This is a genomic window from Pseudomonas sp. HP_01 (genome assembly GCF_055284355.1).
In genome coordinates this window covers 1-56,716 of the sequence record NZ_JBTOPV010000016.1, presented here as the reverse complement: position 1 = coordinate 56,716, position 56,716 = coordinate 1, and the positions used below count along the sequence as shown (strand labels likewise).

Annotated in this window: 51 protein-coding genes (1 of these 51 cut by a window edge); 34 read left to right on the top strand and 17 right to left on the bottom strand. The window is 59.9% G+C overall.

Features of this window, described 5'->3' with window-relative positions:
- The 5 genes from ACYAR8_RS11585 to ACYAR8_RS11565 all read right to left on the bottom strand — a co-directional run.
- Positions 1-898: the 5' portion of a GntT/GntP/DsdX family permease gene (locus tag ACYAR8_RS11585; protein ID WP_463579945.1), read on the bottom strand. Its footprint begins 560 nt before the window's first position; the window shows 898 of its 1,458 coding nt (coding positions 1-898); the start codon lies at positions 896-898; its stop codon lies beyond the left edge, outside the window.
- An 84-nt stretch (positions 899-982) separates the two neighbouring features.
- Complete coding sequence (gene otnC / locus ACYAR8_RS11580; protein ID WP_074886684.1) at positions 983-1,645, bottom strand: 3-oxo-tetronate 4-phosphate decarboxylase; 663 nt, start codon at positions 1,643-1,645, stop codon at positions 983-985.
- Positions 1,642-2,934 carry a 3-oxo-tetronate kinase gene (otnK, locus tag ACYAR8_RS11575; protein ID WP_463579944.1) on the bottom strand — a complete coding sequence of 431 codons (1,293 nt, stop codon included), beginning with the start codon at positions 2,932-2,934 and terminating at the stop codon, positions 1,642-1,644. Before otnK ends, otnC begins: the two co-directional genes overlap by 4 nt.
- A 10-nt stretch (positions 2,935-2,944) precedes the next feature.
- Positions 2,945-3,967 (bottom strand): L-threonate dehydrogenase, encoded by a 1,023-nt coding sequence (ltnD, locus tag ACYAR8_RS11570; RefSeq protein WP_463579943.1) that lies wholly within the window; start codon positions 3,965-3,967, stop codon positions 2,945-2,947.
- Between the two features lie 172 nt (positions 3,968-4,139).
- Positions 4,140-4,961: a DeoR/GlpR family DNA-binding transcription regulator gene (locus ACYAR8_RS11565; RefSeq protein ID WP_463579942.1), complete on the bottom strand. Its 822-nt coding sequence runs from the start codon at positions 4,959-4,961 to the stop codon at positions 4,140-4,142.
- A 365-nt stretch (positions 4,962-5,326) separates the two neighbouring features.
- Here ACYAR8_RS11565 and ACYAR8_RS11560 point away from each other — a divergent pair, with 365 nt between their 5' ends.
- Positions 5,327-5,713, top strand: a complete 387-nt coding sequence (locus tag ACYAR8_RS11560) for an MAPEG family protein (protein WP_074886691.1) — start codon at positions 5,327-5,329, stop codon at positions 5,711-5,713.
- 187 nt (positions 5,714-5,900) lie between these two features.
- On the opposite strand, the gene ACYAR8_RS11555 is transcribed toward ACYAR8_RS11560, so the two are convergent.
- Together ACYAR8_RS11555 and ligB are read right to left on the bottom strand one after the other, a co-directional pair.
- Positions 5,901-6,320 carry a DUF1090 domain-containing protein gene (locus ACYAR8_RS11555; RefSeq protein WP_074886694.1) on the bottom strand — a complete coding sequence of 140 codons (420 nt, stop codon included), beginning with the start codon at positions 6,318-6,320 and terminating at the stop codon, positions 5,901-5,903.
- A gap of 57 nt (positions 6,321-6,377) precedes the next feature.
- Complete coding sequence (ligB, locus tag ACYAR8_RS11550; RefSeq protein WP_463579941.1) at positions 6,378-8,063, bottom strand: NAD-dependent DNA ligase LigB; 1,686 nt, start codon at positions 8,061-8,063, stop codon at positions 6,378-6,380.
- A 190-nt stretch (positions 8,064-8,253) separates the two neighbouring features.
- On the opposite strand from ligB, the gene ACYAR8_RS11545 reads away from it, so the two are divergent.
- On the top strand, positions 8,254-8,874 hold the full coding sequence (locus ACYAR8_RS11545; RefSeq protein ID WP_074886698.1) for a LysE family translocator: 621 nt from the start codon (positions 8,254-8,256) through the stop codon (positions 8,872-8,874).
- 99 nt (positions 8,875-8,973) lie between these two features.
- Here the strand turns inward: ACYAR8_RS11545 and metK are convergent, their stop codons facing one another.
- Positions 8,974-10,164 (bottom strand): methionine adenosyltransferase, encoded by a 1,191-nt coding sequence (metK, locus tag ACYAR8_RS11540; RefSeq protein WP_065991235.1) that lies wholly within the window; start codon positions 10,162-10,164, stop codon positions 8,974-8,976.
- Positions 10,165-10,181: 17 nt separating this feature from the next.
- Positions 10,182-11,180: an ArsR/SmtB family transcription factor gene (locus ACYAR8_RS11535; RefSeq protein ID WP_074886701.1), complete on the bottom strand. Its 999-nt coding sequence runs from the start codon at positions 11,178-11,180 to the stop codon at positions 10,182-10,184.
- Positions 11,181-11,438: 258 nt separating this feature from the next.
- Here ACYAR8_RS11535 and tkt point away from each other — a divergent pair, with 258 nt between their 5' ends.
- The 6 genes from tkt to fba all read left to right on the top strand — a co-directional run bounded on the left by tkt (position 11,439) and on the right by fba (position 17,654).
- Positions 11,439-13,436 (top strand): transketolase, encoded by a 1,998-nt coding sequence (gene tkt / locus ACYAR8_RS11530; protein WP_463579940.1) that lies wholly within the window; start codon positions 11,439-11,441, stop codon positions 13,434-13,436.
- A 135-nt stretch (positions 13,437-13,571) separates the two neighbouring features.
- Positions 13,572-14,618, top strand: coding sequence for an erythrose-4-phosphate dehydrogenase (gene epd / locus ACYAR8_RS11525; RefSeq protein WP_463579939.1), 1,047 nt, complete (start codon positions 13,572-13,574; stop codon positions 14,616-14,618).
- Positions 14,619-14,637: 19 nt separating this feature from the next.
- Positions 14,638-15,801 (top strand): phosphoglycerate kinase, encoded by a 1,164-nt coding sequence (locus ACYAR8_RS11520; protein ID WP_463579938.1) that lies wholly within the window; start codon positions 14,638-14,640, stop codon positions 15,799-15,801.
- A 24-nt stretch (positions 15,802-15,825) separates the two neighbouring features.
- Positions 15,826-16,053, top strand: coding sequence for a putative periplasmic lipoprotein (locus ACYAR8_RS11515; RefSeq protein WP_065991240.1), 228 nt, complete (start codon positions 15,826-15,828; stop codon positions 16,051-16,053).
- Between the two features lie 92 nt (positions 16,054-16,145).
- Positions 16,146-16,469, top strand: coding sequence for an MliC family protein (locus ACYAR8_RS11510; protein WP_065991241.1), 324 nt, complete (start codon positions 16,146-16,148; stop codon positions 16,467-16,469).
- A 120-nt stretch (positions 16,470-16,589) separates the two neighbouring features.
- On the top strand, positions 16,590-17,654 hold the full coding sequence (fba, locus tag ACYAR8_RS11505; protein WP_065991242.1) for a class II fructose-bisphosphate aldolase: 1,065 nt from the start codon (positions 16,590-16,592) through the stop codon (positions 17,652-17,654).
- A 75-nt stretch (positions 17,655-17,729) separates the two neighbouring features.
- On the opposite strand, the gene ACYAR8_RS11500 is transcribed toward fba, so the two are convergent.
- The 3 genes from ACYAR8_RS11500 to cdhC all read right to left on the bottom strand — a co-directional run bounded on the left by ACYAR8_RS11500 (position 17,730) and on the right by cdhC (position 20,345).
- On the bottom strand, positions 17,730-18,218 hold the full coding sequence (locus ACYAR8_RS11500; RefSeq protein WP_463579937.1) for a thioesterase family protein: 489 nt from the start codon (positions 18,216-18,218) through the stop codon (positions 17,730-17,732).
- A gap of 135 nt (positions 18,219-18,353) precedes the next feature.
- Entirely contained in the window at positions 18,354-19,319 is a 966-nt protein-coding gene (locus ACYAR8_RS11495; RefSeq protein ID WP_463579936.1) for an L-carnitine dehydrogenase, read from the bottom strand.
- A gap of 138 nt (positions 19,320-19,457) precedes the next feature.
- Entirely contained in the window at positions 19,458-20,345 is an 888-nt protein-coding gene (gene cdhC, locus ACYAR8_RS11490; protein ID WP_463579935.1) for a 3-dehydrocarnitine:acetyl-CoA trimethylamine transferase CdhC, read from the bottom strand.
- A gap of 252 nt (positions 20,346-20,597) precedes the next feature.
- Between cdhC and ACYAR8_RS11485 the strand changes: the two genes are divergently transcribed.
- From ACYAR8_RS11485 to ACYAR8_RS11475, 3 genes are all read left to right on the top strand, one after another.
- Positions 20,598-21,554 carry a GlxA family transcriptional regulator gene (locus tag ACYAR8_RS11485; protein WP_463579934.1) on the top strand — a complete coding sequence of 319 codons (957 nt, stop codon included), beginning with the start codon at positions 20,598-20,600 and terminating at the stop codon, positions 21,552-21,554.
- A 67-nt stretch (positions 21,555-21,621) separates the two neighbouring features.
- The gene (locus ACYAR8_RS11480; RefSeq protein WP_463579933.1) at positions 21,622-22,815 is read left to right on the top strand and encodes an ATP-binding protein; all 1,194 of its coding nucleotides are present in this window, start codon (positions 21,622-21,624) and stop codon (positions 22,813-22,815) included.
- Positions 22,816-22,933: 118 nt separating this feature from the next.
- Positions 22,934-24,307: a B12-binding domain-containing radical SAM protein gene (locus ACYAR8_RS11475; protein ID WP_463579932.1), complete on the top strand. Its 1,374-nt coding sequence runs from the start codon at positions 22,934-22,936 to the stop codon at positions 24,305-24,307.
- Between the two features lie 50 nt (positions 24,308-24,357).
- Here the strand turns inward: ACYAR8_RS11475 and ACYAR8_RS11470 are convergent, their stop codons facing one another.
- Together ACYAR8_RS11470 and ACYAR8_RS11465 are read right to left on the bottom strand one after the other, a co-directional pair.
- On the bottom strand, positions 24,358-24,777 hold the full coding sequence (locus ACYAR8_RS11470) for a DUF3010 family protein (RefSeq protein WP_463579931.1): 420 nt from the start codon (positions 24,775-24,777) through the stop codon (positions 24,358-24,360).
- A gap of 47 nt (positions 24,778-24,824) precedes the next feature.
- The gene (locus ACYAR8_RS11465; RefSeq protein WP_108121071.1) at positions 24,825-25,229 is read right to left on the bottom strand and encodes a lysozyme inhibitor LprI family protein; all 405 of its coding nucleotides are present in this window, start codon (positions 25,227-25,229) and stop codon (positions 24,825-24,827) included.
- A gap of 329 nt (positions 25,230-25,558) precedes the next feature.
- Here ACYAR8_RS11465 and ACYAR8_RS11460 point away from each other — a divergent pair, with 329 nt between their 5' ends.
- From ACYAR8_RS11460 to etfB, 9 genes are all read left to right on the top strand, one after another.
- Positions 25,559-26,047, top strand: a complete 489-nt coding sequence (locus ACYAR8_RS11460; protein ID WP_074886727.1) for an Hcp family type VI secretion system effector — start codon at positions 25,559-25,561, stop codon at positions 26,045-26,047.
- Between the two features lie 9 nt (positions 26,048-26,056).
- Complete coding sequence (locus tag ACYAR8_RS11455) at positions 26,057-27,016, top strand: hypothetical protein (RefSeq protein WP_463579930.1); 960 nt, start codon at positions 26,057-26,059, stop codon at positions 27,014-27,016.
- Complete coding sequence (locus ACYAR8_RS11450) at positions 27,013-27,390, top strand: hypothetical protein (RefSeq protein WP_074886731.1); 378 nt, start codon at positions 27,013-27,015, stop codon at positions 27,388-27,390. Before ACYAR8_RS11455 ends, ACYAR8_RS11450 begins: the two co-directional genes overlap by 4 nt.
- Positions 27,391-28,198: 808 nt before the next feature.
- Positions 28,199-29,176 carry a dipeptidase gene (locus ACYAR8_RS11445; protein ID WP_074886739.1) on the top strand — a complete coding sequence of 326 codons (978 nt, stop codon included), beginning with the start codon at positions 28,199-28,201 and terminating at the stop codon, positions 29,174-29,176.
- Between the two features lie 87 nt (positions 29,177-29,263).
- Positions 29,264-29,794: a 4-vinyl reductase gene (locus tag ACYAR8_RS11440; RefSeq protein WP_296315780.1), complete on the top strand. Its 531-nt coding sequence runs from the start codon at positions 29,264-29,266 to the stop codon at positions 29,792-29,794.
- Positions 29,795-29,809: 15 nt separating this feature from the next.
- Complete coding sequence (gene dgcA / locus ACYAR8_RS11435) at positions 29,810-31,870, top strand: dimethylglycine demethylation protein DgcA (RefSeq protein ID WP_074886742.1); 2,061 nt, start codon at positions 29,810-29,812, stop codon at positions 31,868-31,870.
- Between the two features lie 158 nt (positions 31,871-32,028).
- Positions 32,029-33,990 carry a dimethylglycine demethylation protein DgcB gene (gene dgcB / locus ACYAR8_RS11430; protein ID WP_463579929.1) on the top strand — a complete coding sequence of 654 codons (1,962 nt, stop codon included), beginning with the start codon at positions 32,029-32,031 and terminating at the stop codon, positions 33,988-33,990.
- A complete protein-coding gene (gene etfA, locus ACYAR8_RS11425; protein WP_074886747.1) occupies positions 33,990-35,210 on the top strand; it encodes an electron transfer flavoprotein subunit alpha in 1,221 nt (406 codons plus the stop codon). Before dgcB ends, etfA begins: the two co-directional genes overlap by 1 nt.
- Positions 35,200-36,003 (top strand): electron transfer flavoprotein subunit beta, encoded by an 804-nt coding sequence (gene etfB, locus ACYAR8_RS11420; protein ID WP_463579928.1) that lies wholly within the window; start codon positions 35,200-35,202, stop codon positions 36,001-36,003. Before etfA ends, etfB begins: the two co-directional genes overlap by 11 nt.
- Before the next feature lie 1,050 nt (positions 36,004-37,053).
- On the opposite strand, the gene gbcA is transcribed toward etfB, so the two are convergent.
- Positions 37,054-38,352: a glycine-betaine demethylase subunit GbcA gene (gene gbcA / locus ACYAR8_RS11415; RefSeq protein WP_074886756.1), complete on the bottom strand. Its 1,299-nt coding sequence runs from the start codon at positions 38,350-38,352 to the stop codon at positions 37,054-37,056.
- Between the two features lie 329 nt (positions 38,353-38,681).
- On the opposite strand from gbcA, the gene gbcB reads away from it, so the two are divergent.
- Positions 38,682-39,782 (top strand): glycine-betaine demethylase subunit GbcB, encoded by a 1,101-nt coding sequence (gene gbcB / locus ACYAR8_RS11410; protein WP_065991259.1) that lies wholly within the window; start codon positions 38,682-38,684, stop codon positions 39,780-39,782.
- 114 nt (positions 39,783-39,896) lie between these two features.
- On the opposite strand, the gene ACYAR8_RS11405 is transcribed toward gbcB, so the two are convergent.
- The gene (locus ACYAR8_RS11405) at positions 39,897-41,522 is read right to left on the bottom strand and encodes a methyl-accepting chemotaxis protein (protein ID WP_463579927.1); all 1,626 of its coding nucleotides are present in this window, start codon (positions 41,520-41,522) and stop codon (positions 39,897-39,899) included.
- 317 nt (positions 41,523-41,839) lie between these two features.
- Between ACYAR8_RS11405 and ACYAR8_RS11400 the strand changes: the two genes are divergently transcribed.
- Positions 41,840-42,073: a hypothetical protein gene (locus tag ACYAR8_RS11400; protein ID WP_074886764.1), complete on the top strand. Its 234-nt coding sequence runs from the start codon at positions 41,840-41,842 to the stop codon at positions 42,071-42,073.
- A complete protein-coding gene (locus ACYAR8_RS11395; RefSeq protein ID WP_065991262.1) occupies positions 42,070-42,372 on the top strand; it encodes a cell division protein ZapA in 303 nt (100 codons plus the stop codon). The genes ACYAR8_RS11400 and ACYAR8_RS11395 overlap by 4 nt, the downstream gene beginning before the upstream one ends.
- A 64-nt stretch (positions 42,373-42,436) precedes the next feature.
- Here ACYAR8_RS11395 and ACYAR8_RS11390 read toward each other — a convergent pair whose 3' ends face one another.
- Positions 42,437-43,477, bottom strand: a complete 1,041-nt coding sequence (locus ACYAR8_RS11390) for a threonine aldolase family protein (RefSeq protein ID WP_074886770.1) — start codon at positions 43,475-43,477, stop codon at positions 42,437-42,439.
- A 99-nt stretch (positions 43,478-43,576) separates the two neighbouring features.
- On the opposite strand from ACYAR8_RS11390, the gene ACYAR8_RS11385 reads away from it, so the two are divergent.
- The 11 genes from ACYAR8_RS11385 (at position 43,577) to ACYAR8_RS11335 (ending at position 56,584) form a co-directional block, all read left to right on the top strand.
- The gene (locus ACYAR8_RS11385; protein WP_463579926.1) at positions 43,577-44,320 is read left to right on the top strand and encodes a TraX family protein; all 744 of its coding nucleotides are present in this window, start codon (positions 43,577-43,579) and stop codon (positions 44,318-44,320) included.
- A gap of 329 nt (positions 44,321-44,649) precedes the next feature.
- A complete protein-coding gene (gene alaC / locus ACYAR8_RS11380) occupies positions 44,650-45,867 on the top strand; it encodes an alanine transaminase (RefSeq protein ID WP_463579925.1) in 1,218 nt (405 codons plus the stop codon).
- A gap of 227 nt (positions 45,868-46,094) precedes the next feature.
- Positions 46,095-47,348: a serine hydroxymethyltransferase gene (glyA, locus tag ACYAR8_RS11375; RefSeq protein ID WP_463579924.1), complete on the top strand. Its 1,254-nt coding sequence runs from the start codon at positions 46,095-46,097 to the stop codon at positions 47,346-47,348.
- A gap of 15 nt (positions 47,349-47,363) precedes the next feature.
- Positions 47,364-48,614: a sarcosine oxidase subunit beta family protein gene (locus ACYAR8_RS11370; RefSeq protein ID WP_265388000.1), complete on the top strand. Its 1,251-nt coding sequence runs from the start codon at positions 47,364-47,366 to the stop codon at positions 48,612-48,614.
- Between the two features lie 14 nt (positions 48,615-48,628).
- Complete coding sequence (locus ACYAR8_RS11365) at positions 48,629-48,943, top strand: sarcosine oxidase subunit delta (protein ID WP_074886785.1); 315 nt, start codon at positions 48,629-48,631, stop codon at positions 48,941-48,943.
- Positions 48,940-51,960 (top strand): sarcosine oxidase subunit alpha, encoded by a 3,021-nt coding sequence (locus tag ACYAR8_RS11360; RefSeq protein ID WP_463579923.1) that lies wholly within the window; start codon positions 48,940-48,942, stop codon positions 51,958-51,960. Before ACYAR8_RS11365 ends, ACYAR8_RS11360 begins: the two co-directional genes overlap by 4 nt.
- A gap of 219 nt (positions 51,961-52,179) precedes the next feature.
- Positions 52,180-52,812, top strand: a complete 633-nt coding sequence (locus ACYAR8_RS11355; protein WP_463579922.1) for a sarcosine oxidase subunit gamma — start codon at positions 52,180-52,182, stop codon at positions 52,810-52,812.
- 159 nt (positions 52,813-52,971) lie between these two features.
- Positions 52,972-53,829 (top strand): formyltetrahydrofolate deformylase, encoded by an 858-nt coding sequence (gene purU, locus ACYAR8_RS11350; protein ID WP_065991274.1) that lies wholly within the window; start codon positions 52,972-52,974, stop codon positions 53,827-53,829.
- Positions 53,830-53,957: 128 nt separating this feature from the next.
- Positions 53,958-55,157: a formaldehyde dehydrogenase, glutathione-independent gene (gene fdhA / locus ACYAR8_RS11345; protein WP_074886796.1), complete on the top strand. Its 1,200-nt coding sequence runs from the start codon at positions 53,958-53,960 to the stop codon at positions 55,155-55,157.
- Positions 55,158-55,343: 186 nt separating this feature from the next.
- Positions 55,344-55,934: a DUF1190 domain-containing protein gene (locus ACYAR8_RS11340; protein WP_463579921.1), complete on the top strand. Its 591-nt coding sequence runs from the start codon at positions 55,344-55,346 to the stop codon at positions 55,932-55,934.
- Positions 55,935-56,032: 98 nt separating this feature from the next.
- A complete protein-coding gene (locus ACYAR8_RS11335; protein WP_463579920.1) occupies positions 56,033-56,584 on the top strand; it encodes a DUF2780 domain-containing protein in 552 nt (183 codons plus the stop codon).
- Positions 56,585-56,716: the final 132 nt, after the last annotated feature.

Below are 56,716 nucleotides of genomic sequence, written 5' to 3'. Positions count from 1 at the left end.
GCACGCTGCGCAGCATTGAGTCGGCCGGCAACATCGTGGTCGCCAGTGTGCCCAGCAGGATCAGAATGATCGGCAGCAGAATCAGCGCAATGATGATCCCTGCGCCCGGCGCCGGCGCTTTTGGCAGACGTGCCGCCAGGCTGCTGGCGTTTTCTTCAAGGCCCAGCTCTTTGGTATGGGTCGCTTCAGACACCCGCGAATAATCGTTGTTGGCCCAGGCCACCAGGTCTTCGTTGGTGACGTGGGAGCCATACACTTCGCTGCGGATATCGTCGGTCATCGGGTAGACCTTGCGGGTCATGCGCCCCGCAATCAGGTAACCGATCAGGCACAGAATGCCCACCATCGGCAGCCCGAACATCAACACGCGACCCAAGTCCGCACCCAACTGACCGGCGGCTGCAACAGCGCCCGGATGCGGCGGCAGGAAGGCGTGCACCGACAGCAATGCAGCGCACATCGGCAGCGCATAAACCAGCAATGGCTTACGAGCAGCGCGGGCGACGCCATAGGCCAGCGGCATGAGGATGATCACGCCGACTTCGAAGAACACCGGAATACCGACCATGAAACCCGCCACGGTCAGGGCCAGCGGCGTGCGCCGGTTGCCGAAGCGGTTGATCAGGGTCTTGGCCAGCGCCTCGGCGCCGCCGGACAGTTCGATGATGCGGCCGATCATCGCGCCAAGGGCAATGATGATCGCGATGTGGCCGAGGGTTTTGCCCATGCCGCCTTCGATGGTCGCTACCAGATCGCCCGGTTTAACCCCGGCCACCAGCGCCACGATAATGCTGACCAGCATCAGCGCCACGAACGGTTGAAATTTGTATTTCAGGACCAGAAGCAGCAACAGCGCAATGCCGGCTCCGGCGACGATCATGAGGAATAGAGGAGTCATGTTGTGTCCCGTTGTTATTGTTTTCCGGCGAAGCCGGTCTGCCGAAAACCGGAAGGCCGGTTTTCGATCTAAACGCCGTTGGGGTTACCAGTTCACGCCAAACGTCTGGCGCAGTTCTTCCAGAGCCGCTGCGTCCAGCGGTTCAGGTTTGGGGTTGCTCATCAGCCAGAGGCGTGCGGTCTCCTCCAGCTCTTCCAGCGCATACGAAGCCTTGGCGACCGAGCTTTCCCAGATCACCGGGCCAAGTCGTTCGAGCATCACGCCGCGCACGCTGTTCGCCAGTTTCGCTACTTGTTCAGCGACGTTCGGCGAGCCGGGGCGCTCGTAGGCAATCAAGGGAATGTGCCCGACCTTCATCACCTGATACGGCGTGATGGGCGGGAGAATGTCGTCCGGTTTCCAGACGCCGGCCAGGGTCAGCGCAACCAGATGCGTCGAGTGGGTGTGCACCACGCCGCCGACGCCGGGATTGCGGTCGTAGACCTGACGATGCAGGGCCAAAGTCTTCGACGGCTTGTCCCCGGAGACCCATTCGCCGGCCAGATTGACCTTGGCGATGGCCTCGGGATCGAGACGCCCCAGGCATGCGTCGGTTGGCGTGATCAGCCAGCCATCGTCGAGGCGGGCGCTGATGTTGCCCGCGCTGCCGACGGTATAGCCGCGTCCGAAAAGCAGACGGCCAATGGCGCAGATTTCTTCACGCTGCTTGTTTTCGGCGCTCACTGAACTGCTGGTTACGTTGCTCATTGGGCACTCCCTGCCAACTGCTTGAGGGCTTTGTCGAAAAAGTCACGGCCGCCGAAATTCCCTGACTTCAGCGCCAGGGCCAGAGGCTTCGCGCCGCTGCTGATGGTCGCTGGAACACCCGGGTCGATCTGCGCGCCGATCTTCAGCAAGCTCACGCCCAAGGCCTGAACTACGGCGCCGGAGGTTTCGCCGCCGGCGACCACGAAGCGTTTCACGCCCGCGTCAAGCAGGCCGCGAGCAATCTGCCCCAGGGCGTCCTCGACCAGCGCGCCGGCGCGTTCGACGCCGAGTTTTTGCTGCACGGCTCTGACTTCTTCCGGGCTGCTGGTCGCGTAGATCAGCACGGTTTGCCCGGCATCCCGGGCGAACGCCAGCGCATCCGCAACAACCGGTTTGCCGTCAGCCAACGCCAATGGATCGATGCGCAGCGCAGGCCGATTGGCCTCTAGCCATGCCGCGACCTGACCATTGGTGGCCACCGACGCGCTGCCCGCCAGCACCACTTCGCCGCCGTCGACGTGCTCAAGCTTCGCCGCGTCGATGTCACGCAACTTGCCCGCTTTGCGGAAATTGCCCGGCAAACCCAGCGCCAAGCCCGAGCCGCCGGTGAGCAGCGGCAGGTCGGCGCAGGCTTCGCCCAGCGTGTACAAATCAGCGTCAGACAGCGAGTCGGCAATTGCCATGACCACGCCCTCCGCACGCAGCTCTTCGATGCGCGCACGCACGCCATCGACGCCTCTGGCGATGCTGTCGTAACGCAGCAGGCCGACTTTCTGTGTGGTCTGGGATTGCAGCACGCGCACCAGATTGGCATCGATCATCGGCGTCAGCGGGTGGTTTTGCATTCCGCATTCGCTGAGCAGTTGGTCCTGCACGAACAAGTGGCCGCGGAAGATTGTGCGACCGTTCTCCGGGAACGCCGGGCAGGCCAGGGTGAAGTCGCTGTTAAGCGCCTTGAGCAGCGCTTCGCTGACCTGGCCAATGTTGCCTTTGGCGGTGGAGTCGAATGTCGAGCAGTACTTGAAGAAGATCTGCTCACAGCCCTGATCACGCAGCCACTGCAGCGCGCCCAGTGATTCTTCCACCGCTTCTGCAGCGGGCGTGGTGCGGGATTTCAGGGCGATGACGATGGCGTCGGCGTCCAGTTCGGCAAGGCTGTCGGCGCTCGGGATACCAATGCTCTGCACGGTGCGCATGCCGCCCCGCACCAGCATGTTGGCCAGGTCGGTGGCGCCAGTGAAGTCATCGGCGATGCAGCCCAACAGAGGGCGCGGAGTCGTGGTGCTCATCAGCGTCATCTCAGTTGTTTTCAGGCTTGGCGGTCGGCAGTTCGATGCCCGGGAAAATCTTGATCACGGCAGAATCATCTTCACGGCCAAAGCCAGCGGTGGAGGCCTGCATGAACATCTGGTGGGCGGTGGACGACAACGGCAGCGGGAATTTGCTGGCGCGGGCTGTATCCAGCACCAGGCCCAGGTCTTTGACGAAGATGTCCACGGCCGACAGCGGGGTGTAGTCCGCTTTGAGGATGTGCGGCACGCGGTTCTCGAACATCCACGAGTTACCGGCGCTGTTGGTGATCACTTCGTACAGTGCGTCCGCGTCTACGCCTTCACGCAGGCCCAGGGCCATGGCTTCGGCGCTTGCGGCGATGTGTACACCGGCCAGCAGTTGATTGATGATTTTGACTTTCGAACCCAGGCCGTGGACGTCGCCCAGGCGATACACCTTGCCCGCCATGCCGTTGAGGATCGCGTCGGCCTTGGCGTAGGAATCAGCCGGGCCGGAGGTCATCATTGTCATCTCGCCAGCAGCTGCCTTGGCAGCGCCGCCGGAGATTGGCGCGTCGAGGTAGAGCAGGCCTTTTTCGGTGAGGCGCTGACCCAGTTCGATGGCGAAGGTCGGTGCGACCGTGGCGCAACCGATGATCAGGCTGCCTGGGCGCAGAGCGGCGACTGCGCCGTTGTCGCCAAACAATACGGTTTCGGTCTGCTCGGCATTGACCACGACGGTGATGATCACGTCGCATGCGGCGGCCATGGTTGCAGGAGATTCACAGGCAACGCCGCCTTCGCTGGCGAATTGCTCGGTGACGGCCGCGCGCACGTCACAGGCATGAACGTTGAAGCCGCTGCGCAGCAGGGAGCGCGCAATGCCCAGGCCCATAGCACCCAGACCAATGACGCCGACATTCTTGTTATTCATGAATCTCTCCTCGGGTGAGCGCCGAAGTTCATCAGCACTCGAACGGTGTTTGTTCTGATCTGTTAAAGATAGTGAACCTGTGATCGGATAATGTGAAGTGCTTTTTTTGGTTAACAAAAATTAACATTGCTGGTGGCAGGCGAAAAAAAACCTCAGTCGGGGCCGAGGCTTCGCATCAAATGTAGGAGCGCGCTTGCCCGCGATTGCGGTTTGTCTGAAACAGATATGTCTCGGACAGTCCGTCATCGCGGGCAAGCGCGCTCCTACAGTGTTTGTGGCACTCGCTGAATTAGCGTGGCTGATCCATCGACGCCAACATCAATTCAACGCCCAGTCCGCGAATGCTGTCCGCAGCGCCATGGGCGAGGCGGTCGTCGCTGATGATCGTGTCGAACTGCTCCAGACCGGCGACCTTGTACATGCCGAACGTGCCGTATTTCGTGCTGGTGGTCAGCAATACCGTGCGCGAGGCCGACTGCATGGCCGCCTGCTTGACCTCAACTTTCAGCGCAGAGGGCGTGGTCGTGCCTCGTTGCAGATCCCATGAGCTGGTCGACATGAACGCCACGTCGGTTGCCAGCTGCCGCAACGTCGCCGCTGCCAGCCCGCCGACACAGGACCGGTTCGGATGATCCAGCAGTCCGCCGGTGTGAATCACATCCACATGGGTCGCATCGGCGAGGGCATTGACCACGCCGAAGTCGTTGGTGACCACGGTCATCCCCGCCAGCGCGACAATGTGCGGGACAATTTCCAGCGTGCTGGTGCCGGCGTCCAGGTACACGGTCATCTCGGGGTGCAGCAGGCTGGCGGCCAGTTTCGCCATCGCCTGTTTGTGCGGCAGCTCGACCACGGCCTTGGACTGGTGGCTCGGCTCGCTGTGAACCTGACTGGCGATGCGTACCCCGCCGGTCACCGAATAGGCACGGCCACTTTGCTCAAGTAGCGCAATGTCGCGGCGAACGGTCATGTGCGAGCAGTCGAACATTTCCATGAGCTGATGCACGCTGAGCACCTGATGCTTGCGCAACTGACGCAGCATCAACTCCCGACGCTGATCGGGAATCATCGGCGCTGCGCCACTGAGGGTGGCGTCTTCTTCGCTGGACATGCAGGCTCCTGGGCTACGAGATACAGCCGAGGTCGGCTGGGTGGCTGGCATCTTAGCCAATCGGGATGGCGGTGGCAGTAACGACGAGCAACCTGCGCGCAGGTTGTTCTTTGTAGGACCGGCTTCAGCCGGGAAGGGGCCGGCGTGACGCCATCAGATTTGCGGCGTGACGGGTAATGCCTTCCCGGCTAAAGCCGGTCCTACTCCGGTTGCGCAATGCGCCATTGGGTGCGCGGGTGGTTGTGGTCCCGTCCGCCGTGCGTTACCTGTAAGAACCTTTCGGCGGGCCGTGGCTCTTAGCCTGTAGATAGGTATTACTCGGTATGCTTCTGATGAAGCTCAAATTCTAAAAAAAGGATGTGGCTATGACCGTTGCTTTTTGGTGCGTGTTGATCGTGATTCTGTTGCCGATAGGGTGCGCTGGCATTGCCAAGTTCAGCAGCGGCAAATTCAGTGCACGGCACAATCATGATCCCCGGGACTTTCTCGACCGCCTCGAAGGTCTCCCGCGCCGCGCCCACAATGCGCAGCTCAATAGTTTTGAAGCGATTCCCGGGTTTGCCGCTGGCGTAATCATCGCCCACGTCGCCGGTGTCGCGCAGTTGGTCACGATCGACGTACTCGCCGTGCTGTTCGTGACCAGTCGCCTGCTCTACATCATCTTTTATCTGGCGGATCTCGCGGCGTTGCGTTCGCTGGCCTGGATCGTCGGGATGGGGCTGGTGATTGCGCTGTTTGGCGTTTCAGTTTGATCGCTCAACGGTCGCTCTGACACCCTGATATCTTGCCGAGAAAAAGACCGTGTGGGAGTGAGCTTGCTCACGAAGAGGTGAGTCCATCCGCCAAATCTTCATCGGCAGAAATGCCGTCCTTGCGAGCAAGGTGGAGCGCCACCCCGGTCACTCCTACACATTAAAGGCCTGATGCCCGCAGACGACCTTATTCGTCATCCTCGTCGGGCTGAACCTTCTCCAGCTTTTCCTGCTCGTCCTGCAGTTCTTTGCGGGACTCGGCGAGCTTGTCTTTACGCTTGTCGATTTTCTCCGGATCGCCCTTGCTCATGGCCTTGTTCAAATCCGCCTGACGACGGCTGACCTCGCGCTTGGCATCCAGCACTTTCTGTTCCTGCTGCTTGACCACGTCGACGTCGGTGCAGTTGGCGTTCAACTCGCTCAGGGCTTTTTGCAGCCCGGCCTGTTGATCGGTATTGCCCGCCGCCTTGGCGTCCTCAATCCGAGTGGCGATGTCCTGGCGCTTCGCGGCGCATCCGGACGGTTCCGGCGCCTGCTCGGCTGCAAACACGGGCGCGGCCAGAAATCCGCACGCGGTGAATGCAAAAAGGGATGACAGGAATTTCATGAATACTCCTTGAACACAAATAGCCGCACGCTCGACACAATCATGCGGCCCTAAAAACTAAAAACCGTTGATACCTTGCTCCCGCAACTGCCTGCTTAGCGCCTGCACCTGCGGGTCTTGAAAAAATGCATGTAACTGCTTCGCACGTCCCGAGCCAATGCCGGGTTCGGCCTGCCATTGCTCGACGCTTCGGGAGGCCATGTCCGTCCAGGACTCACCCAGATTAACGCCCGTCGCCGGCGGCAAACCGATGGCCTTGAGCCAGGCAACAAACGGTTTTTCACGTGCGGCCTGAAAACTTGCCAGCAGTTTAGCGCTGCTGCGCTCGCCCAGGCCGGGAATGTTAGCAAGCTGTGCACCGTCGAGGGTCATCCAGCCCAGCAAACCGTTCAATTGCCCTGCCTGAATCAACTTGTCCCACGTGCCCGGTCCTACGCCGCTGAGCGCCAATCCCTTCTTTCCGCTCAGCCACTTCAGCCGTTCGCGAAACTGGCTTTCACAGCCTTCGACCGGCTGCCAGCAACTCAGGGAATGAAAATCCTCCGCTCGCGGCACAGCCAGCGGTGCGCGCTCCACGCTGCGCGATACCACTTCATCCAGACGCGGAATCGTCAGCCCGGCCAGGCTGATTGCCACCTGATCCCCAGGCAGAATATCCATCTCCTGCCACCTCTTCAGCGAACCGACGCTGATGCGATTGATCATGCGGTCATCCAGTCGCACCGGTTCTATGTCCAGCACGGGCGTGATCTTGCCGCTGCGCCCGACGTTGAAATGAACCTTGCGCACCTCCGCCAATGCCTGTGCAAACGGGTACTTCCAGGCCGCGATCCAGTAAGGCGCTTTTGCCTGCCAGCGCTCGGCCGATGGGCGCTCGCCCTGGCGGATAACCACACCATCAGTGGCAAACGGCAGCGCCGAGCGGTACCAATGCTCTCGCCAGTTCTTCGCCTGGGTGAAGCCCTCCAATGGCTCACTGAAGCGTGCGCTGTCCTCGAAACCCATGGCCCTGAGCCCTGCCAGTCGCTCGGTCATGTCCGACGGACCTTCCGGCCAGTCCCAGACGAACACGCCAACCTGCGCACCGTCCTCTTCGCTGATGGCGTGACGCGCCAGCAACCCGGCGACTTTGCTTCGAGCGTTCAGACTGCCGGCGTCGGCCTGAACATGATCTGTCAGCTTCCAATACAGCTCGCCTTGAAGGATCACAGTCTTTTCCCACGCGAGATGCCGAGGAATCGCCTCGATCTGATGAGCATGCCCGGTCCAGTCCTGACCGAAGACCCCATCGCCCCGGCTGATGGCGCTCACCAGTTTGCCGTCGACATACACCAGCGTGACCGCCACGCCATCCACTTTTGGCTGAATCCACAGATCGCGTCGGTCTTTAAGCCACGCCTGAACGGCGGCCTCGCCCGGCAATTTCGTCAGGCCGGTGTGAGGGATGGGGTGCGCGACAGGACCGCGCGCGGTTTTCAGCGGATTGGAAGGCGACGCCGAAGTGGCGGCGAAACAGCCGCGCAGATCAGCGAGTCGCTGAACGGATTGGTCGTAGAGCTCATCGGCGACCAGAGAAACGCCTTGGCGGTGATAACTGTCGTCCCACTGGGTGATCTGATTTTGCAGCGAAAGGATTTCGCTGCGGGCTTGGGCCGGTGGCCAGTCGGGGCAGGTGGTGGCATTGGCTGCAGTAGGAATCAGGGCGATCAAGGCGCAGGTCATCGCGCGGAATAGGGTCAACATCGGAGCTTCCTTGCCGGGAGGGGGACCGCAAGGCTAGGTTTTCCGCAGGGGTGTTTCATCGCGCCTTGGTTACCGGGTTTGTCCCGCACCGATACAGCCAGTCCCTGATTCCCGGCCCAGCTGTACCTTGAGCCGCAGCGCAAGGAATGCAAAATGATGTTTCATCCCGGCAACTGGAAGAGACACTGCCATGGACCTGTCGACCCTCGCTGTTTTCATCCCTGCCTGTTTCGCCCTGAACATGGCGCCCGGCCCTAACAATCTGCTGTCGATCAGCAATGCGTCGCGCTACGGATTTATCAGTGCCTGTTCGGGCGGCATTGGTCGGTTGCTCGCGTTCGCGATCATGATTGCTCTGGCAGCGGTTGGGCTTACAGCGGTGCTGCATACATCCGAATGGCTGTTTCATACGATCAAGATTGTGGGGGCGGCGTATCTGTTCTATCTGGCGTTACAACTGTGGCGAGCGCCGTGCGAGGCGCACGATATCGAAGCCGGCGCGCAGGCCGGAGTGAAGAGGCTGGCGCGCCAGGAATTTCTGGTCGCCATCGGTAACCCCAAAGCCATTCTGCTGTTCACCGCATTTCTGCCGCAGTTCGTTGATCGATCTAGCGTAGTGAGCACCCAATTCGCACAACTGGGCGCGATGTTTCTGGTGCTGGAGTGTATCGCCATAGCGCTCTATTGCTGGATGGGCGTGCATGCGCGTCGGCTGTTTGCCAAGCCAAGTGGCAAGCGGCTGTTCAACCGGTTGTGCGCGGGATTGTTGGCAAGCGCGGCGTCGTTTTTGCTGATAGCGCGGCGGGGCTGATTGTTCCTTCAGCCCGAATGCAAAAAAGCCCCTGACGACTTCCATCGCCAGGGGCTTTTCTTTTACCGGGTGCCGCTAGGCGCAATGCACCCAGTAGGATTACAAACCGGCAGCGGCGCGCAATGCGTCGGCGCGGTCGGTTTTTTCCCAAGTGAACGTGGTGAACGTATCGTCGCCCACGGTCTTGGTTTGCGGCGTGCGGCCGAAGTGGCCGTAGGCTGCGGTTTCCTGGTACATCGGGTGCAGCAGGTCGAGCATGGTGGTGATCGCGTATGGACGCAGGTCGAAATGCTCGCGGACCAGCTGGACGATCTTGTCGTCGCTGATCTTGCCGGTGCCGAAGGTGTTCAGCGAGATCGACGTAGGCTGTGCAACGCCGATGGCGTAGGAAACCTGGATCTCGCAGCGCTCGGCCAGGCCGGCGGCGACGATGTTCTTGGCAACGTAACGGCCAGCGTACGCAGCCGAACGGTCAACCTTGGATGGATCTTTACCGGAGAACGCGCCGCCGCCGTGACGGGCCATGCCGCCGTAGCTGTCGACGATGATCTTGCGACCGGTCAGACCGCAGTCGCCCACCGGGCCGCCGATGATGAACTGGCCAGTCGGGTTGATGTGGAACTGGGTGTCTTTGTGCAGCAGTTCGGCCGGCAGCACGTGCTTGACGATCAGCTCCATCACGCCTTCGCGCAGGTCTTTGTAGGACACTTCCGGGTTGTGCTGGGTCGACAGAACAACGGCGTCGATGCCCACCACGATGCCGTTTTCATAGCGGCACGTGACTTGGGATTTCGCGTCCGGGCGCAACCACGGCAGCAGGCCGGATTTACGGGCTTCGGCCTGGCGGTGCACCAACTGGTGCGAGAACGCGATCGGCGCGGGCATCAGCTCGGCGGTTTCGTTGCTGGCGTAGCCGAACATCAGGCCCTGGTCGCCGGCGCCCTGATCTTCAGGTTTTGCGCGGTCGACACCCTGGTTGATGTCGGGGGACTGCTTGCCGATGATGTTCATCACGCTGCAGGTCGCACCGTCAAAACCGACGTTGGAGCTGGTGTAGCCGATCTCGCAGATCACGTCACGAACGATCTGCTCCAGGTCGACCCACGCGGTGGTGGTGACTTCGCCGGCCACAATGGCCACACCGGTCTTGACCAGGGTTTCCACGGCAACGCGAGCCTGCTTGTCCTGGGCAATGATGGCGTCCAGCACCGCATCGGAGATCTGGTCGGCGATTTTGTCCGGATGTCCTTCAGACACGGACTCGGAGGTGAAAAGGGAGTATTCGCTCATCTCGACGGTTTTCCTGATTAGTACCGATGGTGAGTGTTGCCAGCCGGTCGCTGAAAATGGCGGACCTGGATCTGGAAACCATTACGTAAGCCTATGTACAGGCTTTCCCCGGGGACCAGCCCCGCAGCGATGGCCCAACGGGCCAGATCTTCCTGTTCGAAGCCTAACCAGAGATCGCCACAGGCCTCCTTGGCCCAGCTCTGGTCATGGCTGCACAACTCTGTCACCAGCAGGCTACCGCCCGGTTGCAACAGGTTGGCCAATTGTTTGAGCGCTTCGGCGGGCGCGGCGAAATGGTGCAACACCATATTCAACACCACGCAGTTGCCGGAGATATTAGCGTTGGTCAGTGCATCGGCCAGTTTCAGCTCGACGTTAACCAGCGACTTTTGCGTGCAGATCTTGCGCGCCAGATCGAGCATTTCCGGGCTGTTGTCCAGCCCCGTCACATGTCGGAAACGCCGCGCCAAGTCCGGCAGAAAACCGCCATCACCGGGCCCGACTTCTATCGCCGTGGCATCGGCGGGAAAGCTCAGTTTGTCCAGCAACGACAGCAGGCTGTCGCGGTATTGCGGCAGTCCTGCGATCAGGTCCTGCTGGGCCCGAAATTTCTCGGCCGTGCGTGCGAAGAAGTCCTGACTGGCGTTAGCCCGCTGGCGATGCACCAGACCGATTCGGGTCTGTACATCCGCGGGCAGGCGCAGGTTGTCGGCTTCTTCAAGCATCGCCGCGTGCAACTTGCCGCCGGTGTGTTCGGTGTGGGGCAGGGCGCGCCGGTAAAAGATCGCGTTGCCTTCACGCCGCGTCGCCACAAGATCGGCTTGGGCCAGCACCTTGAGGTGATGGCTCATGCCGGACTGGCCAATGGCGAAAATCTGCGCCAGCTCCAGCACGCCGAAGGAATCATTCGACAGCGCGCGCAAGACATTCAGCCGCAGCGGATCGCCGCCGGCTTTGCACAAGGCAGCCAGCTCGTCGCATTCATCATGGCTAATGGCAGGCACGCGAAGATTCATAAGGCAGGCAGTCTAGTTATCGACCGGGACTGTCGCAAGGGCAATATCAAAAAGTTTTGATATTGGTCGATCAGTGGCGGCACCCCGGCGCCGTGATTCTGCCGTTTGCCGTCGGGCGTTGGGTGCGGCGTACGAAAACACGTCAGCAACGGAGGAAAACACCGATGGTGTGTGATCTGTCATTGCCCCCGGAGGGTGCCTGAGGGAAAATGGCCGCCTTTTTCCGGTCCCACTTTTATCTGCCCCAGGAGATCAGCGATGCCAAGCCGTCGTGAGCGAGCCAATGCCATTCGTGCCCTCAGCATGGATGCCGTGCAAAAGGCCAATAGCGGCCACCCGGGTGCCCCGATGGGCATGGCGGATATCGCTGAAGTTCTTTGGCGCGATTATCTGAAGCACAACCCGGCCAATCCGATGTTTGCCGACCGCGACCGGTTCATCCTGTCCAACGGCCACGGCTCGATGCTGATCTACTCGCTGCTGCACCTGACCGGTTACGACCTGTCCATCGAAGACCTGAAAAACTTCCGTCAGCTGCACAGCCGCACCCCGGGTCACCCGGAATACGGCTACACCCCGGGCGTTGAAACCACCACCGGCCCACTGGGTCAGGGTTTCGCCAACGCCGTCGGTTTCGCGGTTGCCGAGAAGACCCTCGCCGCCCAGTTCAACCGTCCAGGCCACAACATCGTCGACCACCACACCTACGTGTTCATGGGTGATGGCTGCATGATGGAAGGCATCTCACACGAAGTCGCTTCTCTGGCCGGTACCCTGCGCCTGAACAAGCTGGTCGCGTTCTACGACGACAACGGGATTTCCATCGACGGCGAAGTTGAAGGCTGGTTCACCGACGATACCCCGAAGCGCTTCGAATCCTACGGCTGGCTGGTCATCCGCAACGTCGACGGCCATGACGCCGACGAGATCAAAACCGCCATCGACACCGCTCACAAGAGCGACATGCCGACGCTGATCGGCTGCAAGACCACCATCGGTTTCGGTTCGCCGAACAAGCAGGGCAAGGAAGACTGCCACGGCGCTCCGCTGGGCACTGACGAAATCGCTCTGACCCGCGCCGCGCTGAAGTGGACCCACGGGCCGTTCGAAATCCCGGCCGACATCTACAGCGAGTGGAACGGCAAGGAAAAAGGCCTGGCTGTCGAAGCCGAATGGGATCAGCGTTTCGCTGCCTACTCCGCTGCCTTCCCGACCGAAGCCAACGAGCTGATCCGCCGCATGAGCGGTGAATTGCCTGCTGACTTCGCCGAGAAATCCGCTGCATACGTGGCTGAAGTCAACGCCAAGGGCGAAACCATCGCCAGCCGCAAGGCCAGCCAGAATGCCTTGAGCGCCTTCGGTCCGCTGCTGCCTGAATTCCTCGGCGGTTCCGCTGACCTGGCAGGTTCCAACCTGACCATCTGGAAAGGCTGCCGCAGCATCACCGGCGAAGATGCCACCGGCAACTACCTGCACTACGGTGTTCGTGAGTTCGGTATGGGCGCAATCATGAACGGCATCGCCCTGCACGGCGGTTTCGTGCCATACGGCGCGACCTTCCTGATCTTCATGGAATACGCCCGCAACGCCGTGCGCATGTCTTCGCTGATGAAGAAGCGCATCATCTATGTATTCACCCATGACTCCATCGGTCTGGGCGAAGACGGCCCGACGCACCAGCCGATCGAGCAGCTGACCAGCCTGCGCACCACGCCGAACCTGGACTGCTGGCGCCCGGCTGATGCGGTTGAATCCGCCATCGCCTGGAAACACGCCATCGAGCGTGATGACGGCCCGTCGGCGCTGATCTTCTCCCGTCAGAACCTGCAACATCAGGCGCGTGATGCCGAGCAGCTGGAAAACATCAACCGCGGTGGTTACGTGCTGCGCGACTGCAGTGGCGAGCCTGATCTGATCCTGATTGCCACCGGTTCCGAAGTCGGTCTGGCTGTTCAGGCCTACGACAAGCTGACCGCAGACGGCAAGAACGTCCGCGTGGTGTCCATGCCGTGCACCAGCGTTTTCGAAACTCAGAGCGCCGAGTACAAGCAGTCGGTTCTGCCGCTGGAAGTCAGCGCGCGCATCGCCATCGAAGCCGCTCACGCCGACTACTGGTACAAATATGTGGGCCTGGAAGGTCGCGTGATCGGCATGACCACCTTCGGCGAGTCGGCACCTGCCAACCTGCTGTTCGAAGAGTTCGGCTTCACGCTGGAGAACGTTCTTTCCACGGCTGAAGAGCTGCTGGAAGACTAAGAAGCACCGCTTTGCCGTGTAGGAGCGCGCTTGCCCGCGAATGCATTCTGTCAGTTGCCTGAAGTAGGGGCTGACAGGTCGCAATCGCGGGCAAGCGCGCTCCTACAGGTTCGGATGAATGCCTGCGAGAACCCCATGCCTCAGCCACGCCCTTATAAAGTCGCCCTCAATGGTTACGGTCGTATTGGCCGCTGCGTGCTGCGCGCGCTGTGCGAGCGAGGTGCGAAGGCTGGCTTTGACGTAGTGGCAATCAACGATCTGGCCGACATGGCCAGTCTCGAATACCTGACGCGCTTTGACTCCACACATGGCCGGTTCCCTGGCGAAGTGCGGGTCGAAGGCGATTTTCTGCACATCAACGACCACGTCATCAAAGTATTTCGCAGCGCGACACCGGAAGGCATCGACTGGGGCTCGCTCGACGTGGATCTGGTGCTCGAATGCTCTGGCGTCTACAACACGCGTGCTGACGGCGAGCGCTTTCTTTCGGCCCGCGCGCCGCGAGTGCTGTTCTCCCAGCCCATGTCCAGCGAAGCCGACGTGGACGCCACCATCGTCTACGGCATCAATCAGGAAACCCTGACGGGCGATGAGCGGCTGGTGTCTGCCGCGTCGTGCACCACCAATTGCAGCGTGCCGTTGCTCGACCTGCTGAATCGCGAGCTGGGCCTCGAATACGTGACCATCACCACGATTCACTCGGCGATGAACGATCAACCGGTGATCGACGCCTATCATCATGAAGACTTGCGCCGCACGCGCTCGGCCTTTCAGTCGATTATCCCGGTGTCCACTGGTCTGGCGCGGGGCATCGAGCGGCTGCTTCCGGAACTTGCCGGCCGAATTCAGGCCAAAGCAGTTCGTGTGCCGACGGTGAATGTCTCGTGTCTGGACATCACGCTGCAGGTCGCCCGTGATACCGATGCAGTCGAGGTCAACCGTATCCTGCGCGAGGCCGCCACCCGTGGCCCGCTGAAGGGACTGCTGGCGTATACGGAATTGCCGCATGCCAGTTGCGATTTCAACCACGACCCGCACTCGGCCATCATTGATGCCAGCCAGACGCGGGTCTCGGGCCCTCGGCTGGTGAACATCCTGGCCTGGTTCGACAACGAGTGGGGCTTTGCCAATCGCATGCTGGATGTCGCCGATCACTACCTGCACACCATCCATAAACAATAGTAAAAACAGGGAATGCCTCATGACCGTGTTGAAGATGACCGACCTCGATCTGCAAGGTAAGCGTGTACTGATCCGCGAAGACCTCAACGTTCCGGTCAAAGACGGCGTGGTGACCAGCGATGCACGCATTCTCGCATCGCTGCCAACCATCAAGCTGGCGCTGGAAAAAGGCGCAGCCGTCATGGTCTGCTCGCACCTGGGTCGCCCTACCGAGGGCGAGTTTTCCGCCGAAAACAGCCTCAAGCCGGTCGCTGACTACCTGAGCAAGGCCCTCGGGCGTGAAGTGCCGCTGGTCGCGGAGTACTTGGACGGTGTCGACGTAAAGGCCGGCGACATCGTGCTGTTCGAGAACGTGCGCTTCAACAAGGGCGAAAAGAAGAACGCTGACGAGCTGGCGCATAAGTACGCCGCTCTGTGCGATGTGTTCGTGATGGACGCCTTCGGCACCGCCCACCGTGCAGAAGGCTCGACCCACGGCGTGGCCAAGTTCGCCAAAGTCGCTGCGGCGGGTCCGCTGCTTGCCGCTGAACTTGACGCGCTGGGCAAAGCCCTGGGCAATCCGGCCCAGCCAATGGCGGCTATCGTTGCCGGCTCCAAGGTTTCCACCAAGCTGGACGTGCTTAACAGCCTCAGCGAGAAGTGCAATCAGCTGATTGTCGGCGGTGGCATCGCCAATACCTTCCTGGCAGCGGCGGGCCACCCGGTTGGCAAATCGTTGTACGAGCCGGACCTGCTTGAGACTGCCAAAGCCATCGCCGCCAAGGTCAGCGTTCCGTTGCCGGTCGACGTGGTGGTTGCCAAGCAATTCGCCGCTGATGCCGAAGCCACCGTCAAGCTGATCGCCGATGTGGCCGAGGACGACATGATCCTCGACATCGGTCCTCAAACAGCTGCTCACTTTGCCGAATTGCTGAAATCTTCCAAGACTATTCTCTGGAACGGCCCGGTCGGCGTATTTGAGTTCGATCAGTTCGGCGAAGGCACCAAGACGCTGGCTCACGCGATCGCTGAGAGTTCTGCGTTTTCCATCGCTGGCGGGGGCGACACCTTGGCCGCCATCGACAAATATGGTGTAGGCGACAAGATCTCTTACATCTCTACAGGCGGTGGTGCGTTCCTCGAGTTTGTCGAGGGCAAGGTTCTGCCTGCCGTGGAAGTTCTGGAACAACGCGCCAAGGCCTGACCGGCCAAGGTGAAGGGGAGTGAAATGGTCAAGCCATTACCGCTGTTGATCATGGCGGGTTTGCTGGTCGGGTGCGCAAGCAAGCCTGAAGCGGAGACGGCATCCAGCGCGGCGCCGGGGCTGCTTCAAGTCAGCTGCTATCAGGCGGGCTGGCAGGCGGAAACCGTACCGATCGTTTACAAGCGTGGCGGGCCTGAAGTCTGGGAAAAATACGAATTCATGCCTGCCGTGGGACCAGTCCCCTGTCATTGATTCTTAGTTGACGGTGTGCCGGAATACAGGAACAGCATTGCCCCTGCGATGATCGACATCCGTCACGCGATGCAGGGGATTCAGGAGTAGTAATGAAAGGCTTGTTAGCCCTTGCGACACTGATGCTGCTGAGCGGTTGCGCCAGCATGAAGGCTTCGGAACCGGCAGCCCCCTGGACCCACTGGGTCTGTGACAGCAAAGCCGAGATTTTCTGGAAGTACGCCGATGCCGCGAAGAAGGAGGTGGATGTACGCCTCAATCAGAGCGAGCAGGTATTCCGTCTGCAAGCGTCCCCCGGAGCCTCCGGCGCGCTCTACAGTAACGGCGTCTTGGCGTTCGACAACAAAGGCAGCGAAGGCCTGGTCTACTGGGACGCTACCAACGATTTGATCGGTCGTGGCTGCAAAGCGCCTTAAAAGGCCGAGCAGTTCGAGCGAGGCAACACCGGGCGGTGTTCGAGCAAGCCGCCTCTATAATTTGAATAGCCGCCAATACGGCACGCACGATTAACGACCCCACCGGGAGAGAGACAGACAATGGCACTTATCAGCATGCGCCAGATGTTGGACCACGCAGCCGAATTCGGTTACGGCGTCCCTGCATTCAACGTGAACAACCTGGAACAAATGCGCGCCATTATGGAAGCGGCCGACAAGACCGATTCTCCGGTGATCGTTCAGGCTTCGGCCGGTGCGCGCAAATACGCTGGCGCCCCGTTCCTGCGCCACCTGATCCTGGCGGCGATCGAAGAATTCCCGCACATCCCGGTGGTCATGCACCAGGACCACGGCACCAGCCCGGCCATCTGCCAACGTTCCATCCAGCTGGGCTTCAGCTCGGTGATGATGGACGGTTCGCTGCGCGAAGACGGCAAAAGCCCTGCGGATTACGACTACAACGTACGCGTCACCCAGGAAACTGTCGCCATGGCTCACGCCTGCGGTGTTTCGGTTGAGGGTGAGCTGGGTGTTCTGGGCTCGCTGGAAACCGGCATGGCTGGTGAGGAAGACGGCGTAGGCGCAGAAGGCATGCTGGACCACAGCCAGATGCTGACTGATCCGGAAGAAGCAGCGGACTTCGTTAAAAGAACTCAGGTCGACGCACTGGCTATCGCTATCGGCACCAGCCACGGCGCGTACAAGTTCACCAAGCCGCCTACTGGCGACATTCTGGCGATCGAGCGGATCAAAGAGATCCACAAGCGCATCCCGAACACTCACCTGGTGATGCACGGTTCTTCTTCCGTTCCGCAGGAATGGCTGAAAATCATCAACCAGTACGGCGGCGACATTAAAGAAACCTACGGCGTGCCGGTCGAAGAAATCGTTGAAGGCATCAAGCACGGCGTGCGCAAGGTCAACATCGACACCGACCTGCGTCTGGCCTCGACGGGTGCTATCCGCGAGTTCATGGCGAAAAACCCGAGCGAGTTCGACCCACGCAAGTACCTGGCGAAAACCGTATCGGCCATGCGCGACGTGTGTATCGCTCGTTACGAAGCATTCGGCACCGCCGGCAACGCCTCCAAGATCAAGCCGATCTCCCTGGAGAAGATGTTCGAGCGTTATGCCAAAGGCGAGCTGAACGCCAAAGTGAACTGATCGTTTTCTGATCGATTTGCTGAAATGAAGAAGCCCGCAGCGATGCGGGCTTTTTTGTGGGCGTGGTCCACGTTTCTACACGGTATGTTGCCGGCCGGGCAGGGCGATGATCCGCCCAGCATACTTTGGATTCGGCTGATCAAATTGAGCTTCCGAGAGCAGGCGCAACGCCTGCAGCGACACTTCGCTAAACGGCGCTGATTTCGGCCCGGCCGCCAGATCCACATGCAGCAGCATCTGCTCGCTCGCTGCCAACTCGATCTCCCCCTCTGCCTTGTACAGCCCGTGATAAAGCTGCACACGTTTGTGGTCGTACCCGATGATTTGCGTACGCACTTCCACCGCTTCGCCGAGTTTCACTTCGTGCAGGAAGTTGATGTGCGCTTCGAGCGTGAACAGCGAGTGGCCGCTGGCATCCCGATCGTTACTAGCCAGGCCTATGCGGTCCATGAAGGCGTCTGTGGCGAAGCTGAAAATCAGCAAGTAAAAGGCATCGCGCAGGTGGCCGTTGTAGTCGACCCAATCGGTGAGGACTGGGGTTTTGAAAGTAATGAGCGCGGGCATAGGATTCCAGGGTCACAATTTCGGTGAGATCAACGGCCTCATCGCGGGCAAGCGCGCTCCTACAGTTGATCGCATACCCTTTGTAGGAGCGCGCTTGCCCGCGATGAGGCCGGTTTGGGCGATGAAAATTTTGGCTCAATCCCCAAACGCCATCCCATGCCTGGCCTTGGTGGTTTTCACCGCTTCAAGCACCGCCAGCAGGCAGTCATCGCGATACCGCTCCAGCGCCGCAATGCTGTGGCTACCGAGCTGATCCGAGGTGCCATCGACCACGTCATCGATCAACTTGTCGGTCAGCTCCGGCGCCGGTAGATAAGTCCACGGCAACTGCAGCGCCGGGCCGAATTGCGCCATGAAGTGACGCATGCCCGCATCGCCGCCGGCCAGGGTGTAGGTCAGAAAGGTGCCCATGAACGACCAGCGCAAGCCGGCGCCGAAACGGATGGCGTCATCGATTTCGCCGGTGGTCGCCACCCCATCGTTCACCAGGTGCAGGGCTTCACGCCACAGCGCTTCCAGCAAACGATCGGCAATAAAACCGGGGACCTCTTTGCGCACATGAAGCGGGCGCATGCCGAGTGATTCGTAGACCTGAATCGCTGCCTGCACCGCTTCCGGCGCGGTGTTCTTGCCGCCGACCACTTCCACCAGCGGCAGCAGATAAACCGGGTTGAACGGATGGCCCACCACGCAGCGTTCCGGGTGCGTGGCGCTCTCGTAAAACTCCGACGGCAGCAGGCCGGAGGTGCTGGAACCAATGATCGCGTCAGGCTTGGCCGCCGCGCTGATCTTGCTGTGCAGGTCCAGTTTGAGGTCAAGGCGCTCCGGAGCGCTTTCCTGGATGAAGTCGGCGTCGCGAACGCACTCCTCAATGGTGTCGACGAAGCGCAGACGTTCTTGGGAAGCGCCCGCCGTCAGGCCCTTTTGCTCAAGCGCCGGCCAGGCGTTGGCGACTCGTTTGCGCAGCGCTGCCTCTGCTCCCGGCGCCGGGTCCCAGGCCACGACGTCCAGGCCATGAGCCAGCGCGCGCGCCACCCAACCGCTGCCGATGACACCGCTGCCCAAGGCTGCGAAGGTTTTGATGGTGGTGATGAAGGTCATGTCGGTTACTCGAAAAAGTGTCGAGGACCGTGTAGGCGTGAGCTTGCTCGCGATAGCTATTGATATGTGCCAGATGTGTGACTGACACACCGTTATCGCGAGCAAGCTCACTCCTGCACGGTAGGGTGTGTGTGGGGATCAAAACCGCTTTTTCAGCCCCATCTTCACGCGCCCCTCGGCCGGGGTCAGAACCCGGGCGCCCAGGCGGCTGAGAATCTCGCTGGCGCGCTCGACCAACGCGCCGTTGCTGGCGAGCACGCCTTTGTCGAGCCAGATGTTGTCCTCCAGACCGACCCGCACGTTGCCGCCGAGCAATACCGCCTGCGCAGCCATCGGCATTTGCATGCGGCCGATACCGAAGGCAGCCCACACCGCGTCAGCAGGCAAGTTGTCGACCATGGCTTTCATCGTGGTGGTGTCCGCCGGCGCGCCCCACGGAATGCCCATGCATAGCTGAAACAGCGGGTTGTCCAGCAAGCCTTCTTTCATCATCTGCTTGGCAAACCACAGGTGGCCGGTGTCAAAAATCTCCAGCTCGGCTTTCACCCCCAGCGCCTGAATGCGCTTGGCCCCGGCCCGTAGTTGCGCGGGCGTGGACACGTAAATGGTGTCGCCATCGCCGAAGTTGAGGGTGCCGCAATCCAGCGTGCAGATTTCCGGCAGCAGCGCTTCGACATGCGCTAGCCGGGTCAACGGACCGACCAGATCGGTGCCGGGGCCGAAATCGGTCGGACGCTCGCCCGGGCCGATTTCCAGATCGCCGCCCATGCCAGCCGTCAGGTTGACGATGATGTCGATGTCGGCTTCACGGATGCGGTCCATGGTTTCGCGATACAGCTCGACGTCACGGCTGAACTTGCCGGTCTCGGGGTCGCGTACATGGCAGTGCACAACCGTCGCACCAGCCTTGGCGGCCTCGACGGCGGCAGCGGCAATCTGCTTGGGCGTGATCGGGACCAGGTGGCTTTTCCCGGTCGTGTCGCCAGCACCGGTCAGTGCGCAGGTGATGATGACGTCGTGATTCATGGGTGAGGTTCCTTGCAGGGCAGACGGTAAAAGCGGACGTTTGCAGCCCGTGTTTGAGGTGCAAAGCTACGCAGCGTCGAGCCCCTCAAAACGCACAGCGGCGACACGGTCTTGCACAGCAGCGACCTGTGCTGTTGCTGCCAATCGGCGAGAGGTGTATTTGATGATCGGGCCCAAGAGGCATGATCATTTCCGAAGTCACGTCTCCACCCTAATCGCCCATATGCTCCGATCCCAAGGAACGTGCCAACGATGTCCCAGGATTTCTACTTTCTGCTCATGCCCGGCTTTTCGATGATGGGCTTCGTGTCGGCGCTGGAGCCGTTGCGCGTGGCGAATCGCTTCGGTGGCGAGCTGTATCGCTGGCACATCCTGAGCGTCGATGGCGGCCCTGTCATTGCCAGCAACGGCATGTCGGTAAACGCCGACGCCGCGCTTGAGCCGCTGAAAAAGGGTGCGACGCTGTGGGTGATGGGCAGCGTTGATCCGCTGAAGTTTTACACCGGTGCGCTGGAGCACTGGCTGCGCCGCCTGGGCCTGGAAGGCGTGGTGCTTGGGGCGATCGACACCGGTAGTTTTGTCCTGGCCCAAGCCGGTCTGCTGGAAGGCTATCGCCTGACCCTGCACTGGGAAGCGCTGGACGCCTTCAAGGAAACCTTTCCCCGGCTGCAAGCGACGCAGGAATTGTTCGAGATCGACCGGCGCCGCATTACGTCGGCCGGGGGCACGGCCTCCATCGACATGATGCTCGACCTGATCGGGCAGGCCCATGGCGCGGATATGGCGATCAAGGTCTCCGAGCAGTTCGTCCTCGGGCGCATACGCCAGCGCAAGGACCATCAGCGCATGCAAATCGCCACGCGCTACGGCATCAACAACAAGAAGCTGGTTCAGGTCATCGGCGTGATGGAGCAGCACACCGAGCCGCCGCTGAGCACGCTGGAACTGGCGGAAGGGATTCAGGTGACGCGGCGCCAGTTGGAACGGCTCTTTCGTCTACACCTGAACGACACGCCGAGCAACTTCTACCTCGGCCTGCGGCTGGACAAAGCCAGGCAGCTGCTGCGTCAGAGCGACATGAGCGTGCTGGAAGTCAGCATTGCGTGCGGGTTTGAATCGCCGTCGTATTTCACCCGCAGTTACCGGGCGAGATTTGTGGTGTGCCCAAGGGAGGACCGAGGGCGCACACGTGAAGTGAAGACTGTTTGACGGCTGATTATTGTCAATTATACTCGCGACTATAAATTATAGTCCGAGCAATAATTAGGTATAAATCATGACCAAACGCACTGGTTTTGTTTTCAAGCGCACTGGCCTCGCGTCGACCGTTGCCGAGGGGCTGACCGGTGAGGGACTGCACGATTATTCATCAGGCCTGTTCCTCGCGGCGCCACGTCGTACCGGCAAAAGCACCTTCCTGCGCGAGGATCTGGTTCCCCAGTGTCTCGGCCAAGGCTGGCTGCCGGTTTACGTTGATCTGTGGGCTGATCGGGAACAGGACCCCGCCGACCTGATTAGCTCGGCGATCGCGGTTGCCCTTGTGCCGTACGAAAAAGGCATTCGCAAGCTCGCTAAATCAGCCGGCATAGACAAACTTAACTTCCTGCGCACGCTGTCGTGGGATTTCACCACGCCGCAATTGCCAGTGGGCTCGACGTTAACGCAGGCCTTGCAGCTGTTGCACAGTGCGTCGCAGAAGATGATCGTGCTGATCATCGATGAAGCTCAGCACGCCTTGACCAGTGAAGCCGGGGTCAACGCAATGTTTGCGCTGAAGGCCGCACGGGACGAACTCAATCAGGGTCAGGAGCAGGGTAATGGAGCCTTGCGATTGGTACTGACGGGCTCGAACCGGGACAAGCTGGCCCATCTGGTGCTGAACAAAAACCAACCTTTTTATGGATCAAGCATCACGCCGTTTCCGCTGCTGGGAAAAGATTTCACAAAGGCCTACACGGCCCATCTCAACAGCCATCTGGCCCTCACCAACCAGTTTTCCGCGGCCGATGTTGATTCTGCGTTCGAGCTCGTGGGGCGCCGCCCCGAGATGCTGCGTGCAATCATCGGCGATGTCGCACTTGAACTGGGAGACGCCGAGAATCTTGGCCAATTGCTGCATGACAGCGCCCGGTTGCTGCGGGCGGGCGTGTGGGAGGAGTTCGAAAGCGCCTACAACGCCCTGACGTTGCCGCAGCGCGCCGTGCTGGAAGTGATGGCTGACCGCGCCCGCGACAACCAGCCGTTCGCACCCTTCGCTGATGCGACATTGCTTGCAGTGAGCAAGGCATTGGAGGCGTTGGGCAGCGAAGTGGTGCCTGGCACTCAGACCATTCAGGCGGCGATCGATGCGCTCCGTGACAAAGAGCTGGTGTGGAAATCCAGTCGCGGCGCCTATGCCCTGGAGGACAAGGCGCTGGGCGAGTGGCTGCTGCAGCGAAGGGAGCGCCAGGCCGTGGGCTTATACTTGTAATAACCAAACATCTGGCTGAGCCTTTTTTTTCAACACACTGTTTATAGACCCCTGATGTCCCAACGGATAGATTGCGCCGGTATGGCCAGAGCCGTTTTGTCAAACAGGGAAGTCTCACGTGAATCATGTGTTGATAGTGTCTGCGGGAATGGAAAATCCCAAGAAAAGAAACAGCGTCATTGCTCGTCGTCAACAATACCTGAATTACGGGGCGCTGACGCTTGCGACTATTCTCCATAATACTGGTTATAAAACTTCTCTCGCACACGGCGGACATGTTTCTCCTGAGGTGTTCGCGCAATCTTTATTTGAAGACGGCCGGCTGCGCGGTGACGGGCCTTTGCTACTGTCCATTCCCAGCTTTTACGCGCTGGCCTGGTCGCAGAGATTCACGGGTCATGTAAAGAAGCTACTGCCGTCTAAGAGCATAACGGTGGGCGGGCGATGGGTGGTCGATTCTGATCCGGTCTGGATCAAATCGAAATTGCCATTTGTGGAGACCTTTATACCAGGCTTGGTAGGGGGTGAAATCAGACAGATTGCCAGTCAGCCCACTGCGATCCATGTGCACGATTTAAACAGTAGGGCGGTGCCCGACTTCAATTTATATCACCCAGTAGTCGACCACTTTAGTGAGTTTCAGCCCAGTATCGAAGCTTCACGAGGATGCGGCAGGGGATGCCACTTCTGCGCAGAAAAAGACATTCCGCTGACCCGCTTGAAGGATCCCGATGTCCTTGCCTTACACATGCGCGACGTCATGGAACAGTATGACGATCAAAGCATCCGTCCTTATGTTCAGTCATCTTTCTTCGCGCCCAATCGCAAGTGGGCAGACGATCTCGCGACCGAAGTGATGAATGCGCGTCTGAACGTGAAGTGGCGGTGCGAGACCCGGGTTGATGCAATGAGCGCCCAGACCGTCGCGTCACTCGCCGCAGCCGGACTTAAAGTCATTGATCTGGGTATGGAGGCCGCCTGTGCGACCCAGCTGCTCGCGATGGGCAAAAGCAAAGATCCCGACAAATACCTCAGGTCGGCCTCCGACCTAATTCATGCCTGTCGGGACAACGGTGTATGGGTAAAGCTGAATATTCTGATCTACGCCGGCGAGACGCTGCATACCCATGAGGAGACCCTGCGCTGGATGAACGATCACGCGACCGCTATCAAAGGGGTATCGGTCGGGCCTGTTGTCATATTTGGCTCGCCTGACGCGTCCTCTCTGTTCACTCAGGAAGTGCAGCAGCTGGGGGCGAAGCTTGTCGATCCCCATAGTGCAGAGCTGAACGGCATTACGCATATTCATCCTGGCGCGCAGATGTCTGCAGAGGACGCTGAAGTGCTTAGCCTCCAAGCTTCCCGCCGGTTCATGACAAAGCAGGACTACTTCGATCTGAAGTCGTTTTCGTATTACCCCCGACATTACGGGCGTCAGGATTTTGAAAACGATCTGCTCGATTGCGATCCGGCTTCTTTGCCTTTCCGTTGATTCACGGGCTGCGTGTGATACCCGTAGAGAAAGGTCGTAAGGCGTATTGCTTACTTGGTCTTCATCAGCGCCGAACACGCCGCTTTGTAAGCCTCGTGCTGATACTTGTTCAGCGCTGTCGGCAGTTCAAAGTTGTGCTTCTTCATCTGAGCGTTGATGGTCTGGGGCGACAGCAGGATGACGTCGCAGTCTTCCAGCAACTGAAAGATGGTTTCGATCTTGAACGTCGTCGGACCGCCAGCGAACTCGCCTTTCTTGCTACGTTTTTTGATGGCGATATGACCAATGCCGTTGTCGCGCACGAATGCCTCGATCTGGCGGGCGAACGCTTTCACGTTGACGGCTTCATCGTCGTCTTCGAGTGCGATCTTCTTCGTCGGTAACGGCACGTGTTCGAGCGCGCCGGATGCGCGAGTGGCGACAGCGAAGATGGCCTCGCTGCCTTTGATTTCTATGCCGCAGATGTTCATGTGCATACCTTGAGCTCGGGAAGGGCGTCAGGGTAGCGCATTCGGGATCATTCGGACTGCGCGACGGTATCCAGATACTCCGATCGTTCGTCGCTGGCGCGGGTCAGGCAATCGTTCTGGTCGATATTGAATTCTTTGGTTCCGGGCTTGGCCGGGAACACTTCCACTGCGCAGTCAGCATCACGGAGTTTTTTCCAGGCTTCCTGGGCCGTCTTCAGTTTGGTAGCGAACTCCTCGGCCTGGGCCTTGTTCGCCCCGAACTGCGTCTGCACGCGCTCCAGCACGTTCTGAACATTCTCGGTCAGCAACTTCTCCGCCGTGTCACGGCTGTACACCGAGCACTCAAGCGTCTGCTGATCTTCTTCAACGCCGTCACAAGGATTGGCGGCCGGATTGGCTGCTGCATGAGCACCTGTCGCGAATAGAGCCAGAGCCAGAAACATGGTTTTCATTAGGGCTTTCCGAGTCAGAGATGGAATGGATTCTCGCCCAAGCGCGAGGCAAAGAACAGGTATCAAATGCGGGCATCGACCGTACGCCGTGAGCCAGCGTCGCTTGTTGACGGTTTCGACCATTTTGCAGTCGTTTTTGCTCGCGACGCTTGGACTTCTGATGCGTCAGATAGGGAGTTTTCTCGAATATTCGCGAAGTAAAAGAACCGTCCTACGGAAAAGTCTGAAATTTTCCATCAGGGTTTTTGTAGCGAGTTTCTTTGGGTAGGATCCAATCCGCGCCGTTAACCGGCACTCGCAAATAACCAAGCAACTCAGGGAGAGAACTCATGGCGCTCGACGCATTTATCCAATTCGACGGCATCCCGGGTGAGAGCCTCGACGACCAGCACAAGAACTGGATCGAAATCCTCGGCTATAACTTCGGTACCCATCAGAGCGCATCGGCGACCGCAACCTCGGCGGGTGGCGCCTCGTCGGGCCGGACCACTGTCACCACATTCAACTTTTCCAAGTTCCTTGATTCGGCAAGCGCCAAACTGATGCAAGCGAGCTGCGCAGGCCAGCATTTCAAAAAAGTAACCATCGCGGTGCACCGCGCTGGCGGCGAAAAGCTCAAGTACTTTGAGATCGTGCTAGAGGAAGTGATCATTTCTGACTACAGCCACAGTGCCACCGACGGCGTGCCCCGCGAAGTGGTGCAGCTCGATTACGGACGTATCAAAACCAACTACGTTCAGCAGCGTCGTAGCGATGGTGGTGGGGGCGGCAACGTGACGGGTGGCTGGGACCGTATCAAAAACACGATTTACGCGTGAGGGTCGTCTATGTCGCGGCCTTACAGCTTCATCAATGATCAGATGCAGACCTATTTTTCTATCAAGGCAAAACTGCCCTTGGGGCGCCGCGCGGCCGATAAATTCGATGTGCTTAATGCCCACATCCGCAATTCCACCGTAGCGGCGGGAGAAATCGTCATGGTCCCCGATGATTCAACCTCCGCGTGCACGTCTGAAGAAGCCGAACTCATGAGGCTTGCTACGATGACCCATCAGGGCCTCATCGATAACGACGCAGGAGGCGACGACTTCATCGTGGCCAACCACGAACTCATCACGCGGCTACTTGGCAATACCTCAATCGGTATCGGAATGGCTGCTGCCGCTTGGGAAAAGCATCTGGAGCAGATCAAGACCACGCTCGACAGCATCGATGCCCTGCATAAGCAACACATGGCCTCGGGAACCCTGATCGAACGAAATCTGTTCTATACCAAACGCCGCCAGCTTTTCGACAAACTCGAAAAGCTGCTGAAAGGCTTTCTTAGTCTGGGAGCAGGACTGCGGAACACAGGCTCAATCCGGCGAATGCTGGGGATCTCAACTAAAAGCTACCTGCACACTGGCGAGATCAGACACTACGCCGAAAAAACGAGCGGCGTTGCCAAAGCGGCGAAGCTAATAAAAAGAGGAGCTTATGTGGGGATAGTTCTCGATACAGCTTCGACGGCGGTTGATATCAAGACGGCTTGCTCGACGGGCCGGGAGGATGAGTGTACGAAGGCGAAGTATGTTGAGGGGAGTAAGCTGGTTGGTAATTTGGGGGGCGCTGCGGCCGGCGCGGGAGTGGCTACTGTGATTTGCGTGACCGGGTTGGGGCTTACAACAGGTCCGGGTGCACTCGCCTGCGGTGTCATCACTGCTGGGATATTGGGTTGGTTGGGGGGCGAGATAGGAGGTAAGGGAGGCGAGATGACGGGCGAGTTACTCTATGAGGTCTCTCAATGAAAGATATCGTACCTGGCCTAGTTGCAACTTCGATAATGATCCCTGGAATCCTGAACTTATTGGTGCTGCTATTCATCACCTGGTGGGTAAGGGACGAGGTGGACAGCCGTCTTTCTCGATGTTCCATAATTGTAGATATCAATGCCACTTTTGGTGGCTTGGGATTTATCGGAGATGTCTATAGGGTAGGCACTGTGGCGTGTATCTTAATTTTCCCTAAGCTGTTCCTCAAGCGAGGAGTCATTGATGTTCGGCAGGTAGTGGACTTTCCAAAAAAATGGAAACTATTGATCGTGGTGCCGTTTTTTCTAAATATCATTTTTTTTACGGCCATGTTGGTGTTTCGTGCCTGGCTCTACTTTTATGATTTCTAACGACTTCATATGCTTTGAAGAATATCTCCATTGGTACCGGGATAGCAGCCGACGCTTGGGAGAGCTATTTGCACACCTGGGCATCATGAATGCAGGCATGTAGGTGTTTTGGTTCGTTTTTCAGGTTGCGTGAAGATATTGATATCTGACAGCTTTTTTGCGATCGGCCCGGAGGTCATTATGGTAATTAGAAGCGGACACTATCGTCATGGTGGCGCCATTCATTCTGCGGATCATGACTTTATCGTTTTGACGATGTGTATCCTTTTCGTAGTCACTCTGTTGTATACGGTGTTGATAACGTTGTATCTGCGAAACAAGATCAATAAATCACTGGATAACTGTTTAGTGGTCACGGACTCTAGTTTGTTCCAGATCGGGACCGGGTTTCTAGGAGATATCAGAAAATTAGCCATCGTAAGCGCGATGTTCCTTCGGCCCCAAATGTTCCTGAAACTGGGCGCCATCGACTTGGAGCAGGTCGATACATTCCCAAAAAATTCAAATACATGATGTTGGCTCAGGTGGCTCTAGTCACATTGACGACGTTAGTCACCCTCGTTTTTTTTGTTTGGGCGTATCTTCCCGACTTCTGAATTCCGCCCCAGAGCGCCCCTCCCCCTGCCTGAATGGCTGCATCATCGTGAGGACCTGCTGCGTCGTCATGCCTATGCCCTTTGTCGTTTCTTGACGCTTTCGGCAATTCCCCTGTCGTTTTTGCACCCGGCTCCTCCGACCCTCAGGCATATGCTGACCCCAAAGCGCCGGCAGACCTTCCGGCCATTAAAGAACCCCAGGGGACCGCCTGATGAGCCCAGCCGAATTACACGCCGACAGCATCGTCATTGACGGGTTGATCATTGCCAAATGGAACCGTGAGCTGTTCGAGGACATGCGCAAAGGCGGCCTGACCATGGCCAACTGCACAGTTTCGGTGTGGGAAGGTTTTCAGCAGACCGTCAACAGCATCGCTTCCAGCCAGAAATTGATTCGTGAAAACAGCGACCTGGTGATCCAGGTGCGCAACACGGCCGACATCCGCAAGGCCAAGGAGCTGGGCAAGACCGGCATCCTCTTCGGCTTCCAGAATGCCCATGCTTACGAGGATCAGATCGGCTACGTCGAGATCTTCAAACAGCTGGGCGTGGGCATCGTACAGATGTGCTACAACACCCAGAATCTGGTGGGCACCGGCTGCTACGAGCGCGACGGCGGCCTTTCGGGCTTCGGTCGTGAAATCGTCGCGGAGATGAACCGCGTCGGCGTCATGTGCGACCTTTCCCATGTCGGCTCCAAGACCTCTGAGGAAGTCATCCTCGAATCGAAGAAGCCAGTGACCTACTCCCACTGCCTGCCTTCGGGCCTCAAAGAACACCCGCGCAACAAATCCGACGCCGAGCTGAAATTCATTGCCGATCACGGCGGCTTTGTCGGCGTGACCATGTTCGCGCCGTTTCTGGCCAAGGGCATCGACTCGACCATCGATGATTACGCTGAAGCCATCGAATACGTGATGAACATCGTCGGCGAAGACGCCATCGGCATCGGCACTGACTTCACCCAGGGTCACGGCCAGGAATTCTTCGAATACCTGACCCACGACAAAGGCTACGCCCGCCGCCTGACCAACTTCGGCAAGATCATCAACCCGCTGGGCATCCGCACCGTCGGCGAATTCCCGAACCTCACCGAAACCCTGCTCAAACGCGGCCATTCCGAGCGCGTGGTGCGCAAGATCATGGGCGAGAACTGGGTCCGCATCCTGGGCGACGTCTGGGGCGAATAGGCCTCCGGCCCCACTCGCCGACCACTGAATTTCCCCTCTCCCGTCGCGGAGAGGGCTTCCACACGAATTTTTCGGAGTTAAGTTTCCATGGCCAAGATCGCCCCGCAATTGCCAATCGAAGTCGACAGCGAGACCGGTGTCTGGACCTCCGACGCCCTGCCGATGCTGTACGTGCCGCGCCATTTCTTCGTTAACAACCACATGGGTATCGAAGAAGTATTGGGCGCCGAGGCGTACGCCGACATCCTCTACAAGGCCGGCTACAAGTCCGCCTGGCACTGGTGCGAGAAAGAAGCCGAATGCCATGGCATCGAAGGCGTCGCGGTGTTCGAGCACTACATGAATCGCCTGTCCCAGCGCGGTTGGGGCCTGTTCAAGATTCAGGACATAGATCTGGAAAAAGGCACCGCCAGCGTCAAGCTCGAGCACTCGGCCTTCGTTTACGTCTACGGCAAAGTAGGGCGCAAGGTCGATTACATGTTCACCGGCTGGTTTGCTGGCGCCATGGACCAGGTCCTGGAAGCCAGCGGCAGCAAAATCCGCACCGTGGCCGAGCAGGTTTACGGCGGATCCGAAGAAGGCCACGACGACGGCCTGTTTGTCGTCAAGCCGTTGTAAGTCGAGGTTTCCGTCATGGCTTTCGAAGCGATGTTTCAACCGATTCAGATCGGTAAATTGACCATACGCAACCGCGTATTGAGTACCGCGCACGCCGAGGTCTACGCCACCGACGGCGGTATGACCACCGACCGTTACGTGAAGTACTACGAGGAGAAAGCCAAGGGCGGCATCGGTCTGGCCATTTGCGGTGGGTCGTCCAGCGTGGCGATCGACAGCCCGCAAGGCTGGTGGAAGTCCGTCAACCTGGCGACCGACAAGATCATTCCGCACTTCCAGAACCTCGCTGACGCCATGCACAAGCACGGCGCCAAGATCATGATCCAGATTACCCACATGGGTCGTCGTTCGCGTTGGGACGGCGATCATTGGCCGACGCTGCTGTCGCCTTCGGGCATCCGCGAGCCGGTTCACCGCGCAACCTGCAAGACCATCGAGCCGGAAGAAATCTGGCGGGTGATCGGCAACTACGCCAGCGCGGCGGCCCGTGCCAAGGCCGGCGGTCTGGACGGCGTTGAGTTGTCGGCCGTGCACCAGCACATGATCGATCAGTTCTGGAGCCCACGGGTCAACAAGCGGACTGACGAGTGGGGCGGCAGCTTCGAAAACCGCATGCGCTTCGGGCTGGAAGTGATCAAGGCTGTGCGCAAGGAAGTCGGCCCGGACTTCTGCGTCGGCCTGCGTATCTGCGGTGACGAATTTCACCCGGACGGCCTCAGTCACGAGGACATGAAAGAGATCGCCAAGTACTACGACCAGACCGGCATGATCGACTTCCTCGGCGTTGTGGGTTCAGGGTGCGACACCCACAACACCCTCGCCAACGTTATCCCGAACATGAGTTATCCCCCGGAGCCATTTCTGCACCTGGCGGCCGGCATCAAGGAAGTGGTCAAGGCGCCTGTGCTGCACGCGCAGAACATCAAGGATCCGAATCAGGCGACTCGCATTCTCGAAGGCGGTTACGTCGACATGGTCGGCATGACCCGCGCGCACATCGCCGACCCGCACCTGATCACCAAGATCAAGATGGGCCAGGTCGACCAGATTCGGCAGTGCGTGGGTGCCAACTACTGCATCGACCGCCAGTATCAAGGCCTGGACGTGCTGTGCATCCAGAACGCCGCCACGTCCCGCGAATACATGGGCGTGCCGCACATCATCGAAAAAACCACCGGCGTGAAGCGCAAGGTGGTGATCGTCGGGGCCGGGCCTGCGGGGATGGAAGCGGCGCGCGTTTCGGCCGAGCGGGGCCACGACGTGACCTTGTTCGAGAAGAAAGACGCCATCGGCGGACAGATCACAACGGCCTCGAAAGCACCGCAGCGCGATCAGATCGCCGGCATCACGCGTTGGTTTCAGCTGGAGCTGGCGCGTTTGAAAGTCGATCTGCGTCTGGGCACGGCGGCAGACATCGCGACCATCATGGACCTGCGTCCGGACGTGGTGGTGCTGGCGGTGGGCGGCCATCCGTTCATTGAGCAGAACGAGCATTGGGGCGCCGCTGAAGGCCTGGTTGTCAGCAGCTGGGACATCCTCGACGGCAAAGTAGCGCCGGGCAAGAACGTGCTGGTCTACGACACCATTTGCGAGTTCACCGGCATGTCCACGGCCGACTTCCTGGCGGACAAAGGCTGTCAGGTCGAGATCGTTACCGACGACATCAAGCCCGGCGTTGCCATCGGTGGTACGTCGTTCCCGACCTACTACCGCAGCATGTACCCCAAAGAAGTGATCATGACCGGCGACATGATGCTGGAAAAGGTCTACCGAGAGGGCGACAAGCTGGTCGCGGTGCTGGAGAACGAATACACCGGCGCCAAAGAGGAGCGGGTGGTCGACCAAGTGGTGGTCGAGAACGGCGTGCGTCCTGACGAAGCGCTGTATTACGGGATGAAGGAAGGTTCGCGCAACAAAGGCCAGATCGACATCGACGCCCTGTTTGCGATTCAGCCGCAGCCGTCGTTGAGTCAGCCGGGTGACGGGTATCTGCTGTTTCGCATCGGTGATTGCGTGGCACAGCGCAATACCCATGCGGCGATCTACGACGCACTCAGGCTTTGCAAGGATTTCTAGCGGCCGGCACACAACCCTGTAGGAGTGAGCTTGCTCGCGAAAGCGGCGGGTCTGTAGACATCCATGTTGAATGTCACGGCTTCGCGAGCAAGCTCACTCCTACCGGAACCGAGTAAGGCATCTCGACCTGCAAGACCCTGAGTCTTTGGGAGCTCCACATGCTAAACACCCTTCTTCCCATCCTGCTCTTCGCTGCCCTGGGCCTGGCGGTCCTTGGTGCGCTGCGGCGGGTAAGCCTTTGGCGCAACGGGCGTGCCGCCAAGGTTGACCTGCTCGGCGGATTGCTGGCGATGCCCAAGCGCTACATGGTCGATCTGCACCACGTCGTCGCCCGGGACAAATGCATCGCCAACACCCACGTGGCCACGGCGGGCGGCGCGGTTGCGTCCATCGTGCTTGCGATTCTGGTGCACGGTTTTGGCCTGCACAACCGTGTCCTCGGCTACGCGCTGTTGCTGATGTCGGCCGTGATGTTCGTCGGCGCGATCTTCATGTACCTGCGTCGTCGCAATCCGCCGAGTCGTTTGTCGAAAGGCCCGTGGATGCGCCTGCCGAAAAGCCTGCTGGCGTTCTCGGGCTCGTTCTTTATCATCACGTTGCCCGTTGCGGGCGTGCTGCCGGCGAACTTCGGCGGTTGGTTGCTGGCGATCATTCTGGGCATTGGCGTGCTGTGGGGCGTCTGCGAATTATTCCTCGGCATGACTTGGGGCGGTCCGATGAAACACGCCTTCGCCGGCGCGCTGCACCTAGCCTTTCACCGCCGCCCGGAGCGCTTCGGCGGTGGCCGTTCGACAGGGCTGAAACCCCTCGATCTGGCAGACAAAACCGCACCGCTGGGCGTGGAAAAACCCAAGGATTTCACCTGGAACCAGCTACTCGGTTTCGATGCATGCGTGCAGTGCGGCAAGTGCGAGGCCGCGTGCCCGGCCTTCGCTGCGGGCCAACCGCTGAACCCGAAAAAGCTGATCCAAGACATGGTCGTCGGCCTGACGGGCGGCACTGATGCAAACTTTGCGGGAAGTCCCTATCCGTCCCTTGACGGCCAAGGCAAGCCTGTCGGCGAGCATGGCGGCAATCCTCATCAACCCATCGTCAATGGACTGGTCGACGCCGACACCCTGTGGTCGTGTACGACCTGTAGGGCTTGCGTGGAAGAGTGCCCGATGATGATCGAGCACGTTGACGCGATCGTCGACATGCGTCGGCATCTGACCCTCGAAAAGGGCGCCACCCCCAACAAGGGCGCCGAGGTGTTGGAAAACCTCATCGCAACGGACAACCCGGGCGGCTTCGCTCCGGGCGGACGCATGAACTGGGCGGCCGACCTGAATCTGGACATCATGAGCCACAAGAAAACCGTGGACGTGCTGTTCTGGGTGGGCGATGGCGCGTTCGACATGCGCAATCAACGCACCTTGCGGGCCTTCGTCAAAGTACTGAAGGCGGCCAAGGTCGATTTCGCTGTGCTGGGCCTAGAAGAACGTGACAGCGGCGATGTTGCGCGGCGTCTGGGTGATGAAGCCACGTTCCAGATGCTCGCCAGCCGCAACATCCAGACGCTGGCGCAGTACGACTTCAAGCGCATCGTCACCTGCGACCCGCACAGCTTTCATGTGCTGAAAAACGAATACGGTGCGTTCGAGGGCCACTACGTCGTACAGCACCACAGCACGTATCTGGCAGAGCTGATAGTCAAAGGCGCCTTGAATCTGGGCCGGCACAAAGGTGCCAGCGTCACCTATCACGATCCCTGCTACCTCGGCCGTTACAATGGCGAGTACCAGGCGCCGCGCGATGTGCTGCGTGCGCTGGGCATCGAAGTCAAGGAAATGGTCCGTTCCGGGTTCCGCTCACGTTGCTGCGGCGGCGGTGGCGGCGCGCCGATCACCGATATTCCCGGCAGGCAACGGATTCCTGACATGCGCATGGATGACATCCGCGAGACCGGAGCCGAGGTGGTGGCTGTGGGTTGTCCACAGTGCACCGCGATGCTTGAAGGCGTGGTCGAGCCACGGCCGATGATCAAGGACATCGCCGAACTGGTGGCTGACGCCCTGCTTGAAGAAACCGCGCCTGCAAAGCCGGCAGCGGCCCGACGTGAACCTGCGGAGGCCCATTGATGAGCGACATTATCCGCCGTGACCCACGCGCTGAGTGGATCGCACGAAACCGCCTGCATCCCTTGCACGCCGCCATGCAACCGGCGCAAACCACCTGGATGGGCCCCAACGGGGTGCTGCGTAAAAACGTGCATGGCATCGGTTTCATCGGTCCCAACGGGATCAAACGCATTGATCGAAGCGGGGCGCAACAAGGCGGCGCGGTCAAACGCTCCGCGTCTGTGGACGTGCAATTGCCATTGCATCGGATTACGACGCCGGCCTTTTACATCGCTGTCGTTCCCGACATGGTCGGCGGCCGTCTGAGCAGCCATGATCGCGACCTGCTGGGCTTGGCCCATGGCCTGGCTGGCAACGAGGGCGCTGTACTGGCGGTAATTTTTGGCGAGCACAAAGAAACGACGTTCGACACCGCCGGCGTGGATCGGCTCCTGATTCTGGAAGGCAGCGAGTTCAGCGGTTATTCACCCGAGCAACGTGTGCAAGGTTTGCGGGCTGTGGATAACCAGTTCGACCCGCATCACTGGCTACTGCCCGACAGCCGAAATGGTGGGGGCGAGTTGGGGCGCCGCTTTGCGGCCAGCCTGGGCGAGCGTCCGTCGACACGCGTCTGGCAAGTGGCTGGCGAACGGTGCATCGGTCGTGCAGGTGCTGGCGCGGAGGATCTGTCGCGTCCCGTGTCACGCCTGATTCTCGCTCAAGCGGAATGCGCCGAGCCCGTGAGTGAGACACGGCACGAAGCACTGCCCGTGGAGTTATCCACAGCTGTTGCACGCAGCTTGCCGCGCATCGAGGACCTTGGTGCCGTGGCGGTCGATCCTGCACTTATCCCCATGTCCGAAGCTGAATTCATATTTTCGGGTGGTAACGGGGTCAAGGACTGGTCTCTGTTTCACCGCACGGCTATCGCGCTGGGCGCTACTGAAGGCGCATCTCGTGTGGCCGTCGACGATGGCTTCATGACCCGGGATCGTCAGGTCGGTGCGTCCGGCACCTGGGTCACTGCCCGGGTGTACGTGGCGGTCGGGATTTCCGGTGCGATCCAGCATTTACAGGGCATTGGCGCCTGCGACAAAGTGGTGGCCATCAACCTTGACCCGACCTGCGACATGATCAAGCGGGCCGATCTGTCCGTGATCGGCGAAAGCGCTGCCATTCTCGAGGCGCTGATTGAAGCGGTCGATACATACCGGAATGGGGCGAAGCGCGATGCAGCCTGAAATGGGTGTCTCTGTGGATAAAGGTGCGCTGCACGTGATCAGCCTCGTCTCCGTCGGTGCGCACCCGACGTCGGGACGGCCGCGTCGCGCCGAGCAGGACGCCCGCGCAGTGGAACTGGGGTTGCAACTGGCTGGGGATAACTTGCACGTGTTACATGCGGGTGATGCCGAGGAACCCGCATTACGTGGCTACCTGGGCATGGGCGTGGACGAGCTGCACGTGCTGGCTCAACCGACGGGCGCGGACGCGTTGCCTGGGCTGACGGATTACATTCGCGAGTCGGGCGTGCAGCTGGTGCTGACCGGCAGTCAGGCCGAGACGGGCGAAGGGTCCGGCCTGCTCCCTTATTTGCTGGCTGAAAAGCTTGGCTGGCCGCTGGTAGTGGGTCTGGCTGAGGTTGAGTCCATGAGCAACGGCAATGCCCAGGTGCTGCAAGCACTCCCAAGAGGCCAACGCCGTCGGCTTAAAGTCCGGCTGCCGTTTTTGGCGACTGTGGATAACTCTGCACCGAAACCCCGGCAAAGCGCTTACGGCCCGGCGCAACGCGGTTTGCTGGATGTGGAAGAGATTGAAGTGGTCATCGACGAAGTGTTCACCGGCGCAGAGCTGACGCCCGCGAAACCACGGCCAAAACGCTTGAAGGTCATCAAAGCAAAGAGCGGCGCTGATCGCATGAAGGCCGCGACAGCGAAAGCGAGCGGCGGCGGTGGGCAGGTGCTCAAGGGGGTGACTGCTCAGGAGGGGGCTGCGGCGATTTTGAAACTGCTGGTGGAGGAGGGGGTGGTGCGCTGAGCGCTTTTCAGCATTGAGGAAAGCGTCCTAGGTGGCGCCTTCTTCACTTGTAGTTGAATGATCGGGCAACCAGCTTACCCAGAATGTCGCTCTCGTCCGCGACCAGTTCCTTGTAGATGTAGTTGTAGCCTCCTCTCGCCATGGTCATCAGGTCCGCTGCATTTTTGCGTAGGCGGAGGCGAATGCGCTTTTAATCTCCTGGAGCGTTCTGGGTCTGTAGGTCACGATACCCAGCAGCTCCCGAGGAAGGCTGGTAGGCCGACCGCGTTGTTGTATGAGCTGAGCGTTTGCCCGCAGAACAACCTGCTCAGAAAACCGGACTCTTGACGTCATTTTTAGCCACTCCGAATCGATGATGGGCGGGAGTCTACCGCTCCGAGAAAGATGTGAATGTCAGACGCGTCTGATTCGGTTTGTAGTAAAACTGCATTACCCACAATCGCTGTTGATCCGCCTGTGGATAAACTGTTCGGACATTGCTACAGGCCTTGTTTAGTATGGCTCACAGCTGGGTGGTCAATTTTTGATCAGCCTATCTCACGGATTCTTAAGGGATTTTTCCACAAGCTGGAGTCTGCGGAGCCTGTTCTTACCCACATTCTCTGTGAGCGGGGCTGTGGATAACATGTTCGTGATCCACTGAATCCCTTGTAGTACGTGGCTCGTAGGGCTTTGGTCAAAATTTAACCAATGATGGTCATCCAGCGCCGCTCTAGGTCCCTTACTATCGTTCTTTAGCCCATTTAATGCTTTTCCACAGCAGCCGGCGGACTTACACACATAGGCTGTTGGCGCTTCTGTGGATAACATGTTCGCGGTCGGGGTTTAACCCCTGAATCCGGTCGGTTGAGCGATATGATCAAAAAATGATCATTTATTTTTTGGCCAGCTATCAAAGCAGCCTGGATTGCATGCGGACACGGCCAGCCTCACACCGATTCCCGTCACCCACCGAAAACGCAACGCGGGCAAGCGCGCTTCTACAGCACGAATGTCTGTAGAAGCGCGGTTGCCCGCGAAGGTGTCAGTTCAAATCCGACAGGTAATTCCCTACTCGTGGTTAACCGCCACACCTTTCAAATATGAAGCAGGCTCGGCGCCCATGTTTTCCAGCAATTTTGCGCTGTACCAGTCGATGAAATTCACCACACCGAATTCATAGGTCTTCGAGTACGGACCCGGCTGGTAAGCGATGGAGTTGATGCCGCGCTGGTTTTCTTCGGCCAGACGGCGGTCCTGGTCGTTGGTGGCGTCCCAGACTTCACGCAGGCGTGCAACGTCGTAGTCAACGCCCTCGACGGCGTCCTTGTGGACCAGCCATTTAGTGGTGACGAGGGTTTCCTGCGCGCTGACCGGCCATACGGTGAATACGATGACGTGGTCGCCCATGCAGTGGTTCCACGAGTGGGGCAGGTGCAGGATGCGCATCGAGCCCAGGTCCGGGTTCTGGATGCGCCCCATCAGTTTCTTGCTGCCTTGCTTGCCATCCATCGTCATCGAGACGGTGCCTTTGAGCAGCGGCATGCGCACGATGCGGTTGCGCAGGCCAAAGCTGGCGTGGGCGAACGGAATTTTTTCGGCTTCCCAGGCGGCCGCGGAGGCTGCGACGTGGTCCTTGAAGGCCTGGTCGGCGCGCGGGTCGGTGACGTCGTCCCACTCCAGCAAGGTGTTTAGCAGTTCGGGGTGCGACGCATTGCAGTGGTAGCACTCGCGATTGTTTTCCAGCACCAGCTTCCAGTTGGCTTTTTCGACCAGGGTGGTTTGCACCGCCACCTTGGTGTTCTCCATGTCGTACGGTTCCATGTAGTGATTGAGCGTCTGCAGGAACGCGTCGATAGCGGGCGGATTGCTCGCCATGCTGATGAAGATGTACCCGCCTGCCACTTTGCAGTGCACCGGCTTGAGGCCGAACGCCTTCATGTCGAAATCCGCACCCATCTCGGTGCCCGCGTACAGCAGGCGACCGTCGAGTTCGTAGGTCCACTGGTGGTAAGGGCAAACCAGCTTGGCGACCTTGCCTTTTTCCTTGGTGCACAGGCGAGAACCGCGGTGGCGGCAGACGTTGTGGAATGCATTGATCGAGCCGTCAGGCCCGCGCACGACCAGGATCGGGTTCTTGCCGATCTGGAGGGTAAGGAAGTTACCCTTCGCCGGCACTTCGCAGGTCATGCCCGCGATCAGCCACTCTTTCTGAAAGATTTCCTGCATGTCGATTTCAAACAGCCGCTCATCGCTGTAGAAAGGCTGCGGCAGCGAGTAAGTGCGCTCGCGGGTGTGCAGCATCTCGGCAGTCGCCTTGCGCGCAGGTTCCAGCGGATCGCCCAAGCTCAGAGTTGCGGTGACGTCCATCTTTCAAGTCCTCAGGCCGCGCTTTGCGCAGTCTACGAATGTGGCTCATACGGTGGGTGTGTAGCGAAGCGCGCGAGGCGGCAGTGATTTCTGTCGCTCATGCCAATGGATAAAGAATCTGTAATGAATTGAGGGCGAGTGTGGAGCCGGGCGCGACCTTAACCTTATCCATGGGCGACATGGCCGAATCCGTTTCCGACGGCCCGACCCCTATAGACCGGGGCTGGTCGCCATAAGTATGTGAATGTCGCTGATAGGTAAATAGGCGGCTCGCGCGTTACGCAGAATCGCCACCATGAGAGGCCGACCGTCGGCCGTGGAGAGTGTGTATGTCCCAGAGTTTCCTCAGCCCGGTCAACACCCAGACCTGGGCCAACGGCCGCCATCTGGTGCGGGTCGTCAAAGTGATCCAGGAAACCTGGGACGTGCGCACGTTCTGCTTCATGGCCGACCAGCCGATTCTGTTCTTCTTCAAGCCCGGTCAGTTCGTCACCCTGGAGCTGGAAATCGACGGCGTGCCGATCATGCGCTCCTACACCATCTCCAGTTCGCCTTCGGTGCCGTACAGCTTTTCGATCACCATCAAGCGTGTGCCCGGCGGCAAGGTTTCGAACTGGCTGCACGACACGCTCCACGAAGGTCAGGAACTGGCCGTGCACGGGCCGGTGGGTCTGTTCAACGCCATCGATTTCCCGAACCCGAAAATCCTTTATCTCAGTGGCGGCGTCGGTATCACGCCGGTCATGTCCATGGCACGCTGGTATTACGACACCAACGCCAACGTTGACATGGTCTTCGTGCACAGTTCGCGCTCACCCAAAGACATCATCTACCACCGCGAGCTGGAACAGATGGCGTCGCGAATCAACAACTTCGCCCTGCACATCGTCTGTGAAAAGCATGGGTTGGGTGAGCCGTGGGCGGGCTATCGCGGTTATCTGAATCAGAAGATGCTCGAACTGATGGCGCCGGATTTCATGGAGCGCGAGGTGTTCTGCTGCGGGCCGACGCCGTATATGAGTGCGGTCAAGCGGTTGCTTGAAGCCAACGGTTTCAACATGGCTCAGTACCACGAAGAATCCTTCGGCGCGACGCCGCCGGAAGCCCGCGCCGATGCCGTGGAGCATGCCGAGCAGGCCGCCGATGCGCCGGATCTGGATGTCGCTGAATTGAATCAGGTGGAATTCACCGACACCGGCAAGAGCATCCGCGTCGCGCCTGGGGAAACCGTCCACGCCGCCGCTGCCAAGCTCGGCCTGATGATCCCCAAAGCGTGTGGCATGGGCATATGCGGCACGTGCAAAGTGATGAAGCTGAGCGGGGAAGTCGAGATGGAGCACAACGGCGGCATCACCGACGACGACGTAGACGAAGGCTACATCCTGGCGTGCTGCAGCGTGCCTAAGGGTGACGTGCGGATCGAATATTGATCGACCTGTGTAGGAGCGCGCTTGCCCGCGATGGGCGATGACGCGGTCTACCTGAGAGACCGCGTTGTTTTTTTCGCGGGCAGGCGCGGTCCTACACTGTGATCGACGGGTTGCTTACACCTTGAAGCGCGCAACCATTCCGTTCAGATCCATGGCCAGACGCGACAGCTCGTTGCTCGCAGCGCTGGTCTGATTGGCGCCGGTCGCCGATTGAGTCGACAGGTCGCGGATGTTGACCAGATTGCGGTCCACTTCGCGAGCGACCTGGGCCTGCTCTTCGGCCGCGCTGGCGATCACCAGGTTGCGCTCGTTGATTTCCACAACGGCGGTGTTGATGGTGTCCAGCGCAAGGCCGGCGCCCTTGGCGATGTTCAGGGTGGACTCGGCGCGTTCGGTGCTGCTGCGCATGGAGTTCACAGCCTGCTCGGTGCCGCCCTGGATGCTGCCGATCATGCGCTCGATTTCGCTGGTCGATTGCTGGGTGCGGTGGGCAAGGGCGCGGACTTCGTCGGCAACCACCGCAAAACCGCGACCCGCTTCACCCGCACGGGCGGCTTCAATGGCGGCGTTGAGGGCCAGCAGGTTGGTCTGGTCCGCCAGACCGCGGATCACATCCAGCACCTTGCCAATGTCGCGGGACTCGTCCGCCAGGTTGCCGATCAAAGCGGACGTGCTTTGCACGTCGGTGCTCATGCGCTCAATGGCGCTGACGGTTTCCTGCACCAGGTCGCGGCCATCGCTGGCGGACGTGGTGGCGTTTTTCGACGCTTCCGAGGTGCTCACAGCATTGCGTGCGACTTCTTCCACGGCGCTGGTCATCTGGTTGACCGCAGTGGCCGCCTGTTCGATTTCGTCATTCTGTTGGGACAAGCCACGCGCGCTCTCGTCGGTAACGGTGTTCAGCTCCTCGGCCGCCGAAGCGAGCTGAGTGGCCGAACCGGAAATACGCTGCAGGGTGTCGCGCAGTTTGGACTGCATCTTCAACATCGCGGCCAGCAAGCGGCCCGCTTCGTCAGTACCGTCCACCGTGATGGTGCGCGTCAGGTCGCCCTCGGCGATGTCCTCAGCGGCGTGCAGCGCCGAAGCGATAGGGCGGGTGATGCTGTTGGTCAGCAGCCAGGCGAACAGCAAGGTCAACACAGTGGCAATGATGAGCAGCGTGACGACCATCGTGAACGCGGTCGAGTACTGTTGAGTGGCCGTCGCACTGGCTTCATTGACCTGTTGGGTGTTCATCTCGATCAGCTTGGAGAGCACCACGTTCATCTGGTCCGAGTTGGTCTGCAGATCGGCGCTGAGCAGACGGGTCAGTTCGGTCATTTCGTTGGCCTGACTCAGCGTCTTCATACGGCTTTCGAGCTGGCGATAATCGTTGAGCAACTGGACGTACTGGTCGTAGGCCGACTGCTCCGCCGGCTCGGAAATCAGCTTGACGTAGACGGCCCGGGCATCGTCGATCTGCTTGTTGCGCATGGCGAACAATTCAGTGGTTTTCTGCAGCGTGTCGGGGTCGCGGTTGAGCATCAGGCGATAGGACAGCACACGCAGACGAATACTGCCTTCGGTCAATTTATCCAGCGCCTTGATGCTCGGCACGCTGTTGGTGGCCAAGTCGACGTTGGCGTTGTTGATCTTGTTCATCTGCGACAGGGCGAAGATGCCCAGAATCAGCATCAGCAGGCCGATGACGGCAAACCCGAGAAAGGCGCGGGGCGCTATATTCAAATTACGTAGGGACATTACGGTTCCAGGAGAGGCCGCGATCCATGCGAGACGAAAGAGAGAAGTGACAGAGATGCACGGTTTATCGGTCCGCTTCATGGGGACTTGATGCCGATTGTCTGCTCTGTGCGGTTATGTCGCAGAGGCGCGATCTGACGAGCCGCAGGAACAAGACCGCAAAAACGTAGTCAATCAGGGCCGTTATGCGTTTGCGGAATAGAGTTGTAGAGATGCTTGTTGGTCGGTGTAGTGGCGTGAATGCCCTGATTTCACTGGTAGCTAAAGTGACTTTTCTTTATCGTACGCGCCCTTTGAAATTTGCCTGAGATATCAAAATGTTGGAAGCATCCCTAAGCCAGTTGGAAAAACTCGTCAGTGACCTGGTACAGCACAATCAGGAGCTGCAGAACACGAACGCACAACTCGCCGAAGAGTTGAAACAAGTCAGGGATGACAACGACAGTCTGCAGTTGAGTCTGATGGAGCAGGAAGAAAAACAGGGTGCGACCGCCGCACGTATTCAGGCGTTGGTTGATCGCGCCACCAGCGTCAGCGCGGTTGACGCATGATCACGGACCAGGACGGCGCCAAGGTTATTTCCATCCTTGGCAACGACTACACGATCAAGGCACCTGCCGGCCAAGAGCAGACCTTGATGGACGCTGTGTCGATGCTGAAATCGGCGCTGTTTGAAACCAAGCGCAGCTACCCGACATTGATCGGCGATCGTCTTCTGGTGCTCGCCGCGCTGAACCTGTGTTCAAAGCAGATCGAACTCAAGCAGCAACACGCCGAAGCGCTGAGCCGTTATGAAGACAAAGTCAGCGCGACGGTTGAGGTGATCGAGAAGGTGATCGCTCAGGGGTGAGGCACCGGTTCAGTCCATCTGCAGACTGCTGATGGGCTGCGGCGTGCAGATGAGCTGGCTGATTTCAGCTCCCCATCACCAATCGGATGTCCGCTGCCAGCTCGCGCACTCGCGCTTCTTCGGTGTCCCACGAGCACATGAAGCGCGCGCCGCCGACGCCGATGAAAGTGTAGAAGCGCCAGCCTCGTGCAGTCAGCGCAGCAATGGCCGCTTCCGACAATTGCAGGAACACGCCGTTGGCCTGCACCGGGAACATCAACTCAACGCCGGGAATATCCTTCACCAGATCCGCCAACAACTGCGCGCAGCTATTCGCGTGACGGGCGTGCTTGAGCCAGGCGTCGTTTTCCAGCAAACCCACCCAGGGCGCTGACAGGAAACGCATCTTCGAGGCCAGTTGACCGGCCTGTTTGCAGCGGTAGTCGAAGTCTTCGGCGAGCTTGTGGTTGAAGAACAGAATCGCCTCGCCCACCGCCATGCCGTTTTTGGTGCCACCGAAGCACAGCACATCGACCCCTGATTTCCAGGTCAGCTCGGCAGGCGAGCAACCGAGGAAGGCGCAGGCATTGGCAAAGCGGGCGCCGTCCATGTGAAGGTTCAGGCCCAGCTCCTTGCAGGTCTCGCTGATCGCTTTGAGCTCTTGCGGCTGATAGACACTGCCCACTTCCGTGGCCTGGGTCAGTGTGACCACGCGGGGTTTTGGATAGTGGATATCGGCGCGTTTGAGCGCGACTTCGCGAATGGAAGCGGGTGTCAGCTTGCCGTTCTCGCTGCGTGCGGTCAGCAGTTTGGAGCCGTTGGAGAAGAATTCCGGTGCGCCGCATTCGTCCGTTTCGACGTGAGCCGTTTCCGAGCAGATGACGCTGTGGTAGCTCTGGCAGAGCGAAGACAGCGCCAGGGAGTTGGCCGCCGTGCCGTTGAAAGCGAAGAACACCTCGCAGTCTGTTTCGAACAACTGACGGAATTGATCGGCCGCGCGTGCTGTCCACTGATCGTCGCCATAGGCACGCTGGTGCCCGTGGTTGGCTTGCTCCGTGGCCGCCCACGCTTCCGGGCAGATTCCCGAATAGTTGTCGCTGGCAAACTGCTGGCTTTGGTCTGACATGGCCGGTTCCCTGTAATCGAAGCCTGCGACTGTAACCAAAGTTGATCGGTTTGGTCATGCATTCTTGCGTCAGAAAATTCAGCCAGACAGCGAAGCAATATGACCGACACGAAATCAATGACCGCACCCGTGCGCGATCGCGCGCTGGACCTGCTCAAGTGGCTGGCGATGCTGAGTATGGTGATGGATCACCTGCGCTATGTCGGCTGGCACGCCAATTGGCTGTACGTACCGGGACGTCTGGCGTTCCCGTGGTTCTGCCTGGCAATCGCGGTGAATCTCGTGCGCAATGGCCGGCGCGAAGTTGATTCATCAATCAAGTGGAAATATCTGGCCTGGCTGGCCGTGTTTTCTGTGATCGCTGAGCTGCCCTATCGGATTTACATGGCGGGTGAGGTCACGACGCTGAATGTATTGCCGACGCTGGCACTGGGTTTGCTGGTCGCGCAGGGCGGATTGAGTAGCTCGTGGCCGGCGAGGCTGCTGGGTATTGCTGCCTTGGGTGTAGGTGTTCTGTTTGGGCCGCAGTTGATGTTCGGCATGTACGGGGTGTTGCTGCCTCTGGCGTTCGTGATCGTGCTGCGCACCTCGTTATGGCTGGCGATTGTGCCGGGGATTGTCTGTTTATTGAGCAACGAGTGGCCGAAGATCATCGACGGCATGCTGTGGGGTGACCCGATTTCCATCGGCGCGCTGGTGGCTTGCCTGCTGGCGCCGCTGTTGGGGTTGGCGATTATGCGCGGACGCCCGGCATTTCGTGTGTGGCCGATGCGGCAATGGGCGTACCTGATTTATCCGGTGCATTTTTTGCTGCTGTTTGGGCTGCGGCAGATCATCGAATGACGGCGATGTGTCGGAGATGTGCTCAGCGTGTGCGCCCTTGGTTTCGCGTCGCGACCTCGGACGCCTTCCCGGCTAAAGCCAGTCCCACTATTTAATCGCGGTGATTCAGTGGGACCGGCTTCAGCCGGGAAGAGGCCCGAGAGAGCACCCTCAATTTCGCGGCGTGACCCCCGACGCCTTCCCGGCTAAAGCCGGTCCTACTAATGGTCGTTCGTAGCCGAATTCGCTCTAGACAAACCGCCATCCCCGCCCGTATCTTCCGCCTCAGGCCACCGCAGTGGCCAGCGTCGCTCGGACGGTTCCGGGCGCTTACGTCTTCAGAGGTTTCCATGGCAGACCAAGGTTCGCCGCGCCGCTTCGCGCGCATCGATCGACTCCCCCCTTACGTGTTCAACATCACCGCCGAGCTGAAAATGGCTGCGCGTCGTCGTGGTGAGGACATCATCGACCTGAGCATGGGCAACCCCGATGGGGCAACGCCGCCGCATATCGTCGAGAAACTGGTCACCGTCGCCCAACGTGAAGACACTCACGGCTACTCGACTTCGCGTGGCATCCCGCGTCTGCGTCGGGCGATTTCCAGCTGGTACAAAAAACGCTACGACGTCGACATCGACCCTGAAGACGAAGCCATCGTCACCATCGGCTCCAAAGAGGGCCTGGCGCATCTGATGCTCGCCACGCTGGACCAGGGCGACACCGTTCTGGTGCCGAACCCCAGTTACCCGATTCACATCTACGGCGCCGTGATCGCCGGGGCCCAGGTGCGCTCCGTGCCGCTGGTGCCGGGTGTGGACTTCTTCGCCGAGCTGGAGAAAGCCATTCGCGGCTCGATCCCGAAACCGAAGATGATGATTCTGGGTTTCCCGTCCAACCCGACCGCTCAATGCGTCGAGCTGGATTTCTTCGAGCGCGTGGTTGCCCTCGCCAAGCAGTACGACGTGCTGGTGGTTCACGACCTGGCCTACGCCGACATCGTCTACGACGGCTGGAAAGCCCCTTCGATCATGCAGGTCCCCGGCGCCAAGGACATCGCCGTCGAATTCTTCACTCTGTCCAAGAGCTACAACATGGCAGGCTGGCGGATCGGCTTTATGGTCGGCAACCCCGAGCTGGTCAACGCCCTGGCGCGGATCAAGAGCTACCACGACTACGGCACGTTCACGCCGCTGCAAGTGGCCGCCATCGCCGCGCTGGAAGGTGATCAGCAATGCGTGCTCGACATCGCCGAGCAGTACCGCCAGCGCCGTAACGTGCTGGTTAAAGGCCTGCACGAACTGGGCTGGATGGTCGAAAACCCGAAAGCCTCGATGTACGTCTGGGCCAAGATACCCGAGGCTTACGCACACTTGGGATCGCTGGAATTCGCCAAAAAGCTGCTCGCCGAAGCCAAAGTCTGCGTTTCGCCTGGTGTCGGTTTTGGTGAATACGGCGACGATCACGTGCGCTTTGCGCTTATCGAGAATCAGGACCGCATCCGTCAGGCCGTGCGGGGTATCCGCAGCATGTTCCGGTCGGATGGCTTGTTGCCTGTAAAACCGGTCTGATTGCGACATCGTTCCATCTAGATCCCCGGCCTCGTCCGGGGATTTTTGTTTTCACACCCCGCAGAATCGAGCAAATCCTGCCCCCCATCATCCCATGTCGTAAACGCGCCTTTGTGTGGCGTGCGTAGGCATCTGGGCTGTCAGCGTCAGCCCTACCATCGTGGCCAAAGGGCAGCTCTAGGCCCTGTCGATCATTCAGGCGCCGCGCCGCCGCTGGGAGAACCGCGATGTTCAGCAAGCAAGACCAGATCCAGGGTTATGACGATGCACTGATGGCTGCGATCAATGCCGAGGAGCAGCGTCAGGAAGACCACATCGAGCTGATCGCCTCGGAGAACTACACCAGCCAGCGTGTGATGCAGGCACAGGGCAGCGGCCTGACCAACAAATACGCCGAGGGTTATCCGGGCAAGCGTTACTACGGCGGCTGCGAGCACGTCGACAAGGTCGAGCAACTGGCGATCGATCGCGCCAAGCTGCTGTTTGGCGCCGACTACGCCAACGTCCAGCCGCATTCCGGTTCGTCGGCCAACAGCGCGGTTTATCTGGCGCTGCTGCAAGCCGGCGACACGTTGCTGGGCATGAGCCTGGCCCACGGCGGTCACCTGACCCACGGCGCCAAAGTGTCGTCCTCGGGCAAGCTGTACAACGCCGTTCAATACGGCATCGACGTTGCCACCGGCCTGATCGATTACGACGAAGTCGAGCGACTGGCCGTCGAGCACAAACCGAAGATGATCGTTGCCGGTTTCTCGGCCTACTCCAAAACCCTGGATTTCCCGCGCTTCCGCGAGATCGCCGACAAAGTGGGCGCGCTGTTGTTTGTGGACATGGCCCACGTCGCCGGTCTGGTCGCCGCCGGTCTGTACCCGAACCCGCTCCCGTACGCCGATGTGGTCACCACCACCACCCACAAAACCCTGCGCGGTCCGCGTGGCGGCTTGATCCTGGCCAAAGCCAACGAAGAGATCGAGAAGAAGCTCAATTCCGCTGTGTTTCCGGGTGCCCAGGGTGGCCCATTGATGCACGTGATTGCCGGCAAGGCCGTGTGCTTCAAGGAAGCCATGGAGCCCGGTTTCAAAGCCTATCAACAGCAAGTGATCGATAACGCTCAGGCCATGGCGCAAGTGTTCATCGATCGCGGCTACGACGTAGTGTCGGGCGGGACCGATAACCATCTGTTCCTCGTCAGCCTGATTCGTCAGGGCCTGACCGGGAAGGACGCCGACGCGGCCCTCGGTCGCTCGCACATCACCGTCAACAAGAACGCCGTGCCGAACGATCCGCAGTCGCCGTTCGTGACGTCGGGCCTGCGCATCGGCACCCCCGCCGTGACCACGCGCGGTTTCAAAGTTACCCAGTGCATCACGCTGGCAGGCTGGATCTGCGACATCCTCGACAACCTCGGCGACGCCGATGTCGAGGCCAATGTTGCCGGGCAGGTCTCCGCGCTGTGCGCCGATTTCCCGGTTTACCGCTGAGTCAGGAGTCGCACCATGCAGCATTACTCGGGCTTCGGCCTCTTAAAACACTCCCTCAGCCACCACGAAAACTGGCAGCGCATGTGGCGCACGCCGACCCCGAAAAAGGTCTATGACGTCGTGATTGTGGGCGGCGGCGGACACGGTCTGGCGACGGCCTACTACCTCGCAAAAGAGCACGGCATCACTAACGTGGCCGTGGTCGAAAAAGGCTGGCTGGGCGGCGGCAACACCGCGCGCAACACCACCATCGTGCGTTCCAATTACCTGTGGGACGAGTCTGCGCACTTGTACGAACACGCGATGAAACTGTGGGAAGGCCTGTCCCAGGACATCAACTACAACGTCATGTTCTCCCAGCGCGGCGTTTACAACCTGTGCCACACCCTGCAGGACATGCGTGATTCCGAGCGCCGCGTCAGCGCCAACCGTCTCAACGGCGTCGACGGCGAGCTGCTCAACGGCAAGCAAGTGGCTGAAGAAATTCCGTACCTCGACTGCTCGAAAAATACCCGTTACCCGATCATTGGCGCCACCGTGCAACGTCGCGGCGGTGTGGCGCGTCATGACGCTGTGGCCTGGGGCTATGCCCGTGCCGCCGATGCCTTGGGTGTGGACCTGATTCAACAGACCGAAGTGACCGGCTTCCGCAAGGAAAACGGCGTGTGCATCGGCGTCGAAACCAACAAGGGCTTTATCGGTGCCAAGCGCGTCGGCGTGGTGACGGCCGGCAATTCCGGCCACATGGCCAAGCTCGCAGGGTTCCGTCTGCCGGTTGAGTCTCATCCGTTGCAAGCGCTGGTGTCCGAGCCGATCAAGCCCATCATCGACAGCGTGATCATGTCCAACGCCGTTCACGGTTACATCAGCCAGTCCGACAAGGGCGACCTCGTGATTGGTGCCGGTATCGACAGCTGGATCGGCTACGGCCAGCGCGGCTCGTACCCGGTGATCGAGCACACCATTCAGGCCATCGTCGAGATGTTCCCGGTGCTGTCCCGGGTGCGCATGAACCGCCAGTGGGGCGGCATCGTCGACACCACGCCGGACGCCTGCCCGATCATTTCCAAGACGCCGGTGCCGAACATGTTCTTCAACTGCGGTTGGGGCACCGGTGGCTTCAAGGCGACGCCGGGCTCGGGCAACGTGTTTGCTGCAAGCCTGGCGAAAGGCGAAATGCACCCGCTGGCCAAACCCTTCTCAATCGACCGGTTCCACAACGGCGCATTGATCGATGAACACGGCGCTGCAGCCGTAGCCCACTAACAGAGGACTTTCCCATGTTGCATATCTTCTGTCCTCACTGTGGCGAACTGCGCTCCGAAGAGGAATTCCATGTCTCCGGTCAGGCCCATATCCCGCGTCCGCTGGACCCGGCGGCCTGCACCGACGAAGAGTGGGGCGACTACATGTTTTTCCGCGACAACCCGCGCGGTTTGCACCACGAGTTATGGATTCACGCGGCGGGTTGCCGGCAGTACTTCAACACCACGCGTGACACCGTGACCTACGAAATTCTCGAAACCTATCCGATCGGCACGCAGCCTCAGTTCGTCAATCCTGCGCCTGCGATCAGAAAGGGGGATCAGGTATGAGCCAGTCCAATCGCCTGCCCAACGGCGGCCGCATCGATCGCAGCAAGGTCCTGAATTTCAATTTCAACGGCCAGACCTATCAGGGCTTTGAAGGCGACACCCTGGCCGCCGCCTTGCTCGCCAACGGTGTCGACATCATCGGCCGCAGCTTCAAGTATTCGCGCCCTCGCGGCATCTTTGCGGCAGGTTCCGAAGAGCCAAATGCCGTGCTGCAGATCGGCGCCACCGAAGCCACGCAGATCCCCAACGTGCGCGCCACGCAACAGGCGCTTTATTCGGGACTCGTTGCGACCAGCACCAATGGCTGGCCGAGCGTGAACACCGACATGATGGGCATTCTCGGCAAGGTCGGCGGCAAGCTGATGCCGCCGGGCTTCTACTACAAAACCTTCATGTACCCGCAGTCGTTCTGGATGACTTACGAGAAGTACATCCGTAAAGCAGCAGGTCTCGGGCGTTCGCCGACCGAGCTGGATCCGGACACCTACGACAACATGAACCAGCACTGCGACGTGCTGGTGGTCGGCGCCGGGCCTGCAGGTCTGGCCGCTGCACTGGCCGCTGCGCGCAGCGGTGCTCGGGTCATCCTGGCAGACGAGCAGGAAGAATTCGGCGGCAGCCTGCTGGACAGCCGCGAAAGTCTGGACGGCAAACCGGCGGCGGAATGGGTGGCGACGGTGGTGGCCGAACTCAAAGGCCTGCCCAACGTCACCCTGCTGCCCCGCGCCACGGTGAACGGCTACCACGACCACAACTTCCTGACCATTCACGAGCGGCTGACCGATCATCTGGGCGACCGCGCACCGATCGGCCAGGTACGTCAGCGCATGCACCGGGTTCGCGCCAAGCGCGTGGTGCTGGCGAGCGGCACCCACGAGCGTCCGCTGGTTTACGGCAACAATGATGTGCCGGGCAACATGCTGGCCGGCGCGGTTTCCACTTACGTGCGCCGTTATGGTGTGGCGCCGGGCAAGAAACTGGTGCTGTCGACCAACAACGATTACGCCTATCGCGTGGCGCTGGACTGGCTCGACGCTGGCCTGCAGGTGGTCGCCGTCGCCGATGCGCGTCACAACCCGCGCGGTGCGTTGGTCGAAGAAGCCCGTGCCAAAGGCATTCGTATTCTGACCGGCAGCGCCGTGGTGGAAGCCCGTGGCAGCAAGCGCGTCAGTGCCGCCCGCGTGGCCGCCATCGACGTCAAAGCCCACAAGGTCGCCAGCCCGGGCGAATGGCTCGACTGCGATCTGGTGGCCAGCTCCGGAGGTTACAGTCCGATCGTTCACTTGGCCTCGCACTTGGGCGGCAAGCCGGTCTGGCGCGAAGACATCCTCGGTTTCGTGCCAGGTGAAGCGCCGCAGAAACGTGTCTGCGTCGGTGGTGTGAACGGCGTTTACGCCCTCGGCGACTCGCTGGCCGACGGTTTTGAGGGGGGTGTTCGTGCCGCCAGCGAAGCCGGTTTCAAACCGGTCGAAGGCGTACTGCCCAAAGCCCTGAGTCGTGTGGAAGAACCAACACTGGCGCTGTTTCAAGTCCCGCACGAAAAGGGCACAGCCCGCGCGCCGAAGCAATTCGTCGACCTGCAGAATGACGTCACCGCAGCGGCCATCGAACTGGCGACCCGCGAGGGCTTTGAGTCCGTCGAGCACGTCAAACGCTACACCGCGCTGGGTTTCGGTACCGATCAGGGCAAGCTCGGCAACGTCAACGGCCTGGCCATCGCGGCCCGCTCGCTGAACGTATCGATCCCGGAAATGGGCACCACCATGTTCCGCCCGAACTACACGCCGGTGACGTTCGGCGCCATTGCCGGCCGTCACTGCGGTCACGTCTTCGAGCCTGTGCGCTTCACCGCGCTCCATGCGTGGCACGTGAAGAACGGCGCCGAATTCGAGGATGTCGGGCAGTGGAAGCGTCCGTGGTATTTCCCCAAAGCCGGTGAAGATATCCACGCCGCCGTGCGCCGTGAATGCAAGGCCGTGCGCGACAGCGTCGGTCTGCTGGACGCATCGACGCTGGGCAAGATCGACATTCAAGGCCCGGATGCACGTGAGTTTCTGAACCGCATCTACACCAACGCCTGGACCAAGCTTGATGTGGGCAAAGCGCGTTACGGCCTGATGTGCAAGGAAGACGGCATGGTCTTCGACGACGGCGTGACCGCCTGCATCGCCGACAACCACTTCATCATGACCACCACCACCGGTGGCGCTGCACGCGTCCTGCAGTGGCTGGAAATCTATCAACAGACGGAATGGCCGGACCTGAAGGTGTACTTCACGTCCGTCACCGACCACTACGCGACCCTGACGCTGTCGGGCCCGAACAGCCGCAAGCTGCTCAGCGAAGTGACCGACATCGACTTGGGCCGTGAAGCGTTTCCGTTCATGACCTGGAAAGAAGGTCTGGTCGGTGGTGTGCCGGCGCGGGTGTTCCGGATTTCGTTTACCGGTGAGCTTTCCTACGAAGTGAACATCCAGGCCGACTACGCCATGGGCGTTCTGGAAAAAATCGCCGAAGCCGGCAAGCAGTACAACCTGACCCCGTACGGCACTGAAACGATGCACGTCCTTCGGGCCGAGAAGGGCTTCATCATCGTCGGCCAGGACACCGACGGCTCGATGACCCCGGACGATCTGAACATGGGCTGGTGTGTCGGTCGCACCAAGCCTTTCTCGTGGATCGGCCAGCGCGGCATGAACCGTGAGGACTGCGTGCGGGAAGATCGCAAGCAACTCGTCGGCCTGAAGCCGATTGATCCGACCCAGTGGCTGCCGGAGGGCGCGCAACTGGTATTCGATCCGAAGCAGTCGATCCCGATGAAGATGGTGGGCCACGTGACGTCGAGTTATACGGCCAACTCGCTGGGCTATTCGTTCGCCATGGGCGTTGTGAAGGGCGGGCTGAAGCGCATGGGCGAGCGGGTGTTTGCGCCGCTGGCGGATGGGTCGGTGATCGAGGCGGAGATCGTGTCCTCGGTGTTCTTCGATCCGAAGGGTGATCAGCAGAACGTGGAGTGATCGGTGGGCGCGCGCGGTGTGTCTTACACGTCGCGTTGCCGGATCGGTTCGCCAGCAAGCCGGCTCCTACAGAGGAACGCGATCAATTGTAGGAGCGCGCTTGCTCGCGAAACCAGGTACATCCGATAAAGCTCTGTCGTCAGAAATACCATTCGCGGGCAAGCGCGCTCCTACAAGGTCTGCGTTCACTGAAACAACAGAATTCAACACAGGTGCTCTATGACCACAGCCAACGTTTACCAACAGCGGCCAACGACCGAGGCCAAAGCCGAGTCGCCGCTGTTTCATGCTGACCTTAAAAGCCTGATCGGCAAGGGCCGCAGCAATCCGGGCGTCGTGCTGCGGGAGAAAAAACTGCTTGGTCACCTGACCATCCGTGGCAATGGCCACGATCCGGCGTTCGCGGCGGGCGTGCATAAGGCATTGGGCATGGAGTTGCCGGGTGCGCTGGCGCTGGTGTCCAGCGGTGACAGTTCGATCCAGTGGCTTGGCCCGGATGAGTGGCTGCTGATCGTGCCGACCGGTGAAGAATTCGCCGTCGAGCAGAAGCTGCGTGAAGCGCTCGCCGGTTTGCACATCGCTGTCGTCAACGTCAGCGGCGGGCAATCGCTGCTGGAGCTGACCGGCCCGAAAGTCCGCGAAGTGCTGATGAAATCCACCAGCTACGACGTACACCCGAACAACTTCCCGGTAGGCAAGGCCATCGGCACCGTGTTCGCCAAATCGCAGTTGGTGATCCGCCGTACCGGCGAAGAGACCTGGGAACTGGTCATCCGCCGCAGCTTCGCCGATTACTGGTGGCTGTGGTTGCAGGATGCGAGCGCGGAATATGGTTTGGGCGTTGCTGCTTGATTTGATCGTTCCCACGCTTCGCGTGGTAACGCCTCCCGCGACGCTCCGCGTCACTCGACATTGGACGCGGAGCGTCCTGAACTGCATTCCCACGCAGAGCGTGGGAACGATGAGCCACTGCATTCCCACGCGGAGCGTGGGAACGATCAAGGAATACCTATGAGCCGCGCCCCCGATACCTGGATTCTGACCGCCGACTGCCCCAGCGTGCTGGGCACGGTGGACGCGGTGACGCGTTATCTCTTCGAGCAGGGCTGTTACGTCACTGAGCACCATTCGTTCGATGACCGGCTGTCCAGCCGATTCTTCATTCGCGTCGAATTCCGCCAACCGGACGGGTTTGACGAAGCGTCTTTCCGTGCAGGCCTGGCCGAGCGCGGCGAATCCTTCGGCATGATCTTCGAACTCACCGCCCCGAACTACCGCCCGAAGGTGGTGATCATGGTGTCCAAGGCCGACCACTGCCTCAACGATCTGCTCTACCGCCAGCGCATCAATCAGCTGTCCATGGACGTGGTCGCCGTCGTTTCCAATCACCCGGACCTCGAACCGCTGGCGCGCTGGCACGACATTCCCTACTACCATTTCCCACTCGACCCCAATGACAAACCGGCCCAGGAAGCCAGGGTGATGAAGGTGATCGAAGACACCGGCGCCGAACTGGTGGTGCTTGCCCGCTACATGCAGGTGCTGTCGCCGGAGCTGTGCCGCAAGCTGGACGGCAAGGCGATCAACATTCATCACTCGCTGCTGCCGGGTTTCAAAGGCGCCAAGCCGTATCACCAGGCCTACAACAAGGGCGTGAAACTGGTCGGCGCGACAGCGCATTACATCAACAACGACCTGGATGAAGGGCCGATCATCGCCCAGGGCGTGGAAGTGGTAGACCACAGTCACTACCCTGAAGACCTGATCGCCAAGGGCCGCGACATCGAAGGCCTGACCCTGGCGCGTGCAGTGGGTTACCACATCGAGCGACGGGTGTTTCTCAATGCCAACAGGACGGTGGTGCTGTAGGGGGTAGTTGCAAGCTTTAAGCTTCAAGCCGCAAGAGAAGGCGGCGTGCGCACTTCTTGCGGCTTGTAGCTTGCCGCTCGAAACCCGATCCACTCTCTTCTACAACAACAAATAAAGAGGTGACATGTATGTCTGGTAATCGTGGTGTGGTGTATCTCGGCGCAGGCAAGGTCGAAGTACGGAAAATCGACTATCCCAAAATGCAGGACCCGCGCGGCAAGAAGATCGAGCACGGGGTGATCTTGCGCGTGGTATCCACCAACATTTGTGGCTCCGATCAACACATGGTGCGTGGCCGGACGACCGCCCAGGTCGGCCTCGTACTGGGTCACGAAATCACCGGTGAAGTGATCGAGAAGGGCAGCGACGTCGAAAACCTCAAGATCGGCGATCTGGTGTCTGTGCCGTTCAACGTCGCCTGCGGCCGTTGCCGCTCCTGCAAAGAGCAACACACCGGCGTTTGCCTGACCGTTAACCCGGCCCGCGCCGGCGGTGCCTACGGTTATGTCGACATGGGCGACTGGACCGGCGGCCAGGCCGAATACGTGCTCGTGCCCTACGCTGACTTCAACCTGCTCAAACTTCCTGATCGCGACAAAGCCATGTCGAAGATCCGCGACCTGACCTGCCTTTCCGACATCCTGCCAACCGGTTATCACGGAGCGGTCACTGCCGGTGTGGGTCCGGGCAGCTCGGTGTACATCGCCGGTGCCGGTCCCGTGGGGCTTGCCGCTGCGGCGTCTGCCCGCTTGCTCGGCGCGGCAGTCGTTATCGTCGGTGACGTCAACCCGGTGCGTCTGGCGCATGCCAAAGCACAGGGTTTCGAAATCGCCGACCTGTCCAAAGACACCCCGCTGCACGAGCAGATCGCCGATCTGCTGGGCGAGCCTGAAGTGGACTGCGCCGTCGATGCCGTGGGTTTCGAAGCGCGCGGCCATGGACATGCGGGCGCCAAGGCCGAGGCACCGGCCACTGTACTCAACTCGCTGATGGGGGTGGTTCGCGTCGCCGGCAAGATTGGTATTCCAGGTCTTTACGTGACGGAAGACCCGGGCGCCGTGGACGCTGCCGCCAAGGTCGGCGCGCTGAGCATTCGTTTCGGTCTGGGCTGGGCAAAATCCCACAGCTTCCACACCGGGCAGACACCGGTCATGAAGTACAACCGCCAACTGATGCAGGCCATCATGTGGGACCGCATCAACATTGCCGACGTGGTGGGTGTGGAAGTGATCAGCCTCGACGACGCCCCGCGCGGTTACGGCGAATTCGATGCCGGGGTGCCGAAGAAATTCGTCATCGACCCACACAAACTGTTCAGCGCCGCATGATCCTCTGACCCTCACAAAAGGCGACCTTCGGGTCGCTTTTTTTATGCTTGACGTAGGGCTCTAGCCCTGCATTTGTAGGGCGTTTCTGAAAATGATTGCGGTGCGCTTGAATTCCATTCCCGCTTGTTTCAGCGGCCTTTTCTCCGTGCTATTTGTCCGGCCCGTTTTTCAGCTGGTGAGTCATGCATGTTTGTCTGGTGCGTCAGAACCTCGATTCATTTCCTCGTCGCAATGCCGCTCATTGTCTTGCCTGCCACGCTGACCAGCGCTCACCTGGTGCCTGTCACATCGGGCTGGGTATCGTCGGAAATGTTCTTTGAAAATCCGAACGCGTGTATCTGGGGCGGGGTTGCGCCGCCGCTGTGCGAGGCTGGATACCGCGCTGCGTATCGCCAACATGTGCGCGTCGCACCGACCTACCGCGAGCTGGCGGACTGCGAGGCTGACTTCACCCCGGGTGAGTGTTTCGCAGCCGACATTTCCCGGCTCTGGTCGCCCTGGCTGTCCGGTTTCGCGATCATTACCCAGGTTCAGGTGAAATCCACCGGAGGTAGCCCCGACCCTCAGGTGCGCCTCTTCAGTGAACCGCTATATCGCGGTGCCGATCATCAGGGCGGTACGCGCTTGATCAGCCTGCGCGAGAAGCTTCACAACGGTGAGCATTTCGATAAGGCGTTCATTCGCCACCGGCTCCTGCAGGCGGGCTCGACGGCGGCGGATCAACGGCTGGCGCGGACCTTCGAGCCGCAGCGGTTGTTTTATGTCAGCAAACCCTGAGGCACTGCGTGGAACTTCCCTCCGAGGGGCGGTCCAACGCGTGTTTACCCGGCCATGCCGGTCTCCTGGCAAACGAGGTTGTTGCGATGAAAGTTTCAATGAGAAATGTACGTGGTGCTGCGCTGGCGAGCCTGATGGCGCTGGCAGCCACGCCGGTCTTCGCTTTCAATCTGAATGACGCGGCCAATGCTGTTTCCAACGCCACTGGAGGTCAGCAAAAGGCAACCGCCGCGCCTGAGGCCGCCGGGCTATTGAACACGCTGGGCACACAATTGAACGTCACGCCGGAGCAAGCCGTGGGCGGGACCGGCGCCTTGTTGGGTCTGGCCAAGAACAAGCTCGCCGGCAATGACTATTCGCAACTGAGCAAATCGGTGCCAGGCCTTGATCAACTGGCCGGCACATCGGCTCTCGGCAGCCTGAGTGGTCTTGGCGGTCTGCTGGGCAATTCCGGAAGCAGCAACTCTGCCCTCGACAGCGCGCTGGGCGACGTGCAGAGCATGGGCGATGTGAACAAGGCGTTCAGCGCGCTGGGCATGAACAGCAGCATGGTCAGCCAGTTCGTGCCGGTGATTCTGCAGTACCTCGGTCAGCAAGGCGCGGGCGGTTCAGCGTTGCAGGCGTTGAGTGGCGTCTGGGGCGCCAAGTGATTTCGCTTACTGAACACGGCTTTTGAGCGACACCCACCCTGTAGGAGCGGGGGGGGGGGGGCCGGCCGGAGAGGGGCTGACAGCCCACTCGAGCAAAAGAAAGAGATGGTGGGCGGAGGTCGCAGCGCAGCC

Excerpts from the sequence above, each read along its gene's own strand:
- otnC (WP_074886684.1), bottom strand. The coding sequence starts at position 1,645 with ATGAGCAACGTAACCAGCAGTTCAGTGAGCGCCGAAAACAAGCAGCGT.
- otnK (WP_463579944.1), bottom strand. The coding sequence starts at position 2,934 with ATGAGCACCACGACTCCGCGCCCTCTGTTGGGCTGCATCGCCGATGAC.
- ACYAR8_RS11565 (WP_463579942.1), bottom strand. The coding sequence starts at position 4,961 with ATGTCCAGCGAAGAAGACGCCACCCTCAGTGGCGCAGCGCCGATGATT.
- ACYAR8_RS11560 (WP_074886691.1), top strand. The coding sequence starts at position 5,327 with ATGACCGTTGCTTTTTGGTGCGTGTTGATCGTGATTCTGTTGCCGATA.
- ACYAR8_RS11555 (WP_074886694.1), bottom strand. The coding sequence starts at position 6,320 with ATGAAATTCCTGTCATCCCTTTTTGCATTCACCGCGTGCGGATTTCTG.
- ligB (WP_463579941.1), bottom strand. The coding sequence starts at position 8,063 with ATGTTGACCCTATTCCGCGCGATGACCTGCGCCTTGATCGCCCTGATT.
- ACYAR8_RS11545 (WP_074886698.1), top strand. The coding sequence starts at position 8,254 with ATGGACCTGTCGACCCTCGCTGTTTTCATCCCTGCCTGTTTCGCCCTG.
- metK (WP_065991235.1), bottom strand. The coding sequence starts at position 10,164 with ATGAGCGAATACTCCCTTTTCACCTCCGAGTCCGTGTCTGAAGGACAT.
- ACYAR8_RS11535 (WP_074886701.1), bottom strand. The coding sequence starts at position 11,180 with ATGAATCTTCGCGTGCCTGCCATTAGCCATGATGAATGCGACGAGCTG.
- tkt (WP_463579940.1), top strand. The coding sequence starts at position 11,439 with ATGCCAAGCCGTCGTGAGCGAGCCAATGCCATTCGTGCCCTCAGCATG.
- epd (WP_463579939.1), top strand. The coding sequence starts at position 13,572 with ATGCCTCAGCCACGCCCTTATAAAGTCGCCCTCAATGGTTACGGTCGT.
- ACYAR8_RS11520 (WP_463579938.1), top strand. The coding sequence starts at position 14,638 with ATGACCGTGTTGAAGATGACCGACCTCGATCTGCAAGGTAAGCGTGTA.
- ACYAR8_RS11515 (WP_065991240.1), top strand. The coding sequence starts at position 15,826 with ATGGTCAAGCCATTACCGCTGTTGATCATGGCGGGTTTGCTGGTCGGG.
- ACYAR8_RS11510 (WP_065991241.1), top strand. The coding sequence starts at position 16,146 with ATGAAAGGCTTGTTAGCCCTTGCGACACTGATGCTGCTGAGCGGTTGC.
- fba (WP_065991242.1), top strand. The coding sequence starts at position 16,590 with ATGGCACTTATCAGCATGCGCCAGATGTTGGACCACGCAGCCGAATTC.
- ACYAR8_RS11500 (WP_463579937.1), bottom strand. The coding sequence starts at position 18,218 with ATGCCCGCGCTCATTACTTTCAAAACCCCAGTCCTCACCGATTGGGTC.
- ACYAR8_RS11495 (WP_463579936.1), bottom strand. The coding sequence starts at position 19,319 with ATGACCTTCATCACCACCATCAAAACCTTCGCAGCCTTGGGCAGCGGT.
- cdhC (WP_463579935.1), bottom strand. The coding sequence starts at position 20,345 with ATGAATCACGACGTCATCATCACCTGCGCACTGACCGGTGCTGGCGAC.
- ACYAR8_RS11485 (WP_463579934.1), top strand. The coding sequence starts at position 20,598 with ATGTCCCAGGATTTCTACTTTCTGCTCATGCCCGGCTTTTCGATGATG.
- ACYAR8_RS11480 (WP_463579933.1), top strand. The coding sequence starts at position 21,622 with ATGACCAAACGCACTGGTTTTGTTTTCAAGCGCACTGGCCTCGCGTCG.
- ACYAR8_RS11470 (WP_463579931.1), bottom strand. The coding sequence starts at position 24,777 with ATGAACATCTGCGGCATAGAAATCAAAGGCAGCGAGGCCATCTTCGCT.
- ACYAR8_RS11465 (WP_108121071.1), bottom strand. The coding sequence starts at position 25,229 with ATGAAAACCATGTTTCTGGCTCTGGCTCTATTCGCGACAGGTGCTCAT.
- ACYAR8_RS11460 (WP_074886727.1), top strand. The coding sequence starts at position 25,559 with ATGGCGCTCGACGCATTTATCCAATTCGACGGCATCCCGGGTGAGAGC.
- ACYAR8_RS11455 (WP_463579930.1), top strand. The coding sequence starts at position 26,057 with ATGTCGCGGCCTTACAGCTTCATCAATGATCAGATGCAGACCTATTTT.
- ACYAR8_RS11450 (WP_074886731.1), top strand. The coding sequence starts at position 27,013 with ATGAAAGATATCGTACCTGGCCTAGTTGCAACTTCGATAATGATCCCT.
- ACYAR8_RS11445 (WP_074886739.1), top strand. The coding sequence starts at position 28,199 with ATGAGCCCAGCCGAATTACACGCCGACAGCATCGTCATTGACGGGTTG.
- ACYAR8_RS11440 (WP_296315780.1), top strand. The coding sequence starts at position 29,264 with ATGGCCAAGATCGCCCCGCAATTGCCAATCGAAGTCGACAGCGAGACC.
- dgcA (WP_074886742.1), top strand. The coding sequence starts at position 29,810 with ATGGCTTTCGAAGCGATGTTTCAACCGATTCAGATCGGTAAATTGACC.
- dgcB (WP_463579929.1), top strand. The coding sequence starts at position 32,029 with ATGCTAAACACCCTTCTTCCCATCCTGCTCTTCGCTGCCCTGGGCCTG.
- etfA (WP_074886747.1), top strand. The coding sequence starts at position 33,990 with ATGAGCGACATTATCCGCCGTGACCCACGCGCTGAGTGGATCGCACGA.
- etfB (WP_463579928.1), top strand. The coding sequence starts at position 35,200 with ATGCAGCCTGAAATGGGTGTCTCTGTGGATAAAGGTGCGCTGCACGTG.
- gbcA (WP_074886756.1), bottom strand. The coding sequence starts at position 38,352 with ATGGACGTCACCGCAACTCTGAGCTTGGGCGATCCGCTGGAACCTGCG.
- gbcB (WP_065991259.1), top strand. The coding sequence starts at position 38,682 with ATGTCCCAGAGTTTCCTCAGCCCGGTCAACACCCAGACCTGGGCCAAC.
- ACYAR8_RS11405 (WP_463579927.1), bottom strand. The coding sequence starts at position 41,522 with ATGTCCCTACGTAATTTGAATATAGCGCCCCGCGCCTTTCTCGGGTTT.
- ACYAR8_RS11400 (WP_074886764.1), top strand. The coding sequence starts at position 41,840 with ATGTTGGAAGCATCCCTAAGCCAGTTGGAAAAACTCGTCAGTGACCTG.
- ACYAR8_RS11395 (WP_065991262.1), top strand. The coding sequence starts at position 42,070 with ATGATCACGGACCAGGACGGCGCCAAGGTTATTTCCATCCTTGGCAAC.
- ACYAR8_RS11390 (WP_074886770.1), bottom strand. The coding sequence starts at position 43,477 with ATGTCAGACCAAAGCCAGCAGTTTGCCAGCGACAACTATTCGGGAATC.
- ACYAR8_RS11385 (WP_463579926.1), top strand. The coding sequence starts at position 43,577 with ATGACCGACACGAAATCAATGACCGCACCCGTGCGCGATCGCGCGCTG.
- alaC (WP_463579925.1), top strand. The coding sequence starts at position 44,650 with ATGGCAGACCAAGGTTCGCCGCGCCGCTTCGCGCGCATCGATCGACTC.
- glyA (WP_463579924.1), top strand. The coding sequence starts at position 46,095 with ATGTTCAGCAAGCAAGACCAGATCCAGGGTTATGACGATGCACTGATG.
- ACYAR8_RS11370 (WP_265388000.1), top strand. The coding sequence starts at position 47,364 with ATGCAGCATTACTCGGGCTTCGGCCTCTTAAAACACTCCCTCAGCCAC.
- ACYAR8_RS11365 (WP_074886785.1), top strand. The coding sequence starts at position 48,629 with ATGTTGCATATCTTCTGTCCTCACTGTGGCGAACTGCGCTCCGAAGAG.
- ACYAR8_RS11360 (WP_463579923.1), top strand. The coding sequence starts at position 48,940 with ATGAGCCAGTCCAATCGCCTGCCCAACGGCGGCCGCATCGATCGCAGC.
- ACYAR8_RS11355 (WP_463579922.1), top strand. The coding sequence starts at position 52,180 with ATGACCACAGCCAACGTTTACCAACAGCGGCCAACGACCGAGGCCAAA.
- purU (WP_065991274.1), top strand. The coding sequence starts at position 52,972 with ATGAGCCGCGCCCCCGATACCTGGATTCTGACCGCCGACTGCCCCAGC.
- fdhA (WP_074886796.1), top strand. The coding sequence starts at position 53,958 with ATGTCTGGTAATCGTGGTGTGGTGTATCTCGGCGCAGGCAAGGTCGAA.
- ACYAR8_RS11340 (WP_463579921.1), top strand. The coding sequence starts at position 55,344 with ATGTTTGTCTGGTGCGTCAGAACCTCGATTCATTTCCTCGTCGCAATG.
- ACYAR8_RS11335 (WP_463579920.1), top strand. The coding sequence starts at position 56,033 with ATGAGAAATGTACGTGGTGCTGCGCTGGCGAGCCTGATGGCGCTGGCA.